Annotated in this window: 59 protein-coding genes, 1 tRNA gene and 1 riboswitch (2 of these 61 only partly in view); of the genes, 37 read left to right on the top strand and 23 right to left on the bottom strand. The window is 57.8% G+C overall.

The features are described from left to right. The 15 genes from JNX03_RS10570 to JNX03_RS10500 form a co-directional block, all read left to right on the top strand. Positions 1-58, top strand: partial view of an adenylate kinase gene (locus JNX03_RS10570; protein ID WP_203209026.1) — the end only. 587 nt of this gene lie to the left of the window's left edge; 58 of the gene's 645 nt are visible here — the last part of the coding sequence; the start codon falls outside the window, past its left edge; the stop codon is at positions 56-58. Positions 59-320: 262 nt separating this feature from the next. Beyond that, the gene (gene rpsM, locus JNX03_RS10565) at positions 321-689 is read left to right on the top strand and encodes a 30S ribosomal protein S13 (protein WP_025048074.1); all 369 of its coding nucleotides are present in this window, start codon (positions 321-323) and stop codon (positions 687-689) included. Between the two features lie 15 nt (positions 690-704). Then, entirely contained in the window at positions 705-1094 is a 390-nt protein-coding gene (gene rpsK / locus JNX03_RS10560) for a 30S ribosomal protein S11 (RefSeq protein WP_025048073.1), read from the top strand. Between the two features lie 113 nt (positions 1095-1207). Then, a complete protein-coding gene (locus JNX03_RS10555) occupies positions 1208-2224 on the top strand; it encodes a DNA-directed RNA polymerase subunit alpha (protein ID WP_025048072.1) in 1017 nt (338 codons plus the stop codon). Positions 2225-2360: 136 nt separating this feature from the next. Beyond that, positions 2361-2777, top strand: coding sequence for a 50S ribosomal protein L17 (gene rplQ / locus JNX03_RS10550; RefSeq protein WP_025048071.1), 417 nt, complete (start codon positions 2361-2363; stop codon positions 2775-2777). Positions 2778-2913: 136 nt separating this feature from the next. After that, positions 2914-4293 (top strand): trypsin-like peptidase domain-containing protein, encoded by a 1380-nt coding sequence (locus JNX03_RS10545; RefSeq protein WP_203209025.1) that lies wholly within the window; start codon positions 2914-2916, stop codon positions 4291-4293. Positions 4294-4296: 3 nt separating this feature from the next. Beyond that, positions 4297-5613 carry a replication-associated recombination protein A gene (locus tag JNX03_RS10540; protein ID WP_203209024.1) on the top strand — a complete coding sequence of 439 codons (1317 nt, stop codon included), beginning with the start codon at positions 4297-4299 and terminating at the stop codon, positions 5611-5613. A 58-nt stretch (positions 5614-5671) separates the two neighbouring features. Continuing rightward, positions 5672-6052 (top strand): fluoride efflux transporter CrcB, encoded by a 381-nt coding sequence (gene crcB, locus JNX03_RS10535; protein ID WP_203209023.1) that lies wholly within the window; start codon positions 5672-5674, stop codon positions 6050-6052. Beyond that, positions 6049-7098 (top strand): RluA family pseudouridine synthase, encoded by a 1050-nt coding sequence (locus JNX03_RS10530; protein ID WP_203209022.1) that lies wholly within the window; start codon positions 6049-6051, stop codon positions 7096-7098. Before crcB ends, JNX03_RS10530 begins: the two co-directional genes overlap by 4 nt. After that, complete coding sequence (locus tag JNX03_RS10525) at positions 7095-7772, top strand: HAD-IA family hydrolase (RefSeq protein WP_203209021.1); 678 nt, start codon at positions 7095-7097, stop codon at positions 7770-7772. Before JNX03_RS10530 ends, JNX03_RS10525 begins: the two co-directional genes overlap by 4 nt. 2 nt (positions 7773-7774) lie before the next feature. After that, positions 7775-8488, top strand: coding sequence for an ATP12 family chaperone protein (locus JNX03_RS10520; protein WP_203209020.1), 714 nt, complete (start codon positions 7775-7777; stop codon positions 8486-8488). A gap of 209 nt (positions 8489-8697) precedes the next feature. Then, on the top strand, positions 8698-9714 hold the full coding sequence (locus JNX03_RS10515) for an amino acid ABC transporter substrate-binding protein (RefSeq protein ID WP_203209019.1): 1017 nt from the start codon (positions 8698-8700) through the stop codon (positions 9712-9714). A gap of 148 nt (positions 9715-9862) precedes the next feature. Further along, complete coding sequence (locus JNX03_RS10510) at positions 9863-11089, top strand: amino acid ABC transporter permease (protein WP_203209018.1); 1227 nt, start codon at positions 9863-9865, stop codon at positions 11087-11089. A gap of 1 nt (position 11090) precedes the next feature. Next, positions 11091-12389 (top strand): amino acid ABC transporter permease, encoded by a 1299-nt coding sequence (locus JNX03_RS10505; protein ID WP_203209017.1) that lies wholly within the window; start codon positions 11091-11093, stop codon positions 12387-12389. 15 nt (positions 12390-12404) lie between these two features. Then, positions 12405-13172, top strand: a complete 768-nt coding sequence (locus JNX03_RS10500) for an amino acid ABC transporter ATP-binding protein (protein ID WP_037911168.1) — start codon at positions 12405-12407, stop codon at positions 13170-13172. Between the two features lie 31 nt (positions 13173-13203). Here the strand turns inward: JNX03_RS10500 and JNX03_RS10495 are convergent, their stop codons facing one another. From JNX03_RS10495 to ttcA, 8 genes are all read right to left on the bottom strand, one after another. Beyond that, positions 13204-13695 (bottom strand): SixA phosphatase family protein, encoded by a 492-nt coding sequence (locus JNX03_RS10495; RefSeq protein ID WP_203209016.1) that lies wholly within the window; start codon positions 13693-13695, stop codon positions 13204-13206. Between the two features lies 1 nt (position 13696). After that, positions 13697-14350, bottom strand: coding sequence for a ferredoxin (locus JNX03_RS10490; protein ID WP_203209015.1), 654 nt, complete (start codon positions 14348-14350; stop codon positions 13697-13699). Further along, entirely contained in the window at positions 14347-15210 is an 864-nt protein-coding gene (gene argB / locus JNX03_RS10485) for an acetylglutamate kinase (RefSeq protein ID WP_203209014.1), read from the bottom strand. The genes JNX03_RS10490 and argB overlap by 4 nt, the downstream gene beginning before the upstream one ends. 42 nt (positions 15211-15252) lie before the next feature. Further along, positions 15253-15903, bottom strand: coding sequence for a ribosome biogenesis GTP-binding protein YihA/YsxC (yihA, locus tag JNX03_RS10480; protein WP_203209013.1), 651 nt, complete (start codon positions 15901-15903; stop codon positions 15253-15255). 1 nt (position 15904) lies between these two features. Beyond that, positions 15905-16645 carry an MOSC domain-containing protein gene (locus JNX03_RS10475; RefSeq protein WP_203209012.1) on the bottom strand — a complete coding sequence of 247 codons (741 nt, stop codon included), beginning with the start codon at positions 16643-16645 and terminating at the stop codon, positions 15905-15907. Further along, on the bottom strand, positions 16645-18459 hold the full coding sequence (gene yidC / locus JNX03_RS10470) for a membrane protein insertase YidC (protein WP_203209011.1): 1815 nt from the start codon (positions 18457-18459) through the stop codon (positions 16645-16647). Before yidC ends, JNX03_RS10475 begins: the two co-directional genes overlap by 1 nt. 162 nt (positions 18460-18621) lie before the next feature. Beyond that, positions 18622-20163, bottom strand: a complete 1542-nt coding sequence (locus JNX03_RS10465) for a putative bifunctional diguanylate cyclase/phosphodiesterase (RefSeq protein WP_203209010.1) — start codon at positions 20161-20163, stop codon at positions 18622-18624. 78 nt (positions 20164-20241) lie between these two features. Beyond that, positions 20242-21093 (bottom strand): tRNA 2-thiocytidine(32) synthetase TtcA, encoded by an 852-nt coding sequence (gene ttcA, locus JNX03_RS10460; RefSeq protein ID WP_203209009.1) that lies wholly within the window; start codon positions 21091-21093, stop codon positions 20242-20244. A 163-nt stretch (positions 21094-21256) separates the two neighbouring features. On the opposite strand from ttcA, the gene JNX03_RS10455 reads away from it, so the two are divergent. Further along, positions 21257-22219, top strand: a complete 963-nt coding sequence (locus JNX03_RS10455; RefSeq protein ID WP_203209008.1) for a hypothetical protein — start codon at positions 21257-21259, stop codon at positions 22217-22219. An 83-nt stretch (positions 22220-22302) separates the two neighbouring features. On the opposite strand, the gene yidD is transcribed toward JNX03_RS10455, so the two are convergent. Genes yidD through rpmH form a run of 3 tightly spaced genes read right to left on the bottom strand, consistent with a single transcriptional unit; the run spans position 22303 to position 23108 of the window. Further along, on the bottom strand, positions 22303-22524 hold the full coding sequence (gene yidD / locus JNX03_RS10450; RefSeq protein WP_203209007.1) for a membrane protein insertion efficiency factor YidD: 222 nt from the start codon (positions 22522-22524) through the stop codon (positions 22303-22305). Beyond that, positions 22521-22949 (bottom strand): ribonuclease P protein component, encoded by a 429-nt coding sequence (gene rnpA / locus JNX03_RS10445; RefSeq protein ID WP_203209006.1) that lies wholly within the window; start codon positions 22947-22949, stop codon positions 22521-22523. Before rnpA ends, yidD begins: the two co-directional genes overlap by 4 nt. A gap of 24 nt (positions 22950-22973) precedes the next feature. Next, positions 22974-23108: a 50S ribosomal protein L34 gene (gene rpmH / locus JNX03_RS10440; protein WP_037911188.1), complete on the bottom strand. Its 135-nt coding sequence runs from the start codon at positions 23106-23108 to the stop codon at positions 22974-22976. Positions 23109-23416: 308 nt separating this feature from the next. On the opposite strand from rpmH, the gene JNX03_RS10435 reads away from it, so the two are divergent. From JNX03_RS10435 to JNX03_RS10415, 5 genes are all read left to right on the top strand, one after another. Further along, a complete protein-coding gene (locus tag JNX03_RS10435; RefSeq protein ID WP_203209005.1) occupies positions 23417-24151 on the top strand; it encodes a TVP38/TMEM64 family protein in 735 nt (244 codons plus the stop codon). Next, positions 24148-25566, top strand: a complete 1419-nt coding sequence (locus JNX03_RS10430; protein ID WP_203209004.1) for a dihydrolipoyl dehydrogenase family protein — start codon at positions 24148-24150, stop codon at positions 25564-25566. The genes JNX03_RS10435 and JNX03_RS10430 overlap by 4 nt, the downstream gene beginning before the upstream one ends. Positions 25567-25616: 50 nt before the next feature. Continuing rightward, a complete protein-coding gene (locus tag JNX03_RS10425; RefSeq protein WP_203212219.1) occupies positions 25617-27002 on the top strand; it encodes a sensor histidine kinase in 1386 nt (461 codons plus the stop codon). A 152-nt stretch (positions 27003-27154) separates the two neighbouring features. Then, a tRNA-Arg gene (locus JNX03_RS10420) sits at positions 27155-27231 on the top strand. Between the two features lie 208 nt (positions 27232-27439). Beyond that, positions 27440-28288, top strand: coding sequence for a DUF3800 domain-containing protein (locus JNX03_RS10415; protein ID WP_203209003.1), 849 nt, complete (start codon positions 27440-27442; stop codon positions 28286-28288). 722 nt (positions 28289-29010) lie between these two features. On the opposite strand, the gene JNX03_RS10410 is transcribed toward JNX03_RS10415, so the two are convergent. Next, complete coding sequence (locus tag JNX03_RS10410) at positions 29011-29310, bottom strand: winged helix-turn-helix transcriptional regulator (protein ID WP_231024246.1); 300 nt, start codon at positions 29308-29310, stop codon at positions 29011-29013. A 174-nt stretch (positions 29311-29484) separates the two neighbouring features. Between JNX03_RS10410 and gstA the strand changes: the two genes are divergently transcribed. The 6 genes from gstA to JNX03_RS10380 all read left to right on the top strand — a co-directional run bounded on the left by gstA (position 29485) and on the right by JNX03_RS10380 (position 33084). Next, positions 29485-30108, top strand: coding sequence for a glutathione transferase GstA (gene gstA, locus JNX03_RS10405; RefSeq protein ID WP_203209001.1), 624 nt, complete (start codon positions 29485-29487; stop codon positions 30106-30108). Then, positions 30105-30479 carry a nuclear transport factor 2 family protein gene (locus tag JNX03_RS10400; RefSeq protein WP_203209000.1) on the top strand — a complete coding sequence of 125 codons (375 nt, stop codon included), beginning with the start codon at positions 30105-30107 and terminating at the stop codon, positions 30477-30479. The genes gstA and JNX03_RS10400 overlap by 4 nt, the downstream gene beginning before the upstream one ends. A 10-nt stretch (positions 30480-30489) precedes the next feature. Further along, complete coding sequence (locus tag JNX03_RS10395) at positions 30490-30696, top strand: tautomerase family protein (RefSeq protein ID WP_203208999.1); 207 nt, start codon at positions 30490-30492, stop codon at positions 30694-30696. 5 nt (positions 30697-30701) lie between these two features. Next, the gene (locus tag JNX03_RS10390; RefSeq protein WP_203208998.1) at positions 30702-31697 is read left to right on the top strand and encodes an NAD(P)H-dependent flavin oxidoreductase; all 996 of its coding nucleotides are present in this window, start codon (positions 30702-30704) and stop codon (positions 31695-31697) included. Beyond that, entirely contained in the window at positions 31684-32088 is a 405-nt protein-coding gene (locus tag JNX03_RS10385; RefSeq protein ID WP_203208997.1) for a GFA family protein, read from the top strand. The genes JNX03_RS10390 and JNX03_RS10385 overlap by 14 nt, the downstream gene beginning before the upstream one ends. Before the next feature lie 72 nt (positions 32089-32160). Further along, positions 32161-33084, top strand: a complete 924-nt coding sequence (locus tag JNX03_RS10380) for a DMT family transporter (protein WP_231024248.1) — start codon at positions 32161-32163, stop codon at positions 33082-33084. 13 nt (positions 33085-33097) lie between these two features. Here JNX03_RS10380 and JNX03_RS10375 read toward each other — a convergent pair whose 3' ends face one another. Then, positions 33098-35533 carry a GcvT family protein gene (locus JNX03_RS10375; protein ID WP_203208996.1) on the bottom strand — a complete coding sequence of 812 codons (2436 nt, stop codon included), beginning with the start codon at positions 35531-35533 and terminating at the stop codon, positions 33098-33100. Positions 35534-35704: 171 nt separating this feature from the next. Continuing rightward, complete coding sequence (locus tag JNX03_RS10370; protein WP_203208995.1) at positions 35705-36679, bottom strand: LysR family transcriptional regulator; 975 nt, start codon at positions 36677-36679, stop codon at positions 35705-35707. A 340-nt stretch (positions 36680-37019) separates the two neighbouring features. Between JNX03_RS10370 and JNX03_RS10365 the strand changes: the two genes are divergently transcribed. Then, positions 37020-38360: a condensation domain-containing protein gene (locus JNX03_RS10365; protein ID WP_203240798.1), complete on the top strand. Its 1341-nt coding sequence runs from the start codon at positions 37020-37022 to the stop codon at positions 38358-38360. 48 nt (positions 38361-38408) lie between these two features. Here JNX03_RS10365 and xylB read toward each other — a convergent pair whose 3' ends face one another. The 3 genes from xylB to JNX03_RS10350 all read right to left on the bottom strand — a co-directional run bounded on the left by xylB (position 38409) and on the right by JNX03_RS10350 (position 42388). Next, positions 38409-39839, bottom strand: a complete 1431-nt coding sequence (gene xylB, locus JNX03_RS10360; RefSeq protein WP_203208993.1) for a xylulokinase — start codon at positions 39837-39839, stop codon at positions 38409-38411. Positions 39840-40036: 197 nt separating this feature from the next. Beyond that, positions 40037-41332 carry a xylose isomerase gene (gene xylA / locus JNX03_RS10355; RefSeq protein ID WP_203208992.1) on the bottom strand — a complete coding sequence of 432 codons (1296 nt, stop codon included), beginning with the start codon at positions 41330-41332 and terminating at the stop codon, positions 40037-40039. Between the two features lie 18 nt (positions 41333-41350). Continuing rightward, on the bottom strand, positions 41351-42388 hold the full coding sequence (locus tag JNX03_RS10350) for a LacI family DNA-binding transcriptional regulator (protein WP_203208991.1): 1038 nt from the start codon (positions 42386-42388) through the stop codon (positions 41351-41353). A gap of 93 nt (positions 42389-42481) precedes the next feature. Here JNX03_RS10350 and JNX03_RS10345 point away from each other — a divergent pair, with 93 nt between their 5' ends. The 3 genes from JNX03_RS10345 to JNX03_RS10335 all read left to right on the top strand — a co-directional run bounded on the left by JNX03_RS10345 (position 42482) and on the right by JNX03_RS10335 (position 45612). Further along, entirely contained in the window at positions 42482-42820 is a 339-nt protein-coding gene (locus JNX03_RS10345) for a hypothetical protein (protein WP_203208990.1), read from the top strand. A 160-nt stretch (positions 42821-42980) separates the two neighbouring features. Then, positions 42981-43189: riboswitch (cobalamin riboswitch) on the top strand. A gap of 114 nt (positions 43190-43303) precedes the next feature. Next, positions 43304-44530, top strand: a complete 1227-nt coding sequence (locus JNX03_RS10340) for an aromatic ring-hydroxylating oxygenase subunit alpha (protein ID WP_203208989.1) — start codon at positions 43304-43306, stop codon at positions 44528-44530. Between the two features lie 5 nt (positions 44531-44535). Then, the gene (locus JNX03_RS10335) at positions 44536-45612 is read left to right on the top strand and encodes a hybrid-cluster NAD(P)-dependent oxidoreductase (protein ID WP_203208988.1); all 1077 of its coding nucleotides are present in this window, start codon (positions 44536-44538) and stop codon (positions 45610-45612) included. 39 nt (positions 45613-45651) lie between these two features. On the opposite strand, the gene JNX03_RS10330 is transcribed toward JNX03_RS10335, so the two are convergent. Beyond that, a complete protein-coding gene (locus JNX03_RS10330; RefSeq protein WP_203208987.1) occupies positions 45652-47064 on the bottom strand; it encodes a DUF4214 domain-containing protein in 1413 nt (470 codons plus the stop codon). 155 nt (positions 47065-47219) lie between these two features. Between JNX03_RS10330 and JNX03_RS10325 the strand changes: the two genes are divergently transcribed. From JNX03_RS10325 to JNX03_RS10305, 5 genes are all read left to right on the top strand, one after another. Further along, positions 47220-47474, top strand: a complete 255-nt coding sequence (locus tag JNX03_RS10325) for a hypothetical protein (protein WP_203208986.1) — start codon at positions 47220-47222, stop codon at positions 47472-47474. A gap of 158 nt (positions 47475-47632) precedes the next feature. After that, positions 47633-48235 (top strand): HD domain-containing protein, encoded by a 603-nt coding sequence (locus JNX03_RS10320; RefSeq protein ID WP_231024249.1) that lies wholly within the window; start codon positions 47633-47635, stop codon positions 48233-48235. 168 nt (positions 48236-48403) lie between these two features. Further along, a complete protein-coding gene (locus tag JNX03_RS10315) occupies positions 48404-49108 on the top strand; it encodes an ABC transporter permease (protein ID WP_203208985.1) in 705 nt (234 codons plus the stop codon). A 5-nt stretch (positions 49109-49113) separates the two neighbouring features. Further along, positions 49114-49818 (top strand): ATP-binding cassette domain-containing protein, encoded by a 705-nt coding sequence (locus JNX03_RS10310; protein WP_203212216.1) that lies wholly within the window; start codon positions 49114-49116, stop codon positions 49816-49818. Continuing rightward, on the top strand, positions 49815-50618 hold the full coding sequence (locus JNX03_RS10305) for a substrate-binding domain-containing protein (protein ID WP_203208984.1): 804 nt from the start codon (positions 49815-49817) through the stop codon (positions 50616-50618). The genes JNX03_RS10310 and JNX03_RS10305 overlap by 4 nt, the downstream gene beginning before the upstream one ends. Before the next feature lie 63 nt (positions 50619-50681). On the opposite strand, the gene JNX03_RS10300 is transcribed toward JNX03_RS10305, so the two are convergent. Genes JNX03_RS10300 through JNX03_RS10285 form a run of 4 tightly spaced genes read right to left on the bottom strand, consistent with a single transcriptional unit; the run spans position 50682 to position 53124 of the window. Then, on the bottom strand, positions 50682-51161 hold the full coding sequence (locus JNX03_RS10300; protein WP_203208983.1) for a DUF6505 family protein: 480 nt from the start codon (positions 51159-51161) through the stop codon (positions 50682-50684). Next, complete coding sequence (locus tag JNX03_RS10295; protein ID WP_203208982.1) at positions 51161-51865, bottom strand: biotin/lipoate--protein ligase family protein; 705 nt, start codon at positions 51863-51865, stop codon at positions 51161-51163. The genes JNX03_RS10300 and JNX03_RS10295 overlap by 1 nt, the downstream gene beginning before the upstream one ends. Further along, positions 51862-52929 (bottom strand): Mrp/NBP35 family ATP-binding protein, encoded by a 1068-nt coding sequence (locus JNX03_RS10290; protein ID WP_203208981.1) that lies wholly within the window; start codon positions 52927-52929, stop codon positions 51862-51864. The genes JNX03_RS10295 and JNX03_RS10290 overlap by 4 nt, the downstream gene beginning before the upstream one ends. Positions 52930-52932: 3 nt before the next feature. After that, positions 52933-53124, bottom strand: coding sequence for a DUF6494 family protein (locus JNX03_RS10285; protein WP_025048021.1), 192 nt, complete (start codon positions 53122-53124; stop codon positions 52933-52935). Between the two features lie 57 nt (positions 53125-53181). Between JNX03_RS10285 and JNX03_RS10280 the strand changes: the two genes are divergently transcribed. Next, positions 53182-53937 (top strand): hypothetical protein, encoded by a 756-nt coding sequence (locus JNX03_RS10280; RefSeq protein ID WP_203208980.1) that lies wholly within the window; start codon positions 53182-53184, stop codon positions 53935-53937. Here JNX03_RS10280 and JNX03_RS10275 read toward each other — a convergent pair. Next, positions 53931-55365, bottom strand: the 3' portion of a protein-coding gene (locus tag JNX03_RS10275) for a 4Fe-4S binding protein (RefSeq protein WP_203208979.1). Its footprint extends 515 nt past the window's final position; only the last 1435 of its 1950 coding nucleotides appear in the window; the start codon falls outside the window, past its right edge — the gene reads right to left on this strand; its stop codon occupies positions 53931-53933. The two genes, JNX03_RS10280 and JNX03_RS10275, sit on opposite strands and share 7 nt — an antisense overlap.

Raw genomic sequence — 55365 nt, 5'->3', positions numbered from 1 at the left:
TGGTCTTGGTGCCATTGATGAGGTCCAAGGCGAAATCGCGGCTGTTCTGGACGCCTGATCATCCGCCTTTCTGGCCCTAAATAATCCGGGGGTTTGGGGGCTGGCCCCCATTCCCGCCATTGCAGCGATCACCGTCTTGACCTGTCTGCAAAAACCCCATAGTCAGCGCTATCTCGAAAGAGAATCAAATTGCGGGGCGGGTAGCGCCCAAACCGCAAGATCACCTGATCAGCTGTAGCCCGATGGCACCACGCCTCGGGCTTCACGTTGTGAAAAAAGGGTCTGGCATGACGGACCCGCAACGAAAAGGAAGAGAACACGTGGCACGTATTGCCGGCGTAAACATCCCGACTGCAAAGCGGGTTCCAATCGCCCTCACATATATCACAGGTATCGGTAACACCTCCGCAAAAGCGATTTGCGAAGCTGTCGGTATCGACGAAACCCGTCGCATCAACGAATTGTCTGACGCCGAAGTGCTGAAGATCCGTGAGCACATCGACGAAAACTACACCGTCGAAGGTGACCTGCGTCGTGATACGCAGATGAACATCAAGCGTCTGATGGACCTTGGTTGCTACCGTGGCCTGCGCCACCGTCGTAACCTGCCGGTTCGCGGTCAGCGTACTCACACCAATGCTCGCACCCGCAAAGGCCCCGCAAAGGCCATTGCCGGTAAGAAGAAATAAGGGAGGATCTGACAGATGGCACGCGACGCAAAACGCACCAAGCGTAAGGTCTCCAAGAACATCGCCGCAGGTGTGGCGCATGTGAACAGCTCCTTCAACAACACCAAGATCCTGATCTCGGATGTTCAAGGTAACGCAATCAGCTGGTCCTCTGCCGGCACCATGGGTTTCAAAGGGTCGCGTAAATCGACACCTTATGCCGCCCAGATGGCTGCTGAGGATGCAGGCCGCAAGGCACAGGAACACGGCGTGAAAACGCTGGAAGTCGAAGTGCAGGGTCCGGGCTCTGGTCGTGAAAGCGCATTGCGCGCTCTGGCGGCTGCAGGCTTTAACATCACGTCGATCCGTGACGTGACACCCATGGCCCACAACGGCTGCCGTCCACCTAAGCGCCGCCGCGTTTAAGAGGGCACGATATTGTCTGGGGCTGCGCACGTCACGCGGCCCCAAAAGCATTTTTGAAACCTCGAGCGTTTGCGCCTTTTGGACATGAGGCACAAACAAGGATGGAGGGACACATGATCCACAAAAATTGGGCTGAATTGATCAAACCACAACAGCTGGACGTCAAGCCGGGCAATGACCCTGCGCGTCAGGCGACCGTGATGGCAGAACCGCTTGAGCGCGGTTTTGGTCTGACAATGGGCAACGCCCTGCGCCGGGTGCTGATGAGCAGCCTTCAGGGGGCCGCGATCACATCCGTACAGATCGACAACGTGCTGCATGAGTTCTCTTCGGTGGCTGGTGTGCGTGAAGACGTGACCGACATCATTTTGAACCTCAAAGGTGTTTCCTTGCGCATGGAAGTCGAAGGGCCAAAGCGCCTGTCGATTTCTGCCAAGGGTCCGGGTGTTGTCACCGCCGGTGACATCAGCGAGTCCGCTGGTATCGAAATTCTGAACCGTGACCATGTGATCTGCCACCTCGATGATGGTGCCGACGTTTACATGGAGTTGATCGTCAACACCGGCAAAGGCTATGTCTCTGCCGAAAAGAACAAGCCGGAAGATGCGCCAATTGGCCTGATCCCGATTGATGCGATCTATTCTCCGGTCAAGAAAGTGTCTTATGATGTGCAGCCGACCCGTGAAGGTCAGGTGCTGGATTATGACAAGCTGACCATGAAAGTGGAAACAGACGGGTCCATCACACCGGATGACGCCGTGGCCTTTGCCGCGCGTATTCTGCAGGACCAGCTGGGCATTTTCGTGAACTTTGATGAACCGGAATCCGCGTCCCGCCAGGACGACGATGATGGTCTGGAATTCAACCCGCTGCTGCTGAAAAAAGTGGACGAGCTGGAGCTTTCCGTGCGTTCGGCAAACTGCCTCAAGAACGACAACATCGTTTACATCGGCGATCTGATCCAGAAAACCGAAGCCGAAATGCTGCGCACACCGAACTTCGGCCGCAAATCCTTGAACGAGATCAAGGAAGTGCTGTCGGGTATGGGGCTGCACCTCGGCATGGACGTCGAAGACTGGCCGCCAGACAACATCGAAGACCTCGCCAAGAAGTTCGAGGATTCGTTCTAAGAAACGTGAGGTGGGGTGAACCCCACCTTACATCCACCACGATCGGGCATCTTGCCCCAAGGAGAGCGGTTGACACGCATCAGCCGCCGGACAAAGCAAAACGGCCCGTAGAGGGCACCAAATTGGAGACTAGAAAATGCGTCACGCACGTGGATATCGCCGCCTGAACCGTACACATGAGCACCGCAAGGCGCTCTGGGCAAACATGGCCGGCTCGCTCATCGAACATGAGCAAATCAAAACAACTTTGCCAAAAGCAAAAGAACTGCGCCCGATCATCGAGAAGCTGATCACGCTGGCGAAACGCGGCGATCTGCACGCCCGCCGTCAGGCCGCGTCCAAGCTCAAGCAGGACCAGTATGTCGCGAAATTGTTCGACATCCTTGGTCCGCGCTACAAAGACCGCCAGGGTGGTTATGTGCGCGTTCTCAAAGCGGGCTTCCGCTATGGCGACATGGCGCCCATGGCGATCATCGAATTTGTTGATCGTGACCGCGACGCAAAAGGCGCAGGCGATAAAGCCCGCCTGGCAGCGGAAGAAGCCGCAGAATAAGTTAAGGCCGCAGATTGCGACCCGGAAAGCCCCGCCATTGGCGGGGTTTTTTGTTTTGGCCGGGGCGCATTGAGTATTTAGAGCCAAAAAGGGCAGGGGAGTTGCGCATTTCATCACGGCTGCGCATATCTGGGATATGAAGATATTTGTTTTAATTCTCGCGCTGATGGCTGGCCCCCTGACCGCGCAGCAACAGGTGCCGCAGAGCGCGGCGCAGATGCAGCTGAGCTTTGTGCCCTTGGTCAAAGAGGCAACGCCCGCCGTTGTGAACATCTACGCCAAGATCATTACCCAGGCACAGCGCACCCCGTTGCAGCGCGATCCGTTTTTCGAGCGGTTCTTTCGTGATCCCTATTCCGAAAAGCCGCGCGTGCAAAACTCGCTTGGCTCCGGTGTGATCCTGTCTGCGGATGGGATTGTTGTGTCCAATTATCACGTCGTTGGCATGGCGACGGAGATCCGTGTGGTTTTGAATGACCGGCGTGAATACAACGCGCGGGTCTTGTTGGGGGATCGGGATGCGGATCTGGCCATCCTCAAGATTGATGCCGAAGAGGATTTGCCGTTCCTGACCCTTCGCGGCAGCGAAACGGTTGAAGTCGGCGAACTGGCCTTGGCCATCGGCAACCCCTTTGGGGTAGGCCAGACCGTCAGCAGCGGGATTGTCTCCGGTTTGGCCCGCAGCGGCGCGGGAGGCGGCAATTCGGGTCTTGGTTATTTCATCCAGACCGACGCGCCGATCAATCCGGGGAATTCGGGCGGTGCGTTGATTGACATGGCTGGGCGGTTGATTGGCATCAACACTTCTATTCTCACGCGATCCGGCGGCAGCAACGGGATCGGGTTTGCCATTCCGGCAGATCTGGTTGCGGCCTTTGTTGAACGCGCGCGGGATGGTGCCACGGAATTTGACCGCCCCTGGGCGGGGATCAGCGGGCAGCCTGTCGATAGCGACATGGCGGCGACACTGGGATTGGACCGGTCGGGGGGTATCATCGTGTCGGGTCTGCATGCGGCCAGCCCCTTCCTTGCGGCGGGCTTGGAGGTTGGTGATGTGATTTTGGAAGTTGGCGGCGCTGCGGTGAACACCCCGGCTGAGATGGTCTACCGGATGAGCGTTGCGGGCCTCGCCCGCGAAACCCCGGTGCTATATCTGCGCGGCGGCAAGCGATTTGAGGTCCAGGTTGCGTTGATCGCCGCCCCCGACGAGCCGCCACGCGATCAGATCGTGATGACCGAGCGAAGCCTGCTGCCCGGTCTGGTGCTGGCGCGGATCAATCCGGCGGTGATCTCCGAAATGAACTTGCCACTTGAAGCAACCGGTGTGGTGGTGGTTGAGGCGGGCCGCTTTGCCCAGCGGGTCGGGCTGCGGCGCGGGGACGTGATCGTGCACATCAACGAGACCGAGATTTCCAGCCCCGAAGACGCTGCTGAATTGCTGAGCGGCAAAGTGCGCTGGATCGAGATGACCTTGCAGCGTGGCGACCGGCGTACGCTCTTGCGGTTCAGGGTGTAAGTGATGGCTGATCTGTTTGATGATGGCACGGCCGCGGCACCGGACAATGCGCATCGCCCCTTGGCGGATCGGTTGCGCCCACAGGCCTTGTCCGAGGTGATCGGCCAGCAAAAGGTACTGGGGCCGGACGCGCCGCTCACGGTGATGCTGGCCTCTGGCGCATTGTCCTCGCTGGTATTCTGGGGGCCGCCCGGTGTGGGAAAGACCACGATTGCCAGGTTGCTTGCAGATGAAACTGATCTGCATTTTGTGCAGATCAGCGCGATTTTCAGCGGTGTTCCTGAGCTGCGCAAGGTATTTGAGGCGGCCAAGATCCGGCGGCAAAACGGGCAGGGCACCTTGCTGTTTGTCGATGAGATCCACCGGTTTAACAAGGCGCAGCAGGACGGGTTTTTGCCGCATATGGAGGATGGCACGATTTTGTTGGTTGGTGCCACGACCGAGAATCCCAGTTTTGAGTTGAACGCCGCTGTGCTGAGCCGGGCGCAGGTGCTTGTGCTTGAGCGCTTGCCCCTGGCCGATCTGGAGTTGCTAGCGCAACGGGCGGAGAAGGAGCTGGACAAGGCTTTGCCGCTGGACGGGCCTGCGCGTGAGGCCTTACTTGAAATGGCCGATGGCGACGGGCGTGCCTTGCTGAACCTGATTGAACAAGTCTCCGCGTGGAAGGTGGAGGGCAAGCTTGATCCGGCCGCATTGTCCCAGCGGTTGATGCGGCGGGCGGCGCAATACGACAAGAGTGGTGATGCCCATTACAATCTGATCAGTGCGCTGCATAAATCGGTGCGCGGCTCAGACCCGGACGCGGCGCTTTATTGGTTTGCTCGGATGCTGGAAGGCGGCGAAGACCCGCGTTTTCTTGCGCGGCGCATCACCCGTATGGCGGTAGAGGATATCGGGTTGGCCGACCCACAGGCGCAGGCGGTGTGTCTGCAATCGTGGCAGACCTATGAGCGGCTTGGCAGTCCCGAGGGAGAATTGGCCTTGGCGCAGGCCGTGGCCTATCTGGCCCTGGCACCAAAATCCAACGCGACCTACGTGGCCTACAAGGGGGCGCGCCGCGCCGCCAAGGAGACCGGATCAGAGCCACCGCCGAAACATATCCTCAATGCACCTTCCAAATTGATGAAGGAGCAGGGCTATGGCGATGGCTATGCCTATGACCATGATGCCGAAGACGGGTTTTCCGGACAGAACTATTTTCCTGAAACGATGAAGCGGCCGGTGCTCTATGTTCCGGTAGAGCGCGGGTTTGAACGCGAGTTGAAAAAGCGGCTGGATTATTTTGCGAAACTGCGTCTCAAACGGGGCGATCCGGAATAACGGCGCGTCGCGGCCTGCAAAACTTGACAATCCGCGCCCAAAGCGTGACAGACCCCAGATGTTTTCAACCCTGTCCCTCGTTGCCCTTGGCGGTGCTGTTGGTGCCGCGCTTCGGTATCTGTCCGGTGTGGCCATGATGCGCCTGACCGGCCCGCAAGAGTTTCCGCTGGCGATCCTGACGGTGAATGTCCTTGGGTCGTTCTTGATGGGGGTTTTTGTGGTGGTGGCTGCGCATCGCGGTTTGACCCATCTGAGCCCTTTGGTGATGACCGGGCTTTTGGGCGGGTTCACCACGTTTTCGGCGTTTTCGCTTGAGACTGTGACGTTGATGGAACGGGGACAGATTGGTGCTGCGGGGCTTTATGTGGCGTTGTCAGTGGGCCTGTCTGTTGCGGGTTTGATGTTGGGCCTTTGGATGGCCAGAGGAGTTTTGGTATGAGCCGTGTTCAGACCCTGATTGTAGAAGAAGGCGATGGGGATCAACGTCTGGACCGTTGGTTCAAGCGTATGTTCCCGTTAATCTCGCAGGGGCGTATCGAAAAGATGTGCCGCAAGGGCGAGATCCGGGTGAATGGCGGGCGGGTCAAAGGATCGACCCGGTTGGAGGTCGGACAAGAAGTGCGCATTCCGCCATTGCCGGATGTCGAAGCGCCGCCGCCGCCGAAACGCACGCGTGTCACCGATGCGGATGCCAAGTTTATCCGTTCATGCGTGATTTACCGCGATGATCACGTGATTGCGCTGAACAAGCCGCCGGGCCTGCCGGTGCAGGGCGGTTCGGGGCAATCGGACCGGCATGTTGATGCGCTCGCCGAGGCGTTGATGTTTGATCTGGATGAAAAGCCCCGGCTTGTTCACCGGCTTGATAAGGACACATCGGGTGTCTTGATCATGGCGCGGACCCGCAGTGTGGCGGCGGCACTGACCGCATCCTTCCGGCACCGCGAGACCCGGAAAATCTACTGGGCCGCCGTTGCCGGCGTGCCGCATCCCAAGAACGGGCAAATCAAGTTTGGCTTGATGAAAGCGGGCGGGCATGGTGCGCGCGGTGAGGGCGAAAAGATGGTTGCGGTGCATCCGCGCGATGTCGATTCTACCGAAGGGGCCAAACGGGCCACAACCGATTACGCGGTTCTGGCGCAGGCTGGCACGCGGACCTGTTGGGCAGCCCTCATTCCGGTCACGGGGAGGACGCACCAATTGCGGGCACATATGGCCGAGATCGGTCATCCGATTGTTGGCGATGGCAAATACGGTGGATCAGGGCAGGACAACATGGGTGACGGTTGGGGGGCGCAGTTGGGCGGCGACATCTCCAAGAAACTGCACTTGCATGCGCGTTCTTTGACCATTGAACATCCGGTGACCAAGGCCAGTCTCAACCTTGTTGCGCCGCTGCCAGACCATATGCAACGGACTTGGGAGACCTTTCAGTGGTCGCCAAGTGACGTTCCCGCCGATCCGTTTGAGGAAGACTGGGGATGAGTGACAGATTGAAACTGGTTCTCTTTGATGTCGATGGCACCCTCGTCGACAGTCAGGGCGACATCGTCGCGGCGATGACCCGCGCCTTTGCTGCGGTGGATGCGCCGCTGCCGGAACGGGCGAAGTTGCTGAGCATTGTCGGGTTGTCGCTGGATGTCGCAATGCCAACGCTGGCCCCTGACCAGACCGAGGCGGCGCATCAGAAAATGATTGAAAGCTACAAGGCCGCTTATATGGAGCTGCGGGCGCAATTTGGTGTGGCGCAATCCTCGCCGCTGTATCCGGGTGCGATGGATGCTTTGCGCAGCTTGCAGGCTATACCGGAGGTCTTGCTTGGGATTGCCACCGGCAAATCCCGCCGCGGGTTGGACAAGTTGATTGAGGGGCATGCTCTTGAGGGGCTCTTCGTAACGCAGCAGGTTGCGGATTTTCACCCGTCCAAACCGCATCCTTCAATGATCTTGCAGGCCATGCAGGACGCGGGTGTTGAGCCTGCGGATACGGTGATGATCGGCGACACCAGCTTTGACATGGAAATGGCGCGCGCCGCAGGGGTGCGGGGCATTGGCGTCAATTGGGGGTATCACCCGGCAGAACGGCTTGGCGATGCTCATGTGGTGATCGATGATTATGCCGAACTGGCACCAACGCTTGATCGCATTTGGAGTGTCTGAAGATGGGTGAATGGAAAGCCAAGCGATTTTGGAAAGAGGCGCTGGTTGCAGACCATGAGGATGGCTTTGCGGTTCTGCTGGATGGGCGATCCATCAAGACGCCTGCCAAGCGTAATCTGATCCTGCCCACCCGCGCCATGGCGCAGGCGGTGGCGGTTGAATGGGACGCGCAGGAGGGTGAGATCAAACCCGAGACAATGCCAGTGACCAAGACTGCAAATGCCGCATTGGACAAGGTTGCCATTCAGCATGGCGAGGTAGCGGATATGCTGGCCGCCTATGGCGACAGTGATCTGCTTTGCTATCGCGCTGATACACCAGAAGAGCTGGTCGCGCGGCAAGCGGCGCAGTGGGATCCGATTCTGGACTGGGCTGCCGAAAATTTGGGCGCCCGTCTCGAGACGCGTACCGGGGTCATCCACAAGCCCCAGGACCAACAGGCGCTGGCGGCTCTCAGCGCCAGAACCCATGCGCTTGACGCATTTCAGTTGGCGGCGTTTCACGATCTGGTGAGCCTGTCCGGATCTCTTGTTCTGGGCTTTGCCGCGATCGAGAAACTGCATGATATCGAGGTTTTGTGGGAGATATCGCGGCTCGATGAGATCTGGCAGATTGAACACTGGGGCGTCGACGACGAAGCTGAGGCGCTAACATCGTTGAAAAAGTCCAGTTTTCTGCATGCAGAGCGTATGTTCACCCTTTGTTGCGATGTCTAACTGGGGTTGACTTTCAGAAGCAGGGTTCACCCATAGATTCGCACCGGTTTGCGCCTGCTTTTTGCGCAACCTACCCTTGACCTTACGGCCTGATTTCGAGCAGACTGCGATGCACTGAGCAGGCTCGCCCTGCGACGTATCGCCTCCGGCCCGATCAACGGGTCGGTATAACCGCCCAAAACGTGGCGGACTATCAGGAAGAGGTTAACATGAAAAAATCTGTAATTTTCGGCGCACTGACCGTTGCGGGTCTTGCTGCCGGCGCGGCAGCGGCCGGTACACTGGACGATGTGAAAGCACGCGGCAAGCTGAACTGCGGTGTGACCACGGGTCTGGTGGGCTTTGCTGCCCCCGACGCGAACGGCGAATGGAAAGGCTTTGACGTTGCGGTATGCCGCGCGGTTGCAGCCGCCGTTCTGGGTGACGCATCCGCTGTAGAATTCGTACCAACAACCGGTAAAACACGCTTTACCGCGCTGGCGTCCGGCGAAATCGACATGCTGGCACGTAACACCACATGGACATTCTCCCGCGACGTCGATCTGAAGTTCGATTTCGTTGGCGTGAACTACTATGACGGTCAGGGCTTTATGGTTCCCAAAGACCTCGGTGTTTCCTCCGCGAAAGATCTTGATGGCGCAACAGTCTGCATTCAGACCGGTACAACAACCGAACTGAACCTGGCCGACTTCTTCCGTGCCAACAACATCAACTATGAGCCGGTGCCAATCGAAACAAACGCCGAAGCGCAGCAGCAGTACCTCGCTGGCGCGTGCGACGTTTTCACAACGGACGCATCCGGCCTGGCCGCGACACGTGCGACATTCGAAGATCCTGCCGGTCACACACTGCTGCCAGAGATCATCTCCAAAGAGCCACTCGGCCCGCTTGTTCGCCACGGCGACAACGAATGGGGTGACGTGGTCCGTTGGACACTGAACGCACTGATCACAGCTGAAGAGCTGGGCGTGTCTTCCGCCAACGTTGGCGAAATGGCATCCAACACCAACAACCCTGAGATCGCCCGCCTGCTGGGCACTGAAGGTACGCTTGGTGAAATGCTCGGCCTGGACGCCGATTGGGCCAAGCGCGCAATCGAAACACAGGGCAACTACGGTGAAATCTTTGCCAAGAACATTGGCGAAGACACACCAATCGGTCTGGCCCGAGGCCTGAACGCTCAGTGGACAGACGGCGGTCTGCTGTACTCGCCTCCTTTCCGCTAAAAACCATACCAAAGGGCGCAGGAAAATCCTGCGCCCTTTGTGTATCACGACCGCGCTGCACATTTCATAGCAGCGACCAATAATGACCCGGAACCACGTCACGCTCAAAGTGGCAAATAACAAGGTCCGGGACACGGGGAACAGCTTCATGACAACATTTACCGACCCTCCTACGGAGTCGTTCCGGCTATCTATGCTGCTGAACGATACCCGCTATCGGTCCGGAACGATGCAAGCCATTGCCGCGATCCTGCTGGCACTTGCCTTGTTCTACCTTTACTCAAATCTCTCGGCCAACCTGAAGGCGGCGGGGCTTAATATCTCCTTTGACTTCCTAGGAAGCCCGGCGGGCTATGATATTAACCAGACGCTGATCGACTATAACAGTCAATCCAGCAATCTTCAGGCCGCCATAGTTGGCATTCTGAATACACTGCTGGTTGCCTCTCTGGCCTGTATCACCGCGACTGTCTTTGGTGTTCTGGCTGGCGTTCTGCGCCTGTCGAATAACTGGCTGGTGCGCAAGCTCATGGCGTTCTATGTCGAGATCTTCCGCAATATTCCGGTGCTGATCTGGGTCATCATTATCTTTACGATCATGACGGCCGTTTTGCCCGGGCCGCGGGAATTCCGCGGTGACAACGCGACATCTTCGATGTTCCTCGACCTCTTTGCCTTTACCAACCGGGGTGTTTACACGCCCGGTCCGCAATTCACCAACGGGTTTGGTGGTGCAATTGATTGGCTTTTGGTGATCGCGGTTCTTTTGGCCTCGCTCTTTGCCACCCGCGCTGTCACGGCCAGTGCCAATCAAAAGCAAGCCGACACAGGCGTGCGGCCCAAAACGCTTTGGGTTAACCTGGCGATCTGGTTTCTGCCGGTGATTGCATTGTTGACGATCCTGGGGCTGACCTGGGATGTGCCAGAGCTGAAGGGCTTTAACTTCAGCGGCGGTCTCAAAATTGGTGGTCCGCTGATCGCGTTGTGGTTCGCCCTGTCGATCTATACGGGTGCCTTTATCGCAGAAAACGTGCGTGCGGGTATTCAGGCGGTGTCCAAAGGCCAGACCGAAGCGGCAGGCGCCCTTGGTTTGCGGCCCAACAGGGTGATGAGCCTCGTTGTCTTGCCTCAAGCCCTGCGGGTGATCATCCCGCCGCTGATTTCGCAGTATCTGAACATCACCAAGAACTCGTCACTGGCGATCGCTGTTGGCTATGCCGACATCACGGCGACGCTGGGCGGTATCACATTGAACCAGACGGGGCGCGCCATTGAATGCATCCTGCTGCTGATGTTGTTCTATCTTGTGATCTCATTGGTGATCTCTGCTGTGATGAACGTCTACAACAACGCCATGAAACTGAAGGAGCGCTGAGATGTCAGATACACATGCACAGTCCGTCGCCTTCGTGCGCGATACGGCAATCCCGCCATCTCCGGCCCCGTCCAATGCGGCAGGCCCGATCAAATGGATGCGCGACAACTTGTTTGCCACCTGGGCCAATGCCCTTCTGACAGTTGCCTCGCTCTATGTGATCTTTCTGGTCCTGTCGGCAACGCTGCCTTGGATCTTTGGCGGGCTTTGGACAACCTCGTCCCTGGCTGAATGCCGTGAGGTGCTTCAGGGCAGATCCGCGGCCTGTTTCTCGGTTCTGACGGACCGTTGGAACCAGCTGCTGTTCGGGTTCAAATATCCGGTTGATCTGTACTGGCGTCCAACAGTGGCCTTTGTGCTGCTGTTTGTAGCGGGCGCACCGGTGTTGTTCTTTGATCTGCCGCGCAAGCTGCTGATCGTGACGGCGCTGTACCCTTTCATCGCTTACTATCTGATCTGGGGCGGCACGATCTGGACGCCCTTGTTTGCGCTGGCCGGTTTTGGTGTTGGCTACTACGTCTACAGCATGCTGGTGCACCGCAGTTTTGCGATCGGGTTTTTTGGCGGCATTGCTGCTGCGATCGTCGCCTGGATAGTGGGCAGCTTTCTTGCGGGTGCTTTGGCCTCTGAGACACCGTTCTTGGAAGCCGTGCCAAGCCGTGACATGGGGGGCTTTATGCTCAACATGATGCTTGGTGTGACCTGTGTGTCGCTGTCCCTGCCTATCGGCATTGCGCTGGCACTGGGCCGTCAATCCTCCATGCCGCTGATCAAAGTGGTCTGTGTGGTCTTCATTGAATTTATTCGTGGTGTGCCACTGATCACCTTGCTTTTTGTCGCAAACGTTATGCTGGCGTACTTCTTCCCACCCGGTTCCGGTGTGGATCTGTTCCTGCGTGTGGTGATCATGATCACCATGTTCTCTTCGGCCTATATCGCCGAAGTGATCCGGGGTGGCCTCGCTGCCCTGCCAAAAGGTCAGTATGAAGCAGCCGACAGTCTGGGTCTTGATTACCCGCAGGCAATGCGGCTGATCATTCTGCCACAGGCGCTCAAGATTTCCATTCCGGGCATCGTAAACATTGCGGTGGGTCTGTTCAAAGACACCACACTGGTTTCGGTGATTTCCATGTTCGACCTCGTCGGCATGATCCGGGGGCCGATCCTTGCGTCCACAGACTGGAACGGGGTGTACTGGGAGCTTCTGGGCTTTGCCGCGCTTCTGTTCTTCGTCGTTTGCTACGGCATTTCACAATATTCGCAGTGGCTGGAACGCCGCCTTGCGACAGATCATCGTTAAAGGGAGGGTTTAGGCATGGCCGAAACCGCACAGATGAAAGTTTCCGACGAAGTCGCGATTTCCATCCAACAAATGAACAAATGGTACGGCAGCTTCCATGTGCTGCGTGACATTGACCTGACCGTTTATCAGGGCGAACGCATCGTGATTTGCGGGCCTTCCGGGTCCGGCAAATCAACGCTGATCCGCTGCATCAACGCATTGGAAGAGCACCAGAAAGGGTCGATCACCGTGGATGGCACGTTGCTGTCTTCGGATCTCAAGAACATCGACAAGATCCGGTCAGAGGTCGGCATGTGCTTTCAGCACTTCAACCTCTTCCCGCATCTGAGCATTCTGGAAAACCTGACTTTGGCTCCGATCTGGGTGCGCAAAACGCCCAAGAAAGAAGCCGAAGAAGTGGCGATGCATTATCTCGAAAAGGTAAAGATCCCGGATCAGGCGAACAAGTACCCCGGTCAGTTGTCCGGCGGTCAGCAGCAGCGTGTGGCGATTGCCCGTTCGCTCTGCATGAAGCCGCGGATCATGTTGTTTGATGAACCGACATCGGCGCTTGACCCCGAGATGATCAAAGAGGTTCTCGACACCATGATCGAGCTTGCCGAAGAAGGCATGACAATGCTTTGCGTGACGCACGAGATGGGTTTTGCCCGTCAGGTGGCGAACCGCGTGATCTTTATGGATGAAGGTCAGATCGTCGAACAGAACGAGCCGGAAGAGTTCTTTAACAACCCGCAGTCCCCACGGACACAGTTGTTCCTGAGCCAGATTCTGGGTCACTAAAAACAGGGCGGGTTGAACCCCGCCCTCCAGATCAAAGCGCGCGCGGCACCACAAAGTGTCGCGCGTTTGCTTGTCCCCAGTCGGCATCTGCCCAAAGGTCGATGTCAAAGTCAGCCACCAGCGTTGCCCCCGTCGGATAGCGCTGAAAATCGGGATCATCTGGCATCTGCGTCACCAACTCCGCTGCGGCGATGGAAATGCCAGGGTTGTGGCCGATCACCAGAACGCAGTCACCTTCAGCCTTGCGCAGTTCTTTGAGAATCTCATGGTGGGTCGCCAGATAAAGTGTGCGGGCAATCGTGGTCTCAATCTCGGTTGGCAGATCGAGGCGCACCAAGGTTTCACGCGTGCGGATCGCGGAGGAACACAAGACTTGATCGGGGATCAGCCCCTCATGGCGCAGCCAATCGCCCAGTGACGCGGCACCCTTGCGGCCGCGCGGGTTCAAGGGGCGGTCATGATCGCTGCTGGCGCCGCCGGACCAATCGGATTTGGCATGCCGCATCAATATCAGGCGTTTCATCTCAGTCCCCTTTGAATTGTTGCATGTGATAGGCCGATTGCGCGGGCAGGCGGCCAAAGCGTTGCGATACCGGACAGCTCCGCCGTACGCCGCAGCCATTCTGCAGGCTGTCTGCGCCCTCTGGCGTGCCCAGATAGGCCCGGCAACGTGCCGTGTCGTATCCCGATGGCACCAACGCCCCGATAGGGCAGGCGGTGCGGCAGGGCTGGTCTGTGCAGCTTTCACAAGGGCCTGCAGGGGGCGGCGGCAGGTCGATGCTCTCGGTCAGTGCCAACGCCCCGCGAAAGGACACAAACAACCCGGCCTGGTCGTGGACCAGAAACTGGACGGGAGAGCTGTGAATGCGGCCCGTGCGTAGCGCCCAGCTATAGAATGGCAGGAAGGGTGCGCCGCCAAATGGAAAAAGCGGCGTTGCACCCAGTTCTGTGGCCCAGTTGCCAATCACCCGTTCCGACCAACGGTCCACCGGATCGGGAGCGCCATCTTGCCATTCGGGGCTTTGGGTTATTGCCGGCCAAAACGCCGGTTCGTCTGGCCCCAGCAGGATCAGCGTCGCGCATCCCTCGGGGGCGCCATCATCAGGGGTAGGGTGAAAACCGCCAAGAACGGTCAAATGCCGCGCGGTCGCGGCTTGCTGCAGCCGCGCCAGTGTCATCCCTTGCGGATGATGCTGCCTGCACCATGTTCGGTGAACAGCTCAAGCAGGCAGGCGTTCGGTGCACGTCCATCAATAATCACCGCCGCCCGGACACCCCCGTCAATCGCGGCCAGCGCGGTCTCTGTCTTGGGGATCATACCGCCCGCGATGGTGCCATCCGCGACCATGTCGCGGATCTGATCTGACGTCAGTTCGGTCAGCACCTCGCCGGCGCTGTTTTTGACGCCAGCAACATCTGTCAACAGCAAGAGGCGATCCGCCTTGAGCGCCGCGGCAATTGCCCCCGCTGCCGTGTCACCGTTGATATTAAATGTCTCGCCATTCGCGCCCATGCCAAGCGGGGCAATCACCGGAATAATGCCCTTGTCCGCCAGATCACGCAGGATGCGCGGATCGACCTTGCTCGGCTTGCCAACAAGGCCCAACGCGGGGTTCTCAGGCTCGCACATGATCAGCCCGCTGTCCTTGCCGGACAGGCCCACCGCACGGCCACCCTGTTCGGTGATCGCCTGAACAATACGCGCATTGACCAGACCGGAGAGGACCATTTCCACCACTTCCATGGTGGCGGCATCGGTCACACGTTTGCCATCCACAAATTCCGACTGAATATCGAGCCGTTTGAGCATGGCGTTGATCATTGGCCCGCCGCCATGCACAACAACAGGGTTCACGCCAATCTGCCGCATCAGGGTCACGTCACGGGCAAATTCCTGCATTGCCTCATCACTGCCCATGGCATGCCCGCCAAGTTTGATCACCACAGTGGCGTCGGCATAGCGTTGCAGATAGGGGAGCGCCTGACTGAGCGTCTGGGCGGTGGCAATCCAATCGCGGTTCATGTCTTGTTTTCTCATCTTCGGGCCTTTGGTCCAGACAGCATAGGTGCCTGTTTCAGATCATTCCAGCGTGGCGATGATGGCACGCAATGTGGGAATGCCCCAGCCTTTTTCGGAAGAAGTGACAACAATTTCAGGATAGGCGGCAGGGTGTTTGGTCAAGGCGCCGCGCACCTGTTCCAAAATTTTCTCGCGTTCCTTTTCCTTGACCTTGTCAGCCTTGGTCAACACCACCTGAAACGTCACGGCAGAGCTGTCGAGCAGGCTCATAATCTCGTCGTCGACCTTTTTCACGCCGTGTCGGGAGTCAATCAGTACAAAGGCCCGACGCAGGGTCTGACGGCCCGACAGATATTGCTTGAGCAGCCGTTGCCACTTTTCGACAACGGGCAGGGGCGCATTGGCATAACCATAGCCCGGCAAATCCACGAGGTAATGGCTTTCCCCGGCGGTGAAAAAGTTGATCTCTTGTGTGCGCCCCGGCGTGTTCGACGCCCGCGCGAGGGCTTTGGTGCCAGTCAATGCGTTGATCAGGCTTGATTTCCCAACGTTGGAGCGCCCGGCAAAGCAAACCTCCATCCGGTCGGGATCCGGCAAGCCGGACATCGCCACGACACCTTTTACAAATTCGGTTTCGCCCGCAAACAAGAGCCGGCCATGTTCGGCGGTCTGTGCATCCGGTTCTTCGGCCAATGTGAAGGTCATCTGCATGTCAGAGCACCACCAATGTATCGCCAAGCGCCACGCGTCCGGCCTGTGTTACCTCGGCATAGATGCCAAAATCCTGATGGTCCCAATTGCTGTTCAGCAGGGCCAATGTGTCCACGTCGCGCACGCCGGTCTCAGGGTTCGCTGTGGTGGCAAGGCACCGCAGGATCGGTTCGCGGACGGTCAGCCGCGCCTCGCCCAGGGCAAGTTCCTTACCGATCCAGTTCAGTTCTTCCCAAGCCTCGGCGCCCTTGAACCAGATGTTGCCGCGCCAGCGCAGCGGCGACAGGTCTTGTCCTGCCTTCTGGGAAACGGCGGCATGGGAGGCCGTGTTGCACAGGCTGATCGAAGCAAAATCGGTGTCGGTAAATCCGCGGTTGTCCAGACGCAAAATGCGGTCTGGCAGGGCGCGGTTCTGCGGCACCAATGGCGCGACCCAATCCATGAACCGGTCGCCTTCGCTGTCCGGTGCGAAGGTCAGATCTGGCCGCTCTGGATGGGTCAGGGTCAACTGTCCCGTGCTTTCGTTCAGCACGGCATTGATCGCCATCAGTTTGGGCGCTTTGGAGCCGCGGCTGAAGTTGGCGCAGGGCGCCCATTCTGTGCCATCCGCCTTGGACGCGTCATGCGCAACCGCCCAGGTGCGGTCAAACGGCATGGATTGGCCTGCGCTTAACGTCACCGCGTCAAGGGCTTCGCGCCCATGACTTTTGAGCGGGTGACGATAAAGCGCGGAAACCTGCATTACTTGTCCGCATCCGCCTTTGGTTTACGCTTGAAGCTGCCAGTGATGTTGCCCAACAGATCAGGCTTGTAGCCCTGGCTGCGCATGATCAGATACTGCTGCGTAAAGGTGATGGTGTTGTTGGCAATCCAGTAGACCACCAGACCGCTGGCAAAGCTGCCGAGCATGAACATGAACACCCAAGGCATCCAGGCAAAGATCATCTGCTGTGTCGGGTCTGTGGGCGCCGGGTTCAGCTTTTGCTGAAGCCACATGGAAATGCCCAGCAGCAGCGGCAGGATACCGATAAAGACCAGCGCCATGATGCTGCCAGCCTCTGGACCACCCCAGGGCAAGAGGCCGAAGAGGTTGAACAATGAGGTTGGATCAGGCGCGGAGAGATCCTGGAATGGGCCAAAGAACGGTGCATGGCGCAGTTCGATGGTCACAAAGATCACTTTGTAGAGCGAGAAGAAGATCGGGATCTGCAAGAGGATCGGCAAACAGCCCGCTGCGGGGTTCACTTTTTCCTTCTTATAGAGCTCCATCATGCCCTGCTGCATCTTCTGACGGTCTTCGCCAGCCTCAGCCTTGAGCTTCTCCATTTGCGGCTGAAGCTCTTTCATCTTGGCCATCGACACGTAGGATTTGTATGCCAGAGGGAACAGGATCGCCTTGATGATCAGCGTCAAACCGATGATCGACCATCCCATGTTGCCAATCAGTTTGTTCAACTCATGCAACAACCAGAAAATCGGCTTGGTCAGGAAAAAGAAGATGCCCCAGTCAATACTGTCGATGAATTTGGCGACGCCTGCGGATTCGTATGCGCGCAGGATGCCCCATTCTTTGGCCCCTGCAAAAAACTGGGTGCTGACTTCGCTGGATCCACCCGCCGCGATGGTTTGCGTGGGCAGGCGCGTGACGGCGCGGTAGACCTCGGAGCGGGCGTCGTAGGTCAAGGCCTGGTCAAAGGTCTGGCCTTTGGACGGAATCATGATGGCCTGCCAGAAGTGGTCGGTAAAGCCGATCCAGCCTTCTTGCACGTCTTCCTGAACAATGGCCTGGCGGCCCCATTTCTGGTTCAGGTCCGCTTCGGCGATGTCGTCCCAATCGGTTTCGCTAAGTTCGCCATCGGCGACGGCAACCGCGCCCTCGTGCAGGATAAAAAAGTTCTCCAGATCGTCAGGCAGGGTGTGCTGCACGATCATACCATAAGGCGCGATGCTCACCGGTGCGTCGCCATTGTTGGTGACGCTTTGGGTCAGCGTGAACATATAGTTGTCATCGACCGCGATCGTGCGGCCAAAGACCTGTCCTGCGCCATTGTCCCAGGTCAGGGTGACGGGTTGGCCAACGGCAAGCATGTCACCGCTGGCCAGTGTCCATGATGTTTCCGGGCCGGGGACGGCAGAGGGGTCGATGCCCGCGCCTGCGGCCCAGCCTTGCAGCGCGTAATAGGCATCCGAAGATCCTTGTGGGGACAGCATGGTGACAATCGGCGCGTCGTCATCCAGCGTGGTGCGATAGTCCTTGAGCTTCAGATCGTCGATCCTGCCACCCAACAGCGAGATCGAGCCGGTGAGGCGCGGCGTTTCGATCTGCACGCGCGGTGCCTCGGCCAGGGCCGGAGCGGGCGTAGTTGCGCCCGTGGCTATGGGCGCGGCGGCGGTATCGGCAGGGGCGGCCGGGACTGTGGCATCTGCCTCCGTGGTCTGGACCGTGCCGTCGATGGGTGTGTCCGGCTCTGGCGGCGGGAAAAACACGAACCAAACAAGGATCACGATGAAACTGAGTGCCGTTGCAAGGATTAGATTCTTGTTCTGTTCGTCCATTGGGACAGCCACCTGATGTCTCTTAATATCAGCGTGGGTTGAACAGAGTGCAGACCTAAAGGTCAAGCAGATTCGGGTCTGGCGGGCGGGTCCAAAGGCCGCAACAGCGCGGTTTTTGGGCTTTGGGCGCGATTGCGGGCCCATCAGGGGGCTGCGGGCGGGTTACTTTCCCTTTCCGTCCATGATGCGCGGTACGTCTTCAAGTTTGGCGGTATGGCGGGTAATCCAATCGAGTGTCTGTTCAAATGGCATTGGGCGTGCGATGCCGAAACCTTGGACGTGATCGCAGCCCAATTGCGCCAAAAGCACGTGTTCGCCAACGGTTTCCACACCTTCTGCCAACGTCTCGATCCCTAGTCTTTCCGCCATGGTCAGGATGGCGCTGATCATGCGCTGCTGCTCGGGGTCGCGGTCTGCTTTCATTACGAAGGAACGGTCGATCTTGATCCGGCTGACCGAAAAACGCCGGATGGAAGCGATGGAAGCATGGCCCGTTCCAAAATCATCCAGATCAATGCGGCAGCCCAATTGCCCCAGTGCGTTGATGTTGCGGGTGATCACGTCATCGGGTGAATTGGCGACCACGGTTTCCAGAACCTCGACCGCCAATCGGTCCGGGGTGAGATCAAAGCGGTCAAGCTCCCATTTGATTTTCTCGGTCAGGCGCGGATTGTTCAGCTCTGATCCGGCAAAATTAACGCCAACTTGCGGCACATCGAGGGATGCACCATCCCATGCTTTGAGCGCGGCAAAGGCGTGATACATCATCACCTCGGCCAGACGCTCAAGCAATCCGGCCTCTTCGATCGCAGGCAAAAACTCTGCCGGTGAAATCAGCCCGCGAATGGGATGTGACCAACGCGCCAATGCTTCAAAACCGGTGATTTGTCCGGTGTCCGTTGAGATTTGCGGCTGGAACCATGGTTGAATTTGTCCAGCCTCCAGTGCGGCGGCAACTTCTTCGCGCAGTTCCGCGCGGGTGCGGGTTTCTTTCTTCATCTGGTCTGAATAGGCGCGGATCGCAGACGGGGCATGCCGCCCGGCGTCTTGCAGGGCCATCAGCGCCGCGTCGAGCCAAGCTGCGCCGGATGTTCCTGGTGCCCGCTTGATGTGGCAAAAGCCCACCGATGCAGAAACATAGATGCTGAACCCTTCAACCGATACCGGATCTTCGATGGCCGTCTGAATGCGGCCTGCCAACTGGATGCACAATTCCAGATCCAACTGCCGCACCGAGGACGTGCAGATCGCGAATTGGGCCTCGTCATATTGGCCAATTGCGTCATCTGCCCGCAAGGCAGACGCCATGCGTTCGCCCACCCGGCGAACAACCAGATCTGCGGCGGACTGGCCATAGCGATCCACGACCTGATCGTACTCGTCGAGCGCCACACAGAGGATGGCCGCATTCTGTCCCTTGGCCTGTACGGCCAGATAGGTTTGTTCAACGAGGTCTTCGAAAGCGCTGCGTTGCAACAGGCCGCTGATCGCGTCCCTTGGATAAAAGAACCCTTTTTGCATCCGTCCGCTGGCCAGATAGATCAATGGCAAAAGCGCCGAGATCATGATCAGGGCACGTTCACCGCCGAACCAAAACACCATGAGCGAAATCGCCGGAAGAAAGGCAAAGAGCGGCGGCCAAGCGAGCGCCCTGACCAAAAGCTGGTGCATGCGGGTCAGCAGAGAGATCTGTTTTCTTGCCATAACCAAAGCCTAAGCCATGGCCGGTCAGGTGCGGGTTAATGGCCCACAGTTTTTTGATTTTGATTTAGTTCGAATTTTTCAGGTCTTGAGCGAAAGCCCGGTGAAATCGAACAGTTTCGGGTCAAGCAAATGCGATGGTCTCGCGTTCATCAAGGCGCGAAACATCACCTGACGGCGACCGGGACTGTTGCGTTCCCAGCTATCGAGAATAGCCTTAACCTGTTGACGTTGCAGGCCATCTTGCGATCCGCAAAGGTCGCATGGGATGATCGGGTAATTCATTGCGGCCGCAAATTTCTCGCAGTCCACTTCGGCCACATGGGCGAGGGGGCGAAACACAAACAGATCGCCCTCTTCATTAACCAGTTTTGGCGGCATCGTGGCCAATCGCCCGCCGTGAAACAGGTTCATGAAAAATGTCTCTAGAATGTCGTCGCGATGGTGGCCCAGCACAACGGCGGAACAGCCTTCCTCGCGGGCAATGCGATAAAGATTACCGCGTCGCAGGCGTGAACACAGGGCGCAGAAGGTCCGCCCTTCGGGCACTTTGTCCATCACGATGGAATAGGTGTCTTGATATTCAATCCGGTGCGGCACGCCCATTTTCTCAAGGAATGCGGGAAGAACCGTGGCCGGAAAGCCGGGCTGCCCCTGATCCAGATTGCAGGCCAGAATGTCGACAGGCAAAAGACCGCGCCATTGCAGTTCGTGCAGGACAGCAAGCAGGGTATAACTGTCTTTGCCCCCTGACAGGCACACCAGCCATTTTGGCTTGTTTGCACCCGCGTCATGGGCTTCGGGGGGGATCATGCCGTATTGCTCAATCGCCTCGCGGGTATAACGCACGATACGTTTGCGGAGCTTCTTAAACTCCGTGGTCTGCGGGGCGCCGTGGAACAGGGCGTGAATTTCATCGGTGTGATCAAGCATGGGCTTTCTCTAGCTGTTGGCGCGGCGCGGCACAATCCACCGAATAATTGGGATGGGTGCCACAGGACACGCCCTGCGCTGCTGACGTGAGTGTGTCTTGACCCTTGGCGCGGCGCAGCACAATTTGGGATAGAGGCAAAACCGCCAAAGAATGAGGTCTCTTATGGGCAAGGGCAGAAGGCAACTTGCATGGGTGTTGGCCGTTGCGCTGACGCTGGGTGCAGGCGGCGCGCAGGCCTGTGCCTTCCACGGCTATACGCCCAATCCGACGCTTGTTGATGTTCTGCTGGCGACCGAACAGGTGGCGCTGGGCCAGCCGGTGCCGGGCCGGGCAGGGCATTACCGGGTGAGACAGACCCTGGCAGGACCGCCCCTGACAGAAGTGGAGGTGCCACCGGGCTGGCGCTTGAACACCCCGCAGGATGGTCTGGTGCTGCTGGCGCGGGATGGGGCCTATGGCCATTGGCTGCCTCTGGCGGTGATGGAAGAACGCTTTGCCCAGGTGATCATGCAGGTGATGGCGCAGCAATCCAATTGGATCTACGGGGATGACGGGCCGCGCCTGCGGTTCTTTGCCCGGTTGGTGAACGATCCCAACCAACAACTGCGGGATCTGGCCCTGCAAGAACTGGACCGCGTGCCCTATGCCACCCTGCGCGCCGCGCCGCTGCCCAAGGTGCAGCGCCTGCCTCAGGATCTGGCATCAGGCGATGAGGCGCTATTGCCGATCCGGGTGTTGCTTGCCGGTCTGTCCAAAGACCGCGCCTATGCCGCATATCTCAGGGCCGAGCTGGACAAGGCGGTGGGGCAGGATCTGCCCTATCTGGGGGCCTTTGCGGTGGCGTTGACGGAGCTGGAGGGCAAAGCGGGCGTACAGCGGATTTTTGAGGAATATCTACAGCCCGAGACTCTGCCTGAAAGCACGCAGGCTCGTCTTGTGCAGGCACTGGCGCTGCAATACCGCAATGGCCCGCGCGACACCCGCCGGATGATCGGGCGCGAGATGGCTGCCCATGCCCGCCGCTCGCCCCAGCTGGCCCGCCTCGCCAAAGAACATTTTGCCCTAGGCAGCCGTTGGCGACCTCCAGTTGCCACGAGCACGGATGAATTTGTGCTGGAACGGTGAAGGGCGGGTGCGATTTCTTGCAAGAAATCGGTTCGGAGATTTTGAAATCTCCGGGGGTTCACCCAAAATCAGGCGATTGCGCATTAATCGGGGACGTTATCGATGCCGCTGTGGCCCCAGGGGTGGCATCGGGCTATGCGCCGTGCAGCCAGCCAGCCGCCTTTTAGGCCGCCATGCTTTTGCAGCGCTTCAAGGGCATAGGCGCTGCAAGTGGGGTGGTAGCGGCAATTATGGCCGACCCAAGGGCTGAAGATGGCGCGGTAGGCCAGCACCGGCCAGGACAGAATGCGTGCAAGCGGGGTCACCGGCGTTTGCCGTGTAGAATGCCAAGCGCCTTGTGAAAATCGGCAAGAAGCTGATCAAACGGCAAATCAGCGGTGGCGTTCTTACGGCCAATCAACACGTAGTCATGGCCGGGTTTGCCCTGCTGCGGCAGGATCAGGCGGGCCACCTCGCGCAGGCGCCGTTTGGCGCGGTTGCGAGCCACGGCATTGCCGACCTTCTTGGAACAGGTAAAACCCACGCGGACCTGATCCGGCGCATCCGGTGTTTCACTCTCGCGCCGCTTGCGCATTTGCACGACAAAACCGGGCGTGGCCGTGTGGGCGGCGCGGCTGGCGCGCTGAAAATCCGGGCGTTTGGTGAGGACCGTCAGACATGACGAAACCGCCGGCGGCGTATCCCGCAGCATGGCGTCAGTGCCATCTTTGGGTGCCTCCGGCGGTGTCATGTTACGTCAATCCGTCTGGCGCGATTACGCGCTCAGCGATTTCCGGCCCTGGGCGCGGCGTGCGTTGATGATCTTACGGCCCGCTTTGGTTGCCATGCGTGCACGGAAACCGTGGCGGCGCTTGCGCACAAGGTTCGAAGGTTGATAGGTGCGTTTCATCGCTCCGTCTCCACTTAATACTTACTGGATCTTCGGAATCGTTCCGGCCAGCGTCAATTCAAGCCCGTCCTCTAAAGCTGCTGGGGCGGCAAGTCAAACCCTCTGGGGCGGAAATCTGCGAGTCTTGCAACAATTTCCAAAAAACACGCTGCATATGTTTCAATGCGGGGGTTTGGACGGGTGCCAGGTGCCAAAAACCACACCGCTGATCAAGCGCCCGTGATAGACCTGTCGCCATGCGCTGCAACAGTCCATGTAGATAGGAACGCTACCCTGTTCCCCTTCCCGTGGTCCGAGACATGAGCCTGATGACTGATTCTAATGACGAAAAATCTACCGTGGCCCGTTATGCGCCCCTGATCGCGATTGCGGTGGTTGCGGCCATCGGGGCGTTCACCTTGCGCGATTACCTCAGCTTTGACACGCTGCGTGACAACCGCGAGGCGCTGATCGCCTTTCGCGACAGCAATTATCTGCTGACCGCTTTGATATTTGTGCTGTTTTACGTGCTGATCGTTGCCTTTTCGCTGCCCGGTGCAACCATTGCCACGCTGACCGGCGGCTTTCTGTTCGGCACCGCGCTGGGCACGGTTTTCAACGTGACCGGGGCGACAATTGGCGCGATCGTTATCTTTCAGGCCGCCCGCATGGGGTTGGGGGAACGGCTCAAGGCACGGATGGATGCCTCCGAAGGGATGGTGCGTAAGATCAAGCAGGGTATCGATGACAACCAGTGGTCGATGTTGTTCTTTATCCGGCTGGTGCCGGCGGTGCCGTTCTTTGTGGCCAATCTGTTGCCGGCGTTTCTGGGTGTGCCGCTGTACCGGTTTGCGGTTTCAACCTTTCTGGGGATCATTCCGGGGGCGGTTGTCTATACTTCGGTTGGTGCGGGGTTGGGCGCGGTGTTCGCCGCTGGTGAAACGGCCAATCTGGGGATCATCTTTGAGCCGCATATTCTTCTGCCGATCCTTGGCCTGTGCGCATTGTCGGTATTGCCCATCATCATCAAAGCCGTGACCGGCAAAAAGGAGCTGCTGAAATGAAGCGGATCAAAACAGATGTGTTGATCATCGGCGCTGGTTCTGGCGGGTTATCGGTTGCCGCGGGGGCCGTGCAAATGGGGGCGGATGTCACCCTTTTGGAAGGTCACAAGATGGGCGGCGATTGCCTGAACTATGGCTGTGTGCCTTCCAAGGCGCTGATTGCGACCGGCAAGGCGGCCCATGGCCAAACCCATGCGGCGCAATTCGGTGTTGCCGATGCGCCCGGCGAGGTAGATTACGCGGCGGCCAAGGATCACGTCGCCGATGTCATCGCGCAGATTGCCCCGGTGGATAGCGTTGAGCGGTTCGAAGGCCTTGGCGTGCGGGTGATTGAGGAATACGGGCGGTTTGTTTCCGAGACCGAGGTACAGGCGGGCGATACCGTAATCACCGCAAGGCGGATCGTGATCGCCACGGGATCGTCACCCTTCGTTCCGCCGATCAATGGTCTGGATCAGGTGCCATACGAGACCAATGAGACATTGTTCGAGCTGCGCGAGAAGCCCGCGCATCTGTTGATTGTGGGCGGCGGTCCGATTGGGATGGAAATGGCGCAGGCCCATGTTCGCATGGGATGCAAGGTCACTGTCATCGAAGGGGCAACCGCGCTGGGCAAGGATGATCCGGAGCTGGCCGAGATCGTTCTGCAATCGCTGCGCGATGAAGGCGTGGTGATCGAGGAAGGCGCGAAGGTTTCCGAAGTGCGTGGCAAGGCGGGCGCAATTGAAGTGCTGGCCGAAGATGGCCGGCGTTTCAAAGGCTCGCATCTGTTGATGGCAGTGGGCCGCAAGGCCAACACGGAGAGGCTTGATTTGGAAAGGGCCGGGATCGAACCCCTGCGCAACGGGATCAAGGTTGATGACGGCCTGCGTACCACAAACCGCAAGGTCTATGCCATCGGCGATGTTGCGGGCGGGCTGCAATTTACCCATGTGGCAGGCTATCATGCCGGAGTGATCATTCGGTCCATGCTGTTTGGCCTGCCCAGCAAGGCCAAGACGGCCCATATCCCATGGGCCACCTATACCGACCCTGAGCTGTCTCAGGTCGGGTTGTCCGAGGCGCAAGCGAAAGAGCAACACGGCGACAAGTTGGAGGTCGTGCGGTTTCACTACAACCACAACGATCGCGCCATTGCCGAACGCAAGACAAAGGGCCTGATCAAAGTGATGGTGGTCAAGGGCCGCCCGGTCGGTGCGTCGATTGTCGGCTATCAGGCGGGCGAGTTGATCAATCTTTGGGCCTTGGCGCTGGCCAATAATATGAAAATGAGCCAGATTGCCGCTATGGTTGCACCCTATCCAACCATCGGCGAGATCAACAAACGTGCGGCGGGTGCCTATTTCAGCCCGCGCCTTTTTGAAAGCCCAATGGTCAAACGGGTGGTGGGGCTGGTACAGCGGTTTCTGCCCTGAAGGGGGCGAACATGGTGTTTTGTGCGAAGGGTTAGAGGGTGAAGGCCACGATGATCAACTCCCTGTCCGGGCGATTGCTGATCCTGACGACAATCTTTGTGATGGTGGCCGAAGTGATGATCTTTGTCCCCTCCATTGCGCGGTTCCGCGAAGACTACATGCTCAACCGGCTTGAACGGGCGCAGATCGCCTCTCTGGCGTTGCTGGCCGATGATATGCTTGATCCCGCACTTGAGGAGGAGTTGCTCAAGAACGCCGAGGTGTTCAACGTGGTGCTGCGCCGCGATGAGGTGCGCCAGCTGATGCTGTCCTCCGATATGCCGCAAACCATCGCCGCCACTGTCGATCTGCGCGATGCAACGGCGATGGTGCTGATCCGCGATGCGATGCGCCGCCTGTTCCGCCCTCAGAACGAGGTGATCCGCGTCATGGGAGAGCCTGTGCGCGAAGCCGGTCTACTGATCGAGATCACGATGGAAACCGCGCCGATGCGCATGGCGATGATCGACTATGGCCTGCGCATTCTGGTTCTGTCGGCGGTGATATCGGTGATCACCGCGTTGCTGCTCTTTCTGGCGATGCGGGCCTTACTGCTCAAACCGATCAAGGGCGTGGTTGGGCATATGCAACGCTATGCGCGTGCGCCCGAAGATGCCCGGCGGATCATTGAACCCTCGGCCAGCGTGACGGAATTGCGCGAGGCAGAGGTGGCGCTGAAAATGATGCAGACCGATTTGACCCAGGCGCTCAAGCAAAAGGAACGCCTGGCGCAGCTTGGCTCTGCTGTCAGCAAGATCAGTCACGATCTGCGCAACATCCTTGCCGCGGCGCAGCTGTTTACCGACCGTATCGAAACCTCCGAAGACCCGACCGTGCGGCGGCTTGCACCCAAGCTGGTTGGCTCCATCACCCGCGCGGTTCACCTGTGCGAGTCGACGCTGGCCTTTGGCAAGGCCGAGGAACCGGGGCCGACCCTCACGATGATGTCCATGGCCGAACTGGTCGAGGACGCGATCGAGGCAGAGCGGCTGGCGAGCCGCGACCAGAACCTCAGCTTTGCAGTGAACGTGCCAGCGGGCATGCAGCTGCGGGCTGATCCGGAACAGATGTACCGCGTTCTGTCGAATTTGGTGCGCAATGCGCGGCAAGCCTTGATGGCAACGGGGCAAGAGGGCGAAATCGGCGTCACGGCACTTGAAGATGATGCTGCCTGGCACATTGACGTCTCTGACACCGGGCCGGGCCTGCCACCGAAGGCGCAGGAACATCTCTTTACGCCTTTTCAGGGCGGTGCACGCAAGGGCGGCTCCGGTCTGGGCCTTGCGATTGCGGCCGAGCTTGTCAAAGGCCACGGCGGGTCATTGCACCTTGTGCGGACTGGTCAGGACGGTACATGTTTCAGAGTGACCCTGCCAAAAGGCGACGGCACCTTGTAGGGCGGGCACTGGTCAGCCGGTCGCAGGCCATTGCAAATAAGGCGTCCCGAGTGCCGGTTCGATGGTGCTGGAGTATGAAAATCACCTAATCGTAAAAAGTCGGGAAAACAGGCTTGCAAACCCCGCGCGGGCCGACTAAACCGCGCCTCAGTGGACCGATAGCTCAGCTGGATAGAGTACTTGACTACGAATCAAGGGGTCGGGGGTTCGAATCCTCCTCGGTCCGCCAACATTGCAAATAATCCTTTAAAGACAATGCCTTATAGGAATTTTGTTCAGGATTCTTCGATGCGAAAAATTTGCCTTCCCGCTTCGAATTCTGTGAGCAGAAACCGAGCGCTTTGTTATTTGGCGATCAATTTGATAGTGCCTGCACCCTAGCGTTGTAGAATCGGCCTGATCGACAGAAGATTGAGTTGTGCAGTGAAAGCGAAGCAATGACTCAACCACCAAAATATGGCTATGTTCTTTACATTGATGAAGCTGGTGACGATGGCCTCAAACGTGTGCAACCTATTGACGCGAATGGAGCGTCCGAATGGTTAGTTCTTTCAGGCTATCTGGTGCGCGCAGAAAACGAGTCCAAATGCGCTGAATGGTTAGACGCTCTGATCAGCGATATTAACTGTCGATCACGTGCACTTCATTACCGAAAACTAAGCCCCAAAAAACAAGAACGAGCGGCTGCTGTACTTGCATCGCATCCTGGGCGAGCTTTCGTAGTGGCTTCAAACAAAAAAAACATGAAGGGCTATAGTAACGAACGCGCAGCTCAGGCAGGTGGCCAGCAATGGTTCTACAACTGGTTGGTTAGGGTGTTGTTGGAACGAGTGACTGATTTTTGTGCGCGTGATTGCTCAGGTCACCCGGGGCAAGATGACAAAATTCGAGTGATTTTCAGTCAGAGGGGCGGGCATTCTTACAGCCAAACGAAAGCCTACTTTGAAAAGTTAAGATATCAGCACGTCCCCGTTCTCGACAAACGACAGATCGACTTTCGGTTTATCAGCTTTCGGTTGGTTGACTACGTTCCTCACTATATGGAAGCCGGATTGCAATTTGCTGATATTGTTGCCAGCGCTTCGTATCAAGCGATCAATCCCGAGGGGAAGCGATGGACCAACAAGCCTGCGCTGGCACTTAGATCTGCCATTTGTAAAGATGAAGTAGGGGAAAGGCGTGATTTCGGAGTGGTTTTGCTTCCTCCGCACTATCGCTCCATCGGGCTAACCTCCACCCAAGCAGAGTTTTTCAAACACCATGGTTTTTCTGCAAGAGAGTTGTAGAGTTGGTGCAGGATCGGGGCCATTTTGACTGATCGCGATAGCCCAATATCCTATGAGTCGAGCGTCCATCAGCCCGCCCCTCATCTGTTGTTCGGAGCAGCGGTTACCAAGCGATCCTGCATGGCGATTCTAGCAGTAGATAGTATTAAATCAATACCGTAACTTTAGTCGAGAATATCGCCGACTTCGAACTTGAGAGACGTTCTAAAGAACGCCGCAACATTGATGTAAATAGTATGCCGTGTTCCCATCAGCTGGAGTGCTGGCGCAATGGCATCCCTCAAATCCAACATCCCAAAAGAACATTCTTGATTCGAGTGATCTTCTGAGCTGTGGTGCGATGAAGAGACCTAGATCTCTGCCAGAAAACCTGAACAGTTGGTAATATAAGTCATTGACAAATATAGGTGCCAAAAAATGTTCAGGAGGCATTTTGCTTATATTTTTCAACGCTTAGAGCCTTTCTCCTCGGTCCGCCACTACCCCCAAATGATTTGATCATGTCGAGCCTGGCCCGAATTTCCGCGTGATTTCTGGCTTGGTTGCGCACAGGGTGGAGTGGGCCACTATATGACCGAGCCACCCCGCAATCTGGACACTGACATAAGCTGCGATTTCCGGCAGCTTTGATCCGGATCTTGCACTGACCGACCCCTTGATTGCGCTTTTGATCTCAGTCCCGGAAGTGCCAGAACCCTATTTCTGTTGCTCGGGTCAGGGACTTATCCCTCTTCGCGCATCTTGAGACGGTGGCCCACTTCTACGATGGCCTCAAGCGCAGGCACTAGTTCGCTGCCCAGCTCCGTCAGGGCATATTCAACCGAAGGGGGCGAGGTTGGCTGGACATTGCGTGACAGCACACCGCGTTGCTCAAGTTCCGTCAAACGGGTCGAGAGCACCTTGGCCGAGATTGGCGGAATATCTGTGCGCAGCTCGTTAAAGCGGCGCGGGCCGGCACGCAGCGACCAGATGACATTGGCCGCCCATGCCCCGGAAATCACGCCCATACAATGCGTCAACATGCACGGCTGCGGCGGCTTGGGACTTTGGTTCTTGCGCACTTTGAGGGGCATGTTTGGTGACCAGGTTTCTGCGGGGTAACTCAATAGTTAAGTATCCATGAGAAACCAAGTTGTCAACGGTAAGCCGATGCGCCATCTCTTGCCCATGACCGCAAACAACCGGAGCGATTACAGATGAAACTCTACTACAAACCCGGTGCCTGCTCGATGGCATCCCACATCGTCTTAAACGAGCTTGGCGTCTCGTTTGATCTCGACAAGACAGACACCGATGCACGCAAAACCGAAGCAGGCGGCGATTTCCTCAAGATCAGTCCGAACGGCTATGTGCCCGCGCTTGTGACCGATGATGGCGACATCATTACCGAAAACCCCGCCGTGTTGCAGTATTTGGCAGACCAGTCACCCGTTGCTGGCTTGGCCCCTCCAAGCGGGACAATGGCAAGGGTCCGCCTTCAAGAAACCCTCAACTTTCTGTCGTCGGAGTTGCATACATCTTTCGGGCCGTTTTTCTCTGGCGTTGAAATGGATGATGCCCGACGCAAGAAAGCCGAAACTGGCGTCAATCGCCGCGTGGCGCATATTGAACGAATCCTTGCGGATGGCCGCGATTATCTCATGGGTGACAGGTTCACGGTTGCGGACGCCTATGCTTTCGTCGTGCTCAACTGGGCCAGCTTTGTCGGGATCAATCTTGACGCGCATCCAAAGACCCAGGCATTTGTCGCGCGTGTCGCGGCGCGACCGGCAACAATCAAGGCGATGGTGACTGAGGGCCTGATGGAGCGGGCGGCATGACCAAATTTGTTGCACTTACCGGCGTGATTGAGACCTACTTTGATGGTCTTTATCATGCCGACGCGGGCAAACTGGCCACCGTCTTTCACCCAAAGGCGATCTACGCAACGGCAGATGAGATGCCGTTGCTTTACCGCACGATGGATGAATACCTGCCGGTGGTGGCGGCACGAAAATCTCCAGCGTCGCAAAATGAGCCGCGCCGGGATTTGATCGAATCCATCGAGTTTGCAGGAGAAAACACCGCCTTTGCTCGGGTGCGCTGTTCCATCGGTACGAAAGATTTCATTGATTTCCTGACCCTTGTGCGCACGGATGGGGCATGGTGGATCATGGCCAAAGTTTTCCAAATCACCGAACGTGAAGCCTGAAGGATTTGATATGCCCTATGTAAACATCAAGGTGACACGCGAAGGCGTCACCCCCGATCAAAAAGCCGAACTGATCAGCGGCGTTACCGACGTGTTGGTGCGGGTTCTGGATAAAAACCCGGCAACCACATTTGTCGTTATCGACGAAGTTGCGCTTGAGAATTGGGGTATCGGCGGGGTGCCAGTCGAACAATACCGCAACACTTCGGCGCGTTGACCGGTATGGGTATTCGCACATCTCTTTGTGAATTGCTGGACATCGAACATCCCGTTTTGCTGGCACCGATGGCAGGTGTCAGCGGCGGGGCGCTCGCCGCCGCGGTGAGCGATGCAGGCGGTATGGGTCTGATCGGCGGCGGCTATGGCGATGCTGACTGGCTCAACCGTGAATTTGAGGCGGCAGGCGATGCAAGGGTCGGCGTGGGTTTCATCACTTGGTCACTCGCCCGTCAGCCCGATCTGCTTGATCTGGCGCTCGAAAGGAACCCGGCTGCAGTGATGCTCTCATTCGGTGACTTTGGGCCCTTCCTCGGTCAAATTCGCGCAGCGAAGACCAAATTGATCCTTCAGGTGCAGACACTGGACCAAGCCCGTAAAGCGGTGGATGCTGGCGCCGATGTGATCGTGGCGCAAGGCACCGAGGCGGGCGGTCACGGCGGCGCCAGAGCGACCTTGCCGTTTGTTCCTGCAGTGGTCGATATCGCGCAAGGAATACCTGTCATCGCTGCGGGCGGCATTGCGGATGGACGCGGTCTGGCTGCGGCCTTGGCGCTGGGCGCGTCAGGTGCATTGTGCGGCACGATATTCTTTGCCAGCGACGAATCCCTTGCAAGTGCGGATGCCAAGGTGGCGGCTGTTTCGGGGTCGGGAGACAATACCGAACGCAGTTCGGTGTTTGATTTGGCGCGCGGCCTCAACTGGCCACCGGATTGGAACCTGCGCACAATGCGCAATTCCTTCACCCGAAAATGGAGCGGCAATCTGGCCGGCTTGCGTGAAAACCTCACTGCGGAGCAGGCCCGCTTCAACGCCGCATTGGCGGCGGGGGACATGGACGTCGCGGCGGTGATTGTCGGCGAGGCCGCTGATCTCATACAGGCACGCGAACCCGCGCGAGTCACGCTTCACAGAATGGTCTCGCAGGCGGAGGATCGTATGCGCGGCCTTGGCCAATTGGTTGGCCCGCTCAGGGAGGACGATGAGAATGCAGAAACTTAAAGGCAGTTGCCTGTGCGGTGCGGTTTCATATGAGGTCGTCAACGCGTTCGAAAAGATGTTCTTGTGCAGTTGCGCGCAATGCAGACAGATCACCGGGTCGGCTTTTGCATCAAATCTGTTCACAGATGTCGGTGGTTTCAAATGGTTGTCTGGGGGTTATGACGTCGTCACCTATGAAATGCCGGGGCGGGACATCTCCAAGTCCTTTTGTCCGAAATGCGGCTCGGGCGTGCCTTGGCTCAGTGGTGATGGTACAAAAATGATCGTTCCTGCGGGGTCTTTACAGGGGGAACCGGAGGTTGCGCAGATGTACCGGACATTTATCAGCGAGCAACCGTCGTGGTCATCCACCCTCGACCAGGTCGAAGCGCACAAAGGGTTTCCAAGCTAGGGTCCGGGTCCAAGATCCGCAGTGCGATAAGAAAAGCATAGGAGAAGGCCAAGGCTGTGATAGGCCTTTTGCATGACGGTTTCCCTTTCAGACCCAAAAGCACTGAATACCAAGCAAACAATGGCCGCGCTTGGGGTGCTTTTTGCGTCGGTCTGTTTTGGCATCGTCCCCTATTTCAGCAGAAATCTGACCGATGAAGGGCTGGCCGCACATTCGGTGGCCTTTTACCGGTATATCATCACCGCAGTGATCTTGTTACCTGCGTTTCTGAGCCAGTTGAAGGCATGGCGCGAGCTGGTCTGGGGTCTTTGTGCAGGCGCAGGTATGGGGCTGGGTTGGATCGGATATGTAGGGGCGGTTGAAACGATCCCTGCTTCGACAGTTGGCGTACTTTATATGACTTATCCTGTGTTCACGGTCGTCATTGCATGGGCAATGTTTGCCGATCCACCATCCCGCAAGGCCTTGCTTGCCTCCGGCCTGATCTTTCTGGCCGCCATCATCGCCGGAAATCCAGCTGCGGTTCCTTCTCAAGACTTGCCGACATTGATCTTTTCGCTGGCGGCGCCTTTGGGGTTCGGTTTTGGCATATGCGTCCTTGTGCATCGCCTTTCGCGCATTCCGCCGCTCGCGAGGATCGCGTCTGTTTCACTGGGATCGGTACTGGCGCTGTCGCCTCTTGTTGCGACGTCGACAGCGGCGGAAATCCTACCCGCGGACGCAGATACATGGATCATGATTCTGGGAATTGCGGTTGTCTCCGCGTTTGTCCCACAGCTGATTTATACTGTCAGCTCTCCTATCATTGGCGCGTCGCGCACCGCTGTAATTGGCAGCGTTGAACTGCCGACCATGTTTCTTGTCGGGATGTTCGCATTTGGCGAGACCCTGACGTTTGCGCAGCTCAGTGCCTGTGCGTTGGTCATCACCGCAATCGTTCTGACACGAAGCCGCGCTACTCGGAACGTAACGACCAACATCGCCAGAACCCCCTGACCCCGGTGCAAGGTCAGGCGCGCATGCGGGAGTATTCTGGGTCATAGGGCGAGGGGCTGATGACCTCTGCCGCCACCAATTCTCCGCAGAGATCCAGCTGCAAGGCGGTGCCGACCGCCGCCAGTTCTGGCAGGACAAAGGCATAGGCGAGGTTCGTGCCCACGCGATGCCCCCATTCGCCCGAAGTGACCGTGCCCACTACCGCATCACCTTGCATCAAGGATGCACCACCATGCGCAGGCGCGGTTGTGCTGTTTACCTTTAGCGTCACGAGGCGGCGTGTCGGTCCGTTTCTCATTCGCTCCCGCAAGGCATCCTGTCCGATGAACGCCCCCTTGTCCGGGCGAACAAAGCGGTCCAGCCCTGTCTCAAACGGATCAAACTCGGTTAGCAGATCGGCTTTCCAATGCAGAAAGCCTTTTTCGAGCCGCATGGATTCCACCGCGCGCGCGCCGAAAAGTTTCATGCCATGTGCTTTACCCGCCTCGCGCAGGGCAAGATAGACCACATAAAGAGAGGCGTTCGGCACGTGGATTTCATACGCCAGTTCACCGGAAAAGCTGACACCTAGCACGGTTGCGGGCGAGAAACCGATGAAACATTCGCGCACCGACAGCCAAGGGAAGGCCTCTTTGGACCAGTCGCCTCGGGCGCAGTCCGATAGCACATCGCGTGCTTTGGGTCCGGCCAGAACGAGGATTGTCTGATCGTTTGTCATGCTGCGGATCTGGACGTCTTCGTCCGATCGTAAATGCTGGGTCAGCCAGTCCATGTCGTGATATTCGGAAGCCGCGGCCGATCCATACCAACAGCGGGCCGGGCCGCGATCCGAGGCCGGGATATTCGCAATCGTTGCCTCACCTTTGATCATGCCGTGATGGTTCAGCAGATACCCAAGGCCCACGCGGCCATCCTTTTTGGTGACGGCCCCACAGAACATCCGGTCAAGGAAACTGTGCCGGTCCGCGCCGGCAATCTCGAAGCGGTTGAAGCCGTTCACCTCGCACAGTCCAACGTTTTCTTGCACGTTGCGGACCTCTGCGCCGACAATGTCGAAGGTCTCGTCGAAGTTGAAGCTCAGGCTCGGGTGGAAATCCGGTGACGGCTTTACGTAATCCACCCGCTCCCATCCATTCACGACGGTAAATTCTGCACCTTCGGCGGCCATGATCGGCGTGAGCGGTGTTGTCTTGGCGTTGCGTCCGGCGGGGCGGTGTTCGTGAGGGAAATGAAAGCGGAATTCGTTCTGGTAGTCTTCGATTGCTTTCAAAGCGGTCAGTTCGACATTGGTGTGGCCCGTGAACCGCCGTGGATCGATACACCAGGTGTCATACTGCGCCTCACCATGCACGATCTGTTGCGCAAGCAGCCAGCCGTGGCCGCCGCCTTCACCCACACCCGCCCGCAGTCCGATGATGCAAAAGGCGTTTCGCTTGCCGGGGATTGGACCGACCAAGGGTGCACCATCGATGGTATAGGTAATCGGCCCGTTGACCACGCGCTTGATGCCCACTTCGGTTAGCGCGGGCATCCGTTCAAACGCGCCCTCCAGCACGTCCATGACGCGGTCAAGATCATCCGGACACAGATCATTGGCAAAGCTCGGGCTGATGCCATCCATGCCCCATGTTTTGCAATCCTGTTCGTAAAACCCGACCAAAAGACCGTTCTTTTCTTGGCGGGAGTAATAGTCTGAGATTGGGCAGCGCAGGAGGGGCATTCGGTGACCGGCTTCGACAATGGCGGGGATGTCTTCGGTGACGAAATACTGGTGCTCCATGGAGGCGACAGGGTGATGCACCCCCATCATCTTGCCAACTTCGTTCACCCGATAGCCGCAGGCATTCACAACGATATCAGCGTCAATGCTGCCCTTGTCGGTTTCGACCGTCCAGGTATCATCGGTATGCTGGGTCAGCGCGGTCACGTTTGTGTGGCGGTAAACTTCTGCGCCGGCCTTCCGCGCGTGGAACGCCAGAGCCTGGCACAGTTGCGCCGGATCGATGTCACCGTCTTCGCCGTCCCAGAGACCTCCCAGCAGGTTGTCCGTCGAGATCAGCGGATGGCGGCGGGCGCACTCCGCGGCATCAATAACCTCAAAAGTTACGTCCATACCGCGCGCCATCGATGCAAAATGGCGATAGGCCTGCATCTGTGCTTCGGTATTGGCCAGCCGGATCCCGCCGTCGCCATGGTGGTAGCCAACGGGGTATTCAGGATCATCACGCAATTTCTTGTAAAGGCTGATGGAGTGGGATTTCAGACCGACCATTGTCTGGTTCATACCAAAATTTGTCACCTGAGCCGCCGAATGCCACGTGGTGCCAGAGGTGAGTTCGTCCCTCTCAATCAGAACAACGTCAGACCACCCTTCTTCCGTCAGATGATACAATGTTGAGCAGCCGGCGATTCCTCCCCCTATGACCACAACCTTCGTGCGTGACTTCATTTTTGCCTCCCGAAAAATGCAGAAACGAACTGAGCAAGAATTGCACTTTCGGCACAAGGGTTGGATAGGTGTTCCGAAAAAATCAGAATTAAACTACGAGAATATCGGCCTAATGGCACATAGTTCGCGGAGTTCGATAACCGTGCAGCTCCTCAATGATGTCGAATGATCCTATTCGATCAGGGTGAATTGCTCATTGAGCCAAGGAAACGCACGGTGCATGTCGGAAAGGATCTGCCGGTTCAGTTCAATGCGCAGTTTGAATGCCACCAAATCAATTGCGGATTGGGCACAATCAGGGCTGGCAATCAGTGACAACGTCCGTCCAAAACTCTTACCGGGAAAGGGATGCAGGCGAAGTTGTTTGTGGAACCGCCGCGCACGTGAAAACATCAATGGGGTCGTTATGGTCCACCCGGAACCCGCGGCGACCATGGCCATTAAAGTTTGATTATTTCCGCATTCAAACTTGTTGGGCAATTGCACCCCCAGACGGCGCAATTGCGCTTCGATCTGCGCCGCGATGATGAGATCACTTGAGAACTGCAAAAATGGCAGATTGATGCGCCCTTCAACAATATCGGGCAGCGACAAATCCATCGAAACCGGCAAGGCAATGACAAATGGATCACGCAACAGGGGCCAGTCGACAAGATCGTTTGTGGACTTGAGGGGAGTTGTCACAACCCCTAAGTCCAGTTCCCTATGGCGCAGCATCCGGATGATGTCGTTGCTGGTTCCGGTATGGTACAGGAAATTGCAATCCGGCATGTTCTGAGAAAGATAGACTGCAAGTTCTGGCGTAACATCGCTATCCAGATCTTCGATCGTGCCAACCCGTAGATAAGAGGCGTCTGCCACATTGCCTGCAGATGCTTCTGCCGTCGCTTTGCGGATCGTTTGCATGGCCTGCGCGATGTTGCGCAAGTAGTTGCGACCTGTCGGCGTAATGACCATCGGCCTGCGGCTGTGATCAAACAGAGCAATGCCAAGATGCTCTTCAAGATTGCGCAAGTGATGAGAAACCGTGCTGATGGACAGGTCGGCCTCTGCCGCTGTCGCCTGCAACGATTGAGTCCTTGCATAGGTTTGGAACAACTCAAGCCATTTCAGGCTAAGGTCTTTGTTCGAAGAATGTGTTGGCATTGGAGTATGGGTCCGGTCACCAAAGGTCTTTTCATTTGATCACGTAAATCACAGGATAAAGCCAACCAAATCGGAAATGTTGGGCCAGTTGGCCTGCGCTTGACCGCTGGCAACAGCCGGGCAAGTTCGCATCAAGTCTCCCCCAAATCGGGCAACTCTGGATCGAAAATTGCCTTCGCATCGCATCTCGCCGTGAATATTCACCCTGTCAGGCACTCGGATTTGGGGCTGGGCCATTAGGAGCATTCAGCGCCAGATCCACATGGGGCAAGGACGGTTGCGCCAGATATGGAAATCAGTTCTAAATAACCTTTGATTGTTCACAGGCCCTAAACACCGCATGCAGACATTCCCTCTAACGGCGTGGCAACATTTCAACCTTCTGCTTGCACAACACCCTGAGGCCAATCGCAACTTTTTGACCCATACAACCCATTCGATTGCGATGCGTGTCCGCCCCGGTTTGAGTGAACGGAGATTGCGCCGCGCCTTTGCGCAGCTTTGTGCGCGCCATGACGTCACCCGTCTGGTCCTTGATCTCGATGGTGCAAAACCCAAGTGCTGCATTCGAGATGCACGTGCTGCGGGGATCGGTGTCCATGATTATTCAGGTGCCTCCGTAGAGGCTATCGAAAGGATCACACACAGACATGCACGCGACCTTCTGCCGCTTGCCGGGCATGAATTGGTTCAGCTTGATCTGCTGTTATTTGGTGATCTTGGTGATGTTGTGGTTTTCCGTGCTCATGCCTGCCTGACGGACGCCTTTGGCATGACTGTGATGCGTGACGATCTTATGAAGTTCTATTTTCAGGTGCCAATAGTGACCTCAGCCGTTGGCTATGCCGCATATTATCAAGGTTGGGGCAGGGATCGCGCCATGAGCGGACCTTTGGCCCAGCAGTTTTGGGAAGAGAAGCTATTTCCTGCGCCGCCGCCGCCAAAAATAGGACGGGTCAAACGCGGCTTGCCCATCTTGCAGGGCGGCCTGACTTGGCAAAAGGGTGCTGACTTCTTTTGTGATCTTACCGCAGATCAGGTGGCTCAGTTAAACGCGCAGGCCCAAGCGGTGGGCACAACGGCGTTCATGCTGGCCAACACAGCTTTTATGCAGACTGTGGCGCGGGCAGGGGATGTTGAGGATGTGCTTTATTCGCTAACCCTCGGACGTCACGACAACCGCCTGTTCCAATACGCGGGTCATCATGCGTTGCACCCCTTGATGCGTTTTCGGCATCGTGAGGGTCAACCGGTTGTCGAGGCCGCGCAAAACCATGCGCAGCAATGGCGCGAGACTTTGGATCATCTGCCGGCGATTGCCGCCCGGCGTGAAGGGACATGGGACCGCAGGTTGCTCGACGCAGGCAGTTATCCCCGCCAGATTACTACCGGCAGCCGGATGCCCCTGAATGGCAATCGCCAACCCCCTGACGCCGTGGCGCAGCCTTCGGCAGACGGCACCGTTCGCATCTGGTCAATGGAATTGAGTGAGATTGCTATGCCGCATTATCCGGGTGATTTTGATGAGTTGGTTCTGCGGGCCGAATTTGAGCCGGGGCGCAGTGCGCTGCAATTCAGATATGACGCGGACGCCTATAGCGAGGATGAGATCGCGGGACTTGCCCAAGACACATTCGCCCGCTTGGGGGTAGATGTGGGCGCAACCCATAGGTTTGTCTAACGGGCGAGCGGCGCTGCTGCCTTTCTCGCAGCTTTTCTCGATCTGCCGCTATGGGAGCGCCGGATAGACGTCACGGAACAGGTGTTGCCGCTCTGCATAGGCTGCGGCCAAGGCAGGGTCCGGGGTGATACGTTCCTGCAACTGCGGGGTTTGGAATACGTCGTTCATCCCGGTTGCGGCCATGGCGAGGCGGGCCGCCCCAAGGGCTGCACCTTGTGATCCGCTTGCTGGAACTTTCAGTATCAGACCCGTCGCGGCGGCAATCATGTTGAGCCATGCCTTGGATTGGCTGCCGCCACCGGCAACCCATGCGCTTTCCAACTTGGCGCCGCTTCCGTCGATGGCGCGGCGGCAGTCATTTAATGCAAAGGCCACGCCTTCCATCACGGCTTGGGTCATTTCGGTCAGCCCGTGTTGGCGCTTGAGGCCAAGAAAACTGGCAGAAGCATCGGGCGCGTTGTGAGGTGTGCGTTCGCCCGACAGATAGGGCAGGAATGTCACGGGCGAGGGGGCGCTGGGCAGATCGTCGATGGCGTTTGTCAGATCTTTGGCAGATCGGCCCACCAAGTCAGCAAGCCAATTCAGGCTGTCGGTGGCCGACAAGATAACACCCATTTGGTGCCAAGTGTCTGGCACCGCGTGGCAGAAGCTGTGGACGGCAGATTGCGTGTTGGTGGCATAGTGATCCGTTGTGGTGAACAAGACACCGGAGGTGCCAAGCGAGACAAAGGCATCGCCCGGTTTGGTGATGCCCAGACCGCAGGCTGTCGCGGCATTGTCGCCGCCGCCGCCCGCCACCACGACAGGTCCGACGCCCCATGCACTGGCCAGTTCAGGCCGCAGATTTCCAGCCGCTCCGGACCCCTCGACAAGGGCGGGCATATAGCTGCGATCCATCCCTGTTGCCGCAAGCAGAGCATCGGACCAATCGCGTTTGCCCACATCGAGCCACAGCGTGCCAGCGGCATCGGACATCTCCGACATATGCCGCCCGGTCAGCCAAAGACCAACATAGTCTTTGGGCAAAAGTACCTTGCGGGTCTCGGCAAAGATCTCGGGCTCGTTCTGGCGTACCCATTCAAGTTTCGGGGCGGTGAAACCCGCCATGACGATATTCCCGCCAATTCCTCGAAAATCGGCGCGGGCCTCCAGGGCTTCGCATTCTGCGCCAGACCGCCCGTCATTCCACAAGATTGCCGGGCGCAATGGTTTGTCCGCTTTGTCCAGCAAGGTTGCGCCATGCATCTGACCCGATACCGCAATGCCTTTCAGCGCGGCAAACGCCCGGGGCGCAGTTGCACGCACGGCGGCGATGGCATCATCGCAGGCAGAAATCCATGTGTCAGGATCTTGTTCTGACCAATTGGGGTGGGGGCGCTGCACGGTGAGCGGCGCATGCCCTTCGGCCACGGGGTTTTGCGCCTCGTCGATCAGAAGCGCTTTGACACCGGAGGTGCCGAGGTCCAGCCCCAAAAACATATCATTTCTCTTTCATCTCTTGGCATCTTGACCGTTTGATCTGCCGGCCAAGACTGTTTCAAATTCCCGCTTGGACCGGGGCCTTAGACGATCAGGGGCCTATGACCCATATCTGCCGCAGTTTGGGATTGCCGCGCATGTGCTCTGCGACATGACCTCTGATCTTTTTCACTGTAACTCCGGCCGAATGTGCCGCTTCAGACGAAGCGGTTGACGATGTTCTCCAGAATTTCCTGACGGCCCGAACGTGGCTGCGGATCAATCCCATCGGCCTCGACCTGCGCGGCGATGGTTGCCAGATCACTGTCCAGCAAGGCGCCGTGCCCGGCGGTGTCCCATCCCGCATATCGGGCTTTGCGCATCTCCTCCAACGTACCGTCCTGCAGCATCGCGGCAGCCGCTTTGAACCCGCGTGCGCAGACGTCCATTGCACCGGCGTGGGCGGCAATGAGATCAAGAGGATCAAGGGATTGGCGGCGCAGCTTGGCGTCAAAGTTGGTGCCGCCTTTGGTGAACCCGCCCGCCCTGAGCACTTCGTAATAGGCCAATGCGACCTCGGGCACATTGTTGGGAAACTGGTCCGTATCCCAGCCCGATTGGTAATCATTGCGGTTCATGTCGATGGATCCGAAGATGCCCAAAGATGTCGCCAATGCCAGCTCATGCTCAAAAGAATGACCGGCCAAGATCGCGTGACCCTGTTCAATGTTCATTTGAACGTCGTTCTCCAGGCCAAATTCCTTGAGGAAGCCGTAGACCGTGGCAACGTCGAAATCATATTGGTGCTTGGTTGGCTCCTGCGGCTTCGGCTCAACGAGGATCGCACCTTTGAACCCGATCTTGTGCTTGTACTCGACAGCCATCTGCAAGAACCGGCCCGCCTGTTGGCGTTCGCGCTTGAGGTCGGTGTTCAGCAAGGTTTCATAGCCCTCGCGCCCGCCCCACAGAACGTAGTTCTCGCCGCCCATCTTGTGGGTCGCGTCCATGCACAGTTTCACGGTGGCTGCCGACCAGGCAAATACCTCTGGGTCGGGGTTCGTGGCGGCGCCTGCCATGAAGCGGCGGTGACTGAACAGATTGGCGGTCCCCCACAGCAGCTTGGTTTTGCCGTTTTCCATCTTGCCCGTCAGGTAATCGACCATTTCCTCAAAATTGCGACGACTCTCGGCAAAGGTTGTGCCCTCGGGACGGATGTCCGCGTCGTGCCAGCAAAAGAACGGCACGTTCAGCAGGTCAAACATTTCAAAGGCCACGTCGGCCTTCATCCGGGCCAAATCCATCGTGTCGCCAAACCAAGGGCGTTCAAAGGTCTGGCCGCCAAACGGATCACCGCCCGGCCAAGCAAAGGAATGCCAATAGGCTACGGAAAAGCGCAGATGATCTTCCATCCGCTTGCCCATGAACATTTCGTCCGGATCGTAATGACGAAAGGCAAGACCATTGGCATCTGGATCAAACCGCAGGGGGCTGAGGTCTTCGAAAAAAGTGGTCATTTGGGAAGGGCCTTTCTGTCAAAGCGGCTCATTGGGAAGATTGTCACGCAAGTAGATCGCTGGGATCAGCTCCGGCGCCGGTGGGGGCGGCAGGTCATCCACAATGGCTTGCAGCAGGGCGAGCGCACGGTTGAGTTCAATCTCGGGGCGCTGGTCGATGGCCACGTCGATGGTGCCGTCTTCCAATGCGTCGCGGGTACAAGCGGAAAGTTCATGAACCACGCAGATGGAAAGGCCATCACGGCCATTCATCCGAACGGCATCCACCAAGCCTTCGTTGCCCGCGCCGACATTATAGATTGACGTGTAGCCATCGTCACCGCGCAGGCGTTCGGACAACAACGCGCGCATCTGGCGGGGTTGGTCCTTGGTTTCGATCACGGATGTGATTTCGATGCTCGGAAAATCCTGTTCCAGCACCGCTGTGAACCCTTCGATCCGGTCGGAATGGTCGCGCGCATCCAGCGAACCAGCGGTGACAATCACGCGGCCTGCTTTGCCACCGTGGCCCATACCAACCAGACGTGCGGCGGTGCGCCCGGCCTTTTTATTGTCAATGCCGATGTAATGATCACGGCAATCTTGAGGGCCGTCAGAGACCAGTGAGACGACCTTTACGCCCGAGTTGCGCAATGCCACCAATGGCATGAGCGCGGTTCTCTGGCCCAGTCCGACAAAGGCAACGCCGTCGTAACCCGTTTCCGACAGCCCTGAGACGGCGACCTCCAACGCGTGAGCGTCAAAAGCCTCAAATTCAATTACGTCAATGGCGACGCGGGCGGATTTAAGATGCAGTGCCGCCTTTTGCAGTTGTTCATGCATGCGGCCAAAAAAAGCGTGCGAACGGCGCGGCAGCACAAACGCCAGGTGATACCCGCGTTTTCTGGATAGGTTGGCGGCAGCAATATTGCGCACATAGCCCAACTGCGCGACGGCCTCTTCGATCTTTCGGACAGATTTCTCTGCCACGTTTCCACGCCGGTTCAATACGCGATCAGCGGTCGCAGAGCTGACACCAGCCAGCCGCGCGACGTCATGGAGCGTCGGATTTTTCATTGGACCTCCTCCAATCACCGAAGGCTTGATGACCGTGCGGGATAGGTTGTGTTGTAAAATGATGGACGTCAATCAATTTTTCAGGATTTTTATATGTTGATCAAAGTGTTTGAAAAATTTTTCCCTAATAACAGTCTATTAAGGAAAATATTCGACGGTATAGAAAGAGCCATATTTGTAATTCGTCAATCATTTCATCCAAATTCGCCTTCCCGGAACCTTCGTCTGATTGGCTTGCATCCTTCGCAGGGGACAAAATGCTTGCCGCCTGATTCCAATGTGCCGGCTCGTTCAAGGGGTGCATCGCTTCTCGGAGAATCCTTTGCCTGCCGCAGGCAAATTGTCATTCACCGACCAACTTTGGGGATCGACGACCCGGGCGTGTCGCTGCTTGATCGGCAAAGTGACGTTCCTGTTTTAGCCCACCTCTAGATGTGGGGATCGTGCCTTGCTGCACACAAGATCTGGTGTGGATTCGCTCTTCGTCGCTCTTGATCAAGTGGGGTTTTCTCAGAATCTGCCACATCTGCCTGAGTGTCTTTTCGGGCGCTCGATTGGTCGCAATTTGAAACGACTGACTGCTTAGGGCCGGATTATTTGCAGCTTGTAAGGTGCTGCTTTTCTCAAACCTTGGGGGAGGCGGAGAATTGGGAAGCTGGTGCAAATCCGGCGCTGCCCCCGCAACGGTAAGGAAGGGAAGGTCGCAACCAAACGCCACTGAGAGAGGACCTCGGGAAGGCGATGCGACCGTGCCATTGGCACCTTCCAAGCCCGGAAACCAGCCTTGCAAAACGTCAATCCGCGGGCGGCGGTGCAGGCGCTGGCTTGGGTGCACGTCCTCCTTGTGGCGCCCACCCCCGCGCTGTGCTGCCGATCGCTCCAGCAACGCCGCGCCCAGCGGCCGGGAAGCACAAGATGAACAACGATATCAATGCATTGCTTGCGGGACGCCAGATCGGTTACGCGTTGGAGCAACCGTTCTACAATGATCCGGCGGTGTTTCAGACCGATCTTGAAACGATCTTCTACCGTGATTGGTTGTTTGCGGTCGCGGCCTGTGAGTTGGAAAAGCCCGGCAGCTATATCACCCACACCGTTGGTGCCTATCGCGTCATCATCGTTCGCGGTGCGGATGGCCAGATTCGCGCGTTCCACAACTCCTGCCGCCACCGTGGGTCGGTGATTTGTACCGCCGCCAAAGGCAACGCGCCAAAGCTGGTCTGCCCTTATCATCAATGGACCTATGAGCTGGACGGTTCACTTCTATGGGCGCGTGACATGGGACCGGACTTTGACCCTTCCAAACATCGTTTGAAGTCGGTGCACTGCCGCGAGCTGGCTGGGCTGGTTTACATCTGTCTGGGGGACGAAGCGCCCGATTTTGACAGTTTTGCAGAACTGGCCGCACCTTATCTGGAACCCCATGATCTGGGCAATGCCAAGGTGGCGTTCGAAAGTTCGATCATCGAGAATGGCAATTGGAAGCTGGTCTGGGAAAACAACCGCGAGTGCTACCATTGCGGTGGCAACCATCCCTCGCTGTGCCGAACCTTCCCCGATGATCCATCTGTCACTGGAATTGAAGCTGGCGACACGCCACCCGCCTTGGCCGCGCATTTCCAACGTTGTGAAGCAGCGGGCATCCGGTCGGATTTCCAGCTGGACGCAGGCGGCCAATACCGGCTTGCGCGGATGCCACTGAAAGAAGGCGCCAAAAGCTATACTCTGGATGGGAAAACCGCCGTGCGCCGCTGGTTGGGCCGCGTGCCATTTGATGATGCTGGCACCTTGCTGAAGTTCCACTATCCCTCGACGTGGAACCATTTCCTGCCGGATCATTCCATCATCTTTCGTGTAACACCCGTGAGCCCGACGGAAACCGAAGTCACCACCAAATGGCTGGTTCACAAAGATGCGGTTGAGGGCGTGGATTATGACCTGAAACGTTTGACCGAGGTCTGGATGGCCACCAATGACGAAGACCGCCGCGTTGTCGAAGACAATCAAAAGGGTATCAATTCGCCGGCCTATACACCCGGTCCCTATTCGCCCACGCAGGAATCCGGCGTTGCGCAGTTTGTCGATTGGTACTGCGGGACCCTGTCCGCGCGGCTCGCCCCTAATTCACTTGCGGCGGAGTAGGCGTAATGAACGATATGAGCAACAAACCCATGCGCGGGACATGGACCGATGATGAAATGCTGGAGTGCGTTTCGGTCATTCCGGAAATGCCGAATGTGGCCAGCTTTACCTTTCGTGCGCCATCTGGTGCGCTGTTTGACTATCAACCGGGGCAGTTTCTGACGCTTGAACTTCCTGTGCCGGGCGGCACGGTGCACCGGACCTATACGATCTCGTCTTCGCCCTCGCGGCCCCGGTCCATCACCATCACCGCCAAAGCGCAGAGCGACAGCATCGGCACACGCTGGATGCTCGATAACCTCAAGCCCGGCGTGCGGCTCAAGGCGTTTGGTCCGGCGGGTCTTTTCACCAATGCGGACAGCAAGGCCGACAAATATCTGTTCATTTCGGCAGGCTCCGGCATCACCCCGATGATGTCGATGACCACCTGTTTGTGGGATGAAGGCACGGATCTGGATGCCGTGTTCATCAATTGCGCCCGCGTGCCTTCGGAAATCATTTTTCGTGAGCGGCTTGAGCAGATGGCCAGCCGCGCACCGGGGCTGGAAGTGAAATTTGTCGTCGAGGCGCCCGATCCCTATGCGCCATGGACCGGGTATCAGGGTATGTTCAACCAGCTGATGCTGGGTCTGATGGCCCCCGATTATCTGGAGCGCGAGGTCTATTGCTGCGGGCCGGAGCCTTTCATGCAGGCTGTGCGCGACGCGCTGGCGGGGCTTGGCTTTGACATGGACCACTATCATCAGGAAAGCTTTGGCGCACCTGTTGAGGAAGAGGCGGATCAGCCTGATCTGGATGATGTGGTCCCGGATGAGGAGAGCACTGCGGAAGTCTACTTCGCGCAGTCGGACGTGCGTCACAAATGTACCGAAACCGATACTGTTCTGGCCGTGGCCCGGGCGGCAGGGCTGAACATCCCGTCGGGCTGTACTTTCGGGGTTTGTGGCACCTGCAAGGTCAAAAAGACCGGGGGTGATGTCCATATGGTCCACAACGGCGGCATCTCGGAGGATGACATCGAGGCGGGATATGTCCTGGCCTGCTGTTCACACCCGATGGGCAAGGTGTCGATCGAGATTTAGGGGATCCCCCTCCGGCCTTGGTGTCGGAGGGGGCGTTCCTCAGACAAAGGCAAAGGGGTCGTCAATCACACCCACAAGCGGCATCAAAAACTCGCCGTCTGTCGGGCCCGTTGCGGAAACGTGAAATGCATCAATGGCGTTCTTGGCCGCCAGAAGGCTGTCGTCGGACCCGTCAAAGAGTTGCATGGCTGTGCTGGCATTGCCGACCTCTGACATGCCTTTGATCACTGCAAAATAGGCGCCGATGTCGGATTTGTTTTCCAGATAGGCCTGATCGACATAGGATTGCGGCACAGGATCAGCAGGAAACTTGGCCCCTTGAATGATCGCCAGGATAAAGTTGGGCGGGGTCACATCGGGGCTGTTTTCCAGAACATCGACCCAGAAATCGAAACCGGCCTGATCCGCCTGACGGCCCAGAACGTTTTGGTAGACGGCGGTCACAAAGGCACTGACATCGGTGAGGTTGCCCGCGTCGTCCATCACAGCCGCATAGGTTTCCTGCGTCTCCTGCTGCGTGAAAAAGCTCGCCGCCATATCGGCAATGCTCAGCCCCTCGGCGTATTTTCCGGCCCAGAAGAACAACCCCAAAGCATCAGGTGCCCGGTTGAAATAAGCCACGTAAAGCTCAACAATTTCGGAGAATTCTTCGGCATTCAGGCTGGCTGGTCCGTCAAAGATATCCAGATGCATGGGCTGGCCGCCAAAGACATCCATTTCTGTTCCAAAATCCAGAAACTCCACATCAATCAGGGTATCGATATCCGTATCGGAGGACAGGCGATTGGTGATCGTCGTGGCCTCTGCTGACAGCGTCAGAGTGTAGCTGCTTTGATCTCCGGTATAGAGGACGGTGTCATCCCCCGCACCGCCATCAATTGTGTCGTGCCCTGCGCCCGGATCAATCGTGTCATTTCCAATGCCCGCGCTGATCGGGTCAGGTCCGGGTGAGCCGACGATAAAGTCATCTTCGGTTACCTGAGTACCGGCTGGGGCATCAAATGGGATATGCTGGCCCGGTGTGAACGGCCCTTTGCGCGGTATGGCGGCTTCGGCAAAAGTGCCAAGCCAGGCTTCTGCAACCGCAACGGAGGTGAACTGTGGCACCTCGGCCCCACCAAGCAGAACCGACACCTCATGAACCTCACCGCCAAGGATCACCTGCGTCAAATAAAGCGTGGAGAAGTTGTTGCCGCCCCATTTGATATCGACAACCATTGCAAAGTCGTCATCGCGGATTTGCCGCGTGCCATCAAAATAGGTCGCAGAATAAATGTTGCGGTCGAAGGTGATATCGGTAGGGTTGCCAAATGGATCCGTCGGGACGGAATAGGAGAACCCAGTTTCGTTGTCCTGTGCCACGATCACGAGCTCTGTAGGTGCGACCCCAACAAGGGTGCCGGTGTAGGTATTGCTGCGGATCACCTGTGCGGGAATTCTATAGGTCGTCATCGGCTGCATGTCCTTGCAAAATGGAGAATCGGCGCGTCGACGCCTGCGTTGTGCGGGCCTCCATATAGTTCAACGTATGCGTGTCAACTGAGGGTAGGCGCGAATTCGCTGATCGAGCGGAGACTGGGGAAAAGGCTGTCCTAAGGGTATGCGCGATGGAAAGTGGACTGACAGTAGATCAGCGGCACACCTATCAACAAAATGTGTTTGTGGCGGCTGTAAGGACATCTGACACCGACGAGGGGACCGCCGCACAGCAGCAACTCGAAGCGATCGCTTTCTTTGCATCCGGTGCCAACAGGTCAAATGGCCGCCGGATCGGGCTGACGGTCAGAACTGCCATCCTAGGAGTAAAGGATGCTGTGCCGGGGCGGGATTATGCGATGCTGGTGCGCGGTGTGGACGTTTGACGCGGGTGGATCAACGCGCCGGGATCGCGCAGTCTTTTCGCCGTGCCCGATCTGGCGTTGTATGATCGTACCGTGGCGGATCAATCTGTCACACTTGCTGCAGGGTCGATGGGCGAGCTGTCCATGTACGGCGCAACAGAAAAAGGGAGAGCGAGCCAATGACAGATGCAAATCCAAAGGTGTCTTTCACTCAGATGAAGGACGGCACCAAGGAAGAATACCTGCTGTTGCATGAATTGGAGAAACCCTATTTGGGCCTGACCGCTGATCGGGTTCTGGAGGAGCTGCGTCGCCAGGGCGAGGCGACGCTAGAGGGGTATCAGATCACCCGACTGGAACATGGCTTGCAATCGGCCAGCCGGGCCGAGGCGGAAGGCGCCGACATCGACTGGATCGTTGGAGCGCTCCTGCATGACATTGGTGATGGGCTGGCCCCGCAGAACCATGACCGTTTTTCCGCCGAGGTGATCCGCCCCTTTGTCCGCTGGGAGGTGGCCTGGACGGTGGAGCATCACGGGATTTTTCAGATGGTCTACTACGCGCATCATTACGGCTGGGACAAAGATGCCCGTGACCGGTTCAGGGATCACCCCTGTTTCGACACCTGCGCGGCATTTTGTGAACGTTGGGATCAGGCATCCTTTGATCCGGAATATCCGTCAAAATCCTTAGAACATTTTGAGCCAATGGTGCGCGAGGTGTTCGCCCGAAAGGCCTACGATCCTGCCGTGATCCGTGAGGACGAGGTGATCGGGCTTTAGGCTCTGCGTCTTAGGTCAAATTGACTATCGGCGGCATGACGTCACAATTGGACAAGGTCATTTTGGCCGATTTCTGCAAAATGCCGCTTTTGGTATTTTGCCCGCTTCAATGGCGTGTTTACTGTGCCTGCGTTCGGGGCCGAACGATGTGGGGAAAGGCAAACATAGATGTCGGATTTATGGGGCGGGTTGTCCCAGGCTTTCTATATGCTTGTCTCGCTGGATGCGGACCTGGTTGAGATCACGTTGCGGTCACTTCAGGTGACGCTGACGGCCCTGGTGATTGCATCGCTGATCGCATTGCCATTGGGCGCCTTGCTGGCCGTGCGCCGGTTTCGGATACGGCGACTGACCATTGCGGTACTGAATGCGTTAATGGGGCTGCCGCCTGTGGTGGTCGGTCTGATTGTCTATATCATGCTCAGCCGCTCTGGCCCGTTTGGGGTTTTTGGCCTGCTGTTCACGCCCACGGCCATGATCATTGCGCAGGTGATCATCATTGTGCCGCTGATTGCCTCCATCGCGCATCAAGCCCTTCGCGAATTGTGGTCGGATTACCATGACCTGCTGATTTCAATGAATACGACCCACACCCAGCGGATAATGACCCTCCTATGGGATGGGCGGCGGGCCTTGCTGACGGCGGCATTGGCAGGCTTTGGCCGGGCCATCGGTGAGGTCGGCGCGATCATGGTGGTGGGCGGCAATATCGACCACCACACACGGGTCTTGACCACGGCAATTGCACTGGAAACCGGCAAGGGCGATTTTGCGCTGGCCCTCGCCCTTGGTTTTGTCCTGATCGCAATGGCGATTGCCGTCAATCTGGTGATCCACTGGTTGACCCAGACCGAGAAGGAGGGCCGCTGGTGAGTGCAATGTTCCCTCTGATTGTTGAAGGCGCGGTGACCCGGCGTGGCGGGAAAGTGCTGGTTGGCCCTGTTGACCTGCGTCTTGAGGCCGAAGGCATCACCGTGGTGATCGGGCCCAACGGGGCCGGCAAAACCTCGCTCCTGCGATTGCTGCACGGGATTGCCCGGATCTCTGCGGGCCGGGTGACATGGACCTGTGACGAGAGTGAGGCGCGGCGCAGACAGGCGTTTGTGTTCCAGACCCCGGTGATGCTGCGCCGGTCAGTGCGGGACAATCTGGCCTATCCCCTGCGTCTGACGGGTGTGGACCGCAAGACCGCGCGGGCACAGGCCGAACTCTGGGCACAGAAAGTCGGCCTTGGTGATGCCCTGACGCGTCCGGCGACCGCCCTGTCGGGAGGGGAGCGGCAGAAGCTGGCGTTAGGCCGTGCTTTGATCCGCTCGCCCGATGTGCTGTTTCTGGATGAACCCTGCGCCTCCCTCGATGGGCGGGCGATGCGCGACGTTGAGGCCATTTTGCAATCTGCTGCCGCCGCAGGCACGCGGTTGGTCATGTCCACCCATGACATGGGCCAAGCGCGGCGTTTGGCCAGCGAAGTGGTGTTCCTTCTGGGCGGCAAGATCCATGATCGCGGTCCCGCAGAAACGTTCTTTGACACCCCCAATACCGCGCAGGCCCGCGCGTTTCTAAAAGGAGATATTGTAGAATGAAGACCCTGATGATGGCGGCTGTGACCACATTGGCGATGACCGGCGCGGCATGGGCCGATGACATCAAGATGGCGGTCACGACCTCCTTTCACAACTCCGGCCTGTCGGACATTCTGGTGCCTGCGATCAAGCGCGATCTGGACCTTGAGGTGCAGCTGCTGGTGGTGGGCACGGGCCAGGCGCTCAAGCTTGGCGCGGCGGGGGATGTTGATGCCATCCTGGTACATTCCCGCAAGGCTGAAGAGAAATTTCTGGCTGCTGGCAATGGCACCCACCGGCGCGAGATCATGTATAACGACTTTGTCTTTATCGGCCCGAAATCGGATACGGCGAGTGCGGGTAGCGCTGCATCCGCAGCAGAGGCGCTTTCGATGATAGCAAATGCCAAGGCCCCTTTTGTCAGCCGCGGTGACGACAGTGGCACTCACAAAAAGGAACTGAGCCTTTGGAACGCAGCAGGCCTTGATCCGGCGACGTTCGGGGGGTGGTACAAGGCCGTGGGTGCAGGCATGGGCGCTGCGCTGAACACGGCAGCGGGGATGGACGCCTATATCATGTCGGACAGGGCCAGCTGGCTCAACTTCGGCAATAAGGCTGATCTGGCGCTGATCTTTGCGGGCGACCCGGTACTGTTCAACCAATATGCCTATCTGCCCGTGAACCCGGAAAAACATGCCCATGTGAAGCATGATCTGGCGCTTAAGTTGGAGGGGTGGCTGGTGTCAGACACCGCAAAGACGCTGATCAATGATTACAAGATCAACGGCGAAACACTTTTCGTATTCAACGCGATGCAATGACGGTCCGGCACCCGGGTTGAACTTGCAAAAAAGCGAGAAGCGCGACCGGGTGTTGCGCTTCTTTTACCCCTCAAGATCCCCATGTACCGCAAATTGCTCAAGCCCTGCGCCCTGGGGCTCGATCACTCGGTAGGCTTCGCGCACGCCCGAAGGCGTCAGTTCACGCGCAACCGTCAGCAGGGTGTTGGCGTCATGCCCGTCACATAGATCCAGCATCTGGCGAATTTCCTCTGCGGCCACGGGGTGGGCGGCAGCGGCATCCGGGGCGCCGTAGTATGTGACAAAATGCTGGGCGAGCAGATCAGTGAGCGTTTCAATCTCTGCCGCCTCAACCTGCGTCACCGCGACAAACGTCACCCGGCCCGAGGTTTCCAAACCAAACCATCCGTTTGCAAAGGCCTGCCGCGCCTTGCCGGACAGATCGGCCTCCGACCAGTCTGAAAATTCAAAACCACCCGAGATACACCATTCGCCCGTCCGGGCGGCATTGGCGTAGACACGGGTATCGCTTTCGTCAAAATGAATGGCGCGGGCCAGTTGCATCACAGATCCTCCAACAGGGTGGTGAGCGGGATGAGGGTTGTATCGCCCTTGTGCCTCAGCAGCATACCAAAGCGCTCATCGACGCCGAGAAAGCTACCTGTTTGGCCGTTTTGGGTGATCTCTTCGCCCATGCCATGCACCAAACCGCGCCATTCCCCATGCACAGGTTTGACGCCTTCTTCGTCCCAGCGGGCGATCCAGTTCAGCGTGTGCCGCGCCCAACTTTCCAGTAGCCTTGGCGCCTCCACATCTGAGCAGCCTTCGGCATATAGGGCGGTCTGATCCGGGGTGTGGCCGGTTTCATCGTTGTTAGGCCAAAGCGGCAGGGAAAGCCCGACAACCAGCCAATCGGGCACTTCGCCCGGTGCTTTCGTACCGGCGGCGACACGCAACTGGCCGCATTTCGCACCGTTGATCCGCAGACCGCCGCCCCATTCCAGATGTACGGCAACCTCCGGCGGGGCCAGCGCCCCAAGCGCGTTTTGAAAGCCAACGCCGCAGACCGGCAACATCGCCAAAGCATCCTGCAGGGGCACTTCGGGGGCAAATACAATGGCCGCCCTCAAGCTATCGGGTGACAGGTTGTACACCACCAGACCAGCGTCACAGCCTACCGCCGCTTGCAGACAGGCGGTGTGAAACGGATCTTCGCGCCCGGTGACGGCAAGACCGGACATTAATGGAGGGAAAATCACCTCGGTCATGCGATACCTTTGGCAATAAGCGCCTGCGCCACATCGACAAAGCCCTTGGCCTGCGCACTGTCCGGTGCGGAAACAACAATCGGCGCACCGCCGTCTGCGGCCAGCCGGATATCAAGATGCAGAGGGATTTCCGCCAGCAAGGGCACATTGAGCTTGGCCGCCTCGTTAGCAACGCCGCCATGTCCAAAGACATGCTCCTCATGTCCGCAGTTGGAACAGATATGCGTGGACATGTTTTCAATCATTCCCACAATCGGCACGTTCAATTGCTGGAACATATCAATGCCTTTGCGGGCGTCGATCAGGGCGACATCCTGCGGTGTCGAGACAATGATTGCGCCGTCCACCTGCGCCTTTTGGGCCAGGGTCATCTGCACGTCACCGGTGCCGGGTGGCAGATCCACAAGCAGCACATCCAAGGCGCCCCATTGCACCTGCATCATCATCTGTTGCAAAGCGCCCATCAACATTGGCCCGCGCCAGACCACCGCCTGATCGTCGTTGGTCATCAGACCAATCGACATCATCGTGACCCCGTGATTGCGCATCGGCAGAATGGTCTTGCCATCCGGGCTGGCGGGGCGGCCCGACACGCCCAACATGCGCGGCTGGCTTGGGCCGTAGACATCTGCATCCAAGAGGCCAACGCGTCGGCCCTGCGCGGCCAATGCGCAGGCCAGATTGGCCGAAACCGTGGATTTGCCTACGCCACCCTTACCGCTGGCAATGGCGATGATGTGGTTCACACCGGGGATTTTCTCGGGGCCCTTGGGTTCGGATTTGTGACCCAGTTTCAGATCAGGCGGTGCCGGTTGGGCGCTGTGTCCGGTTAGAACCACCGATAGGTTTTCAACACCTGCGACACCTTTGACCAATGCCTCGGCCTGATCGCGGGTCGGCCCATAGGCGTCAGCGCGGCTTGGATCAATCTCAAGCACAAAACGGACATTACCGCCATCGACGTTCAACGCCCGCACCACTCCGGCTGAGACAATGTCGCCCTTGCCGGTGGGATCTTCGATGGTTTTCAGGGCCTCAAGAACGGCCTCACGTGTCACGCTCAAGGGTCAGTCCTGACCTTTGATGGTGCCGGTCACGACATGTTCCATGTCCAGCCCGTCGATGGTGACGACGGCCCGCGCCGTGAATTCCTTGCCGCCGGTTTCAGCGCTGCGCATTGCCTCTTCGATGGCTTGCTGCGAGGTCACTCCGACCTGTTTGAGAAACTTGCGCATCGACATGTTGAAATCATCGCTCATCTTTTGCTCTTTCCTGTTGGTGTTGACGAAAGAAGTCAGGAGTTCCTAACATCTTATATGTTTTTACGCCTGCGTCATCTCGTTCCGGGTCTGGTTTCCATTGCCATATGGGCCGGACAAGCCGTTGCAGATGAAAGAAATTTTCGCCTCTATGCGCCGCCCGATCTGATCGAAAGCGGGCTGCTGAAATATCTGCTTCCACGGTTTTCTCTCAAAACGCAGGTAAGGATCGAACTGGTCGAAGATCCCGCGCAGGCCGAGGCCAGTTTTGGCCCGGAGGGCAATCCGGTCTTTGACGGGTTGGGGCAGCGCTGGCATTTTGCAGTGCCGGAAGGCGGCCACGCGGGGGCTGCGCGGTTTGGCGATTGGATTGACTCTGAGGTCGGACGCAGGACTGTGACAGGGTTTCAAATAGACGGTGCCGCCTTGTTCAGCCTGCCGACGCAGGCACAAGTCAGTGCTGAAACCGTGACCTATAACGGGGACGCCGTGGCGGGCCGCGTCAAGGCGCGGGGATTGTGTGGGCGCTGTCATGTGGTGGTTGCGGCGGACCGGATGAATGCCATCGGATCGACACCGTCCTTCTTTGCGCTGCGCAGCTTGGGAAATTGGGAAGACCGCTTTGCCGCGTTTTTTGCTCTTAACCCGCATCCCGCTTTCACGCAGGTTAAGGAGGTCACCGACCCTTTTCCGGTGGATCGCCCGTCGCCCATCGTTCCGGTCGCGATGACATTGGACGATCTGGAGGCAATCATCGCTTATGTTGCCGCGCTGGAGCCAGCCGATCTGGGGGCACCGCTTGATCATCAGTGATCCTTGCGCTTGCTGAGGTAGTCCGCCGTGGTTCTGGGTCGGGGTCGCTCAGCGCCTGCAAAGGGGCTGTTTTTGGCGTGATATTGCGCGTTGACCCTGCAATTGTCGCACATCTGGATCATCCGTGCGGCATCGCCGGTCTTGAACATGGAATGTTTGCCCGCCAGCTTTTCCGTAATTTTCTCGATGGTGGATTTCACACCAAACAGCGCACCACATTCAACGCAGGCAAAGGGTTCTTCCTCGTTCAGGATCACCTGTTCCAGGGCGCTGTTGTCCAAATTCATGCGTGGTTCATAGGTGATTGCGTCTTCGGGGCAGACATTGGCGCAGAGCCCGCATTGCAGGCATGCGTCCTCCTGAAAACGCAGTTGCGGCAGGTCGGGGTTGTCGCCCAACGCACCAGAAGGGCACAGCGAAATGCACGAGAGGCAAAGCGTGCAGGCATCAGTGTCCACCAAAACCGCGCCATAAGGGGCATCGTCCGGCAATGCGATCTGTGATGCATCCGGGTTCAACGCCTTGGCGGCGGTACGGGCAATTTGCCTCCGCGTGCCCATCGGGCGCTGGGGGGTTGCGTCGGTAGGGGTGGTTTGTGCCGCGAACAATTGATCGGACAAAACATCAGGGTCACTGGTGTCCAGCAGGGTGATCCGATCACCGCCCATGGCGCGGGCAAGGGCTGCTTCACCGATGATAACATCGCGGTCTGATTTCGGGGTGAGCAGGACAGTCACCTCTGAGAACCCTGCGGCCAATGCGGCCAGCATTTCAGCATGGCCAATGGTGGCGAGGGCGTCGACTTCCAGAGGGATCACATTGGCAGGCAGGCCGTTGCCGTATCGCGCGGCAAGGCGGATCATCTCGGCGCCGGTTTCATTCACAGTCAACAGGCGCGGATTTTGACCGCCCGCATCCAGATAGGCTTTGGCCAATGTTTGAATGCGGCGGAAGGTCAGATCTGCGGGCGGGGCGTCATAGCTGATCGCGCCGGAGGGACAAAGCGATGCGCAAGCGCCGCAGCCCGCGCAGATCAGCGGATCAACCGTCACATGGTCGCCATCCGGCGTGATCGCCCCGGTTGGGCAGACATCCAGACAGCGTGTGCAACCGGTCTGCTCCGCCCGCGAATGGGCGCAAAGCAGAGGTTCGGCCTTTATATAGAGGGGCTGCTCAAAGGTGCCGGTCAGATGCGATGCTTCGAGCACCGATGCGGCCACGTCCAATGGGTTGCCGGGGTCGGGGCGGAGATAACCCTCGCGTTTCTCATGGGCCGGAAACAGGGGTGTCTCACCGCGCAGATCCAGCAGGATATCGCATTGCGAACGCCCGCCATTTCGCGGATCAGAGAACACCATATCGCCGCGACCGGCAGGATCGGGAATTTGCAGCCCGTCGATGGTGACATCAAATTGTCCCAGCGATCCT

It is taken from the genome of Sulfitobacter mediterraneus, assembly GCF_016801775.1.
GTDB classification, from domain to species: Bacteria; Pseudomonadota; Alphaproteobacteria; order Rhodobacterales; family Rhodobacteraceae; genus Sulfitobacter; species Sulfitobacter mediterraneus_A.
Note: the sequence above shows the minus strand (reverse complement) of the source record. Positions and strands in the feature narration are given on the sequence as shown.

What these genes read in the sequence shown, in the direction of transcription:
- JNX03_RS10410 (WP_231024246.1), bottom strand. Translation starts at nt 29,310, where the DNA reads ATGTTGACGCATTGTATGGGCGTGATTTCCGGGGCATGGGCGGCCAAT.
- gstA (WP_203209001.1), top strand. Translation starts at nt 29,485, where the DNA reads ATGAAACTCTACTACAAACCCGGTGCCTGCTCGATGGCATCCCACATC.
- JNX03_RS10380 (WP_231024248.1), top strand. Translation starts at nt 32,161, where the DNA reads ATGACGGTTTCCCTTTCAGACCCAAAAGCACTGAATACCAAGCAAACA.
- JNX03_RS10345 (WP_203208990.1), top strand. Translation starts at nt 42,482, where the DNA reads ATGTTGATCAAAGTGTTTGAAAAATTTTTCCCTAATAACAGTCTATTA.
- JNX03_RS10435 (WP_203209005.1), top strand. Translation starts at nt 23,417, where the DNA reads ATGACTGATTCTAATGACGAAAAATCTACCGTGGCCCGTTATGCGCCC.
- JNX03_RS10455 (WP_203209008.1), top strand. Translation starts at nt 21,257, where the DNA reads ATGGGCAAGGGCAGAAGGCAACTTGCATGGGTGTTGGCCGTTGCGCTG.
- JNX03_RS10390 (WP_203208998.1), top strand. Translation starts at nt 30,702, where the DNA reads ATGGGTATTCGCACATCTCTTTGTGAATTGCTGGACATCGAACATCCC.
- yihA (WP_203209013.1), bottom strand. Translation starts at nt 15,903, where the DNA reads ATGCAGATGACCTTCACATTGGCCGAAGAACCGGATGCACAGACCGCC.
- JNX03_RS10505 (WP_203209017.1), top strand. Translation starts at nt 11,091, where the DNA reads ATGTCAGATACACATGCACAGTCCGTCGCCTTCGTGCGCGATACGGCA.
- JNX03_RS10385 (WP_203208997.1), top strand. Translation starts at nt 31,684, where the DNA reads ATGCAGAAACTTAAAGGCAGTTGCCTGTGCGGTGCGGTTTCATATGAG.
- JNX03_RS10495 (WP_203209016.1), bottom strand. Translation starts at nt 13,695, where the DNA reads ATGAAACGCCTGATATTGATGCGGCATGCCAAATCCGATTGGTCCGGC.
- JNX03_RS10285 (WP_025048021.1), bottom strand. Translation starts at nt 53,124, where the DNA reads ATGAGCGATGATTTCAACATGTCGATGCGCAAGTTTCTCAAACAGGTC.
- xylA (WP_203208992.1), bottom strand. Translation starts at nt 41,332, where the DNA reads ATGACCACTTTTTTCGAAGACCTCAGCCCCCTGCGGTTTGATCCAGAT.
- JNX03_RS10500 (WP_037911168.1), top strand. Translation starts at nt 12,405, where the DNA reads ATGGCCGAAACCGCACAGATGAAAGTTTCCGACGAAGTCGCGATTTCC.
- JNX03_RS10510 (WP_203209018.1), top strand. Translation starts at nt 9,863, where the DNA reads ATGACAACATTTACCGACCCTCCTACGGAGTCGTTCCGGCTATCTATG.
- JNX03_RS10365 (WP_203240798.1), top strand. Translation starts at nt 37,020, where the DNA reads ATGCAGACATTCCCTCTAACGGCGTGGCAACATTTCAACCTTCTGCTT.
- JNX03_RS10555 (WP_025048072.1), top strand. Translation starts at nt 1,208, where the DNA reads ATGATCCACAAAAATTGGGCTGAATTGATCAAACCACAACAGCTGGAC.
- JNX03_RS10320 (WP_231024249.1), top strand. Translation starts at nt 47,633, where the DNA reads ATGACAGATGCAAATCCAAAGGTGTCTTTCACTCAGATGAAGGACGGC.
- JNX03_RS10335 (WP_203208988.1), top strand. Translation starts at nt 44,536, where the DNA reads ATGAACGATATGAGCAACAAACCCATGCGCGGGACATGGACCGATGAT.
- xylB (WP_203208993.1), bottom strand. Translation starts at nt 39,839, where the DNA reads ATGTTTTTGGGGCTGGACCTCGGCACCTCCGGTGTCAAAGCGCTTCTG.
- JNX03_RS10540 (WP_203209024.1), top strand. Translation starts at nt 4,297, where the DNA reads ATGGCTGATCTGTTTGATGATGGCACGGCCGCGGCACCGGACAATGCG.
- JNX03_RS10545 (WP_203209025.1), top strand. Translation starts at nt 2,914, where the DNA reads ATGAAGATATTTGTTTTAATTCTCGCGCTGATGGCTGGCCCCCTGACC.
- JNX03_RS10280 (WP_203208980.1), top strand. Translation starts at nt 53,182, where the DNA reads ATGTTTTTACGCCTGCGTCATCTCGTTCCGGGTCTGGTTTCCATTGCC.
- JNX03_RS10475 (WP_203209012.1), bottom strand. Translation starts at nt 16,645, where the DNA reads ATGCAGGTTTCCGCGCTTTATCGTCACCCGCTCAAAAGTCATGGGCGC.
- rpsK (WP_025048073.1), top strand. Translation starts at nt 705, where the DNA reads ATGGCACGCGACGCAAAACGCACCAAGCGTAAGGTCTCCAAGAACATC.
- JNX03_RS10330 (WP_203208987.1), bottom strand. Translation starts at nt 47,064, where the DNA reads ATGACGACCTATAGAATTCCCGCACAGGTGATCCGCAGCAATACCTAC.
- JNX03_RS10305 (WP_203208984.1), top strand. Translation starts at nt 49,815, where the DNA reads ATGAAGACCCTGATGATGGCGGCTGTGACCACATTGGCGATGACCGGC.
- JNX03_RS10350 (WP_203208991.1), bottom strand. Translation starts at nt 42,388, where the DNA reads ATGAAAAATCCGACGCTCCATGACGTCGCGCGGCTGGCTGGTGTCAGC.
- JNX03_RS10310 (WP_203212216.1), top strand. Translation starts at nt 49,114, where the DNA reads ATGTTCCCTCTGATTGTTGAAGGCGCGGTGACCCGGCGTGGCGGGAAA.
- JNX03_RS10295 (WP_203208982.1), bottom strand. Translation starts at nt 51,865, where the DNA reads ATGACCGAGGTGATTTTCCCTCCATTAATGTCCGGTCTTGCCGTCACC.
- JNX03_RS10400 (WP_203209000.1), top strand. Translation starts at nt 30,105, where the DNA reads ATGACCAAATTTGTTGCACTTACCGGCGTGATTGAGACCTACTTTGAT.
- yidC (WP_203209011.1), bottom strand. Translation starts at nt 18,459, where the DNA reads ATGGACGAACAGAACAAGAATCTAATCCTTGCAACGGCACTCAGTTTC.
- rplQ (WP_025048071.1), top strand. Translation starts at nt 2,361, where the DNA reads ATGCGTCACGCACGTGGATATCGCCGCCTGAACCGTACACATGAGCAC.
- JNX03_RS10370 (WP_203208995.1), bottom strand. Translation starts at nt 36,679, where the DNA reads ATGCCAACACATTCTTCGAACAAAGACCTTAGCCTGAAATGGCTTGAG.
- crcB (WP_203209023.1), top strand. Translation starts at nt 5,672, where the DNA reads ATGTTTTCAACCCTGTCCCTCGTTGCCCTTGGCGGTGCTGTTGGTGCC.
- JNX03_RS10340 (WP_203208989.1), top strand. Translation starts at nt 43,304, where the DNA reads ATGAACAACGATATCAATGCATTGCTTGCGGGACGCCAGATCGGTTAC.
- JNX03_RS10315 (WP_203208985.1), top strand. Translation starts at nt 48,404, where the DNA reads ATGTCGGATTTATGGGGCGGGTTGTCCCAGGCTTTCTATATGCTTGTC.
- JNX03_RS10395 (WP_203208999.1), top strand. Translation starts at nt 30,490, where the DNA reads ATGCCCTATGTAAACATCAAGGTGACACGCGAAGGCGTCACCCCCGAT.
- JNX03_RS10530 (WP_203209022.1), top strand. Translation starts at nt 6,049, where the DNA reads ATGAGCCGTGTTCAGACCCTGATTGTAGAAGAAGGCGATGGGGATCAA.
- JNX03_RS10375 (WP_203208996.1), bottom strand. Translation starts at nt 35,533, where the DNA reads ATGAAGTCACGCACGAAGGTTGTGGTCATAGGGGGAGGAATCGCCGGC.
- JNX03_RS10520 (WP_203209020.1), top strand. Translation starts at nt 7,775, where the DNA reads ATGGGTGAATGGAAAGCCAAGCGATTTTGGAAAGAGGCGCTGGTTGCA.
- JNX03_RS10525 (WP_203209021.1), top strand. Translation starts at nt 7,095, where the DNA reads ATGAGTGACAGATTGAAACTGGTTCTCTTTGATGTCGATGGCACCCTC.
- JNX03_RS10425 (WP_203212219.1), top strand. Translation starts at nt 25,617, where the DNA reads ATGATCAACTCCCTGTCCGGGCGATTGCTGATCCTGACGACAATCTTT.
- JNX03_RS10490 (WP_203209015.1), bottom strand. Translation starts at nt 14,350, where the DNA reads ATGACACTGGCGCGGCTGCAGCAAGCCGCGACCGCGCGGCATTTGACC.
- argB (WP_203209014.1), bottom strand. Translation starts at nt 15,210, where the DNA reads ATGAGAAAACAAGACATGAACCGCGATTGGATTGCCACCGCCCAGACG.
- JNX03_RS10415 (WP_203209003.1), top strand. Translation starts at nt 27,440, where the DNA reads ATGACTCAACCACCAAAATATGGCTATGTTCTTTACATTGATGAAGCT.
- JNX03_RS10300 (WP_203208983.1), bottom strand. Translation starts at nt 51,161, where the DNA reads ATGCAACTGGCCCGCGCCATTCATTTTGACGAAAGCGATACCCGTGTC.
- JNX03_RS10465 (WP_203209010.1), bottom strand. Translation starts at nt 20,163, where the DNA reads ATGGCAAGAAAACAGATCTCTCTGCTGACCCGCATGCACCAGCTTTTG.
- JNX03_RS10325 (WP_203208986.1), top strand. Translation starts at nt 47,220, where the DNA reads ATGGAAAGTGGACTGACAGTAGATCAGCGGCACACCTATCAACAAAAT.
- ttcA (WP_203209009.1), bottom strand. Translation starts at nt 21,093, where the DNA reads ATGCTTGATCACACCGATGAAATTCACGCCCTGTTCCACGGCGCCCCG.
- rnpA (WP_203209006.1), bottom strand. Translation starts at nt 22,949, where the DNA reads ATGACACCGCCGGAGGCACCCAAAGATGGCACTGACGCCATGCTGCGG.
- JNX03_RS10430 (WP_203209004.1), top strand. Translation starts at nt 24,148, where the DNA reads ATGAAGCGGATCAAAACAGATGTGTTGATCATCGGCGCTGGTTCTGGC.
- JNX03_RS10515 (WP_203209019.1), top strand. Translation starts at nt 8,698, where the DNA reads ATGAAAAAATCTGTAATTTTCGGCGCACTGACCGTTGCGGGTCTTGCT.
- rpmH (WP_037911188.1), bottom strand. Translation starts at nt 23,108, where the DNA reads ATGAAACGCACCTATCAACCTTCGAACCTTGTGCGCAAGCGCCGCCAC.